The sequence below is a fragment of the Aetokthonos hydrillicola CCALA 1050 genome (genome assembly GCF_017591665.1).
Lineage (GTDB): Bacteria > Cyanobacteriota > Cyanobacteriia > Cyanobacteriales > Nostocaceae > Aetokthonos > Aetokthonos hydrillicola.
The window spans coordinates 1-57671 of sequence record NZ_JAAKGC010000021.1 but is presented as its reverse complement, the minus strand read 5'-3'; the positions used below and the strand labels follow the sequence as shown (position 1 = coordinate 57671).

The following is a 57671-nucleotide window of genomic DNA, read 5'->3' as shown; positions in this document are numbered from 1 at the left end:
AACCTTACTCAAAAGCTTATGATGCTATGGGGTTATGTCCACATTCTAGAAAGAAACGCCGTTTCGCACAAGTTCATCCTTGGAAACATCCTATAACCACAGTTGGTTTTCCTATTTCCCCAAAAGGCGATCGCGGAGTGCATAGCAAAATGGCGATTTTAGATGGGGTATTGGTGATTACAGGTAGTCACAACTGGTCTAACTCTGGGAATTACTCAAATGATGAGACTTTGGTATTTGTTCAAAATACCACTGTTGCCCCACATTATGAGCGGGAGTTTAATCGGCTTTATCAAACAGCAAAGGTTGGTCTATCAGCCCTACCTCATGCCCAGCCATGCGCATCTTCCTCAGTCAATACTACTGAACAAAACCCAACGTCAACTCAACAAGAAGCTTTGCCGATGGAAAATTAAGGATATACTACTATCGATGCTCGTCTTTTGAGTAAGTAGTCTCCTGTGTCTATTGTAAATAGATGGTTTAAGAATCTAGATTCTCGCCCCCGACTAGTCATTTCAGCGATCTTTGCCGGATTAGTGTGGACAGTACTTCCGTCTTGGCTGCGCTTCCCCTCACAAACTCTGTGTACGTGGAACTCAGGTATTGATTGTTTCCTAGCCTTGACTTGGTGGATAATGGTTAGGGCTACACCAGAACATATGCGCCGTTATGCGCAACGTGAATACGCAGGACGCTTGGCTCTGTTCTCTATAATTGTTGGAGCTGCTTGCGCTAGTGTATTAGCGATTGGGTTTTTGCTCAGTGATAATAATAAAAAAGGGCAGCCGACTCCTATCCTAGCGCTACATGTCGCGCTTGCTGTGATGACGATTGTTGGTTCGTGGTTATTAGTGCATACCATGTTCGCGTTGCAATACGCATACAATTATTATCACGGCAGCGAAAGTAATAAAGACGAATTAGCTGGGGGTCTAGATTTTCCTGAGGATCGCGAACCAGATTACTGGGATTTTTTATATTTTTCTTTTGTGATTGGCATGACTAGCCAAGTCTCTGATATTCAGACAACATCACGCTTTATGAGGCGCTTGGCTCTGATACATGGTGTATTATCCTTCTTTTTTAACACTACAATTTTAGCCATGACCATCAATATTATTGCAGCGCTCATTTAACAGTTATCAGTTATCAGTTATCAGTCATCAGTCAAGAATACTAACGGGAAACACCGCACTATAAGTTTTGATCACTGATCACTGTTTACTGTTCACTGATTCAGTACTTCCATTCGCGAGAATTTATCAAAAATGGCTGACACCTTGTTGTAAGATTATCTTGGCTAGGTCAAGTAGCCATCTAGGGTGGAAACAAGAATTTTAAATGCCTTAACGGCTATTGAATCACGCTTGATTTCAATGCAGTGTTAGGCTATTTTCTGCTGCGTATTGTAGAATACCACCTGTATTCAAAGCTTGCCTCTCGAATGATGTTGTATTCAGACTGTCAGAAGATATCAGGCAGGAACTAGCGTTGTTATATTTGTTCAAAACACTTATATGAACATAAAAACCGTATCTACACAACCTTTTACTGATCAAAAGCCTGGAACTTCTGGACTTCGGAAGCGGGTTAAAGTCTTTCAACAGCTTCACTATTTAGAAAACTTTGTTCAGTCTATCTTTGATAGTTTGGAAGACTATCAAGGAAAGACTTTAGTTGTTGGTGGTGACGGTCGTTACTACAATCGTCAGGCAATCCAAACTATATTAAAAATGGCATCCGCGAATGGATTTGGTAAGGTGCTGGTCGGTCAAGGTGGCATTTTATCCACTCCAGCAGCTTCCTGTGTGATTCGCAAGAACCAAGCTTTCGGTGGGATTATACTTTCTGCTAGTCACAATCCTGGTGGACCAGAAAACGATTTTGGCATTAAATACAATATCAGTAATGGGGGACCTGCACCAGAGAAGGTGACAGAAGCAATTTACAGTCGTAGTAAAACGATTAGAGAGTATCGGTTACTAGAAGCGGGTGATGTAAATTTAGACAAACTGGGAAGTTTTCAACTCGGTTCAATGACTGTACAGGTGATTGATTCAGTTGCTGACTATGCCGAGTTGATGGAATCTTTGTTTGATTTTGAGCGGATTCATCAGCTGCTCACTTCTGGCAAGTTTCGCATATGTATCGATTCTCTACATGCTGTAACTGGACCTTATGCTCATGCCATATTTGAGGAGAAGTTAGGTGCACCAACCGGAACGGTGCTCAATGGTGTGCCTTTAGAAGACTTTGGTGGTGGACACCCTGATCCGAATCTTGTTTATGCCCACGACTTAGTTGATATTCTCTACGGTGAACAAGCACCGGATTTTGGTGCAGCTTCTGATGGAGATGGCGATCGCAACATGATTCTGGGTCGGAAATTTTTTGTTACCCCTAGCGATAGTCTAGCAGTGATAGCGGCAAATGCTAAAGTCGCTCCTGGCTATAGTTCTGGTTTGGCTGGGGTAGCACGTTCCATGCCTACCAGTCAAGCTGTGGATCGCGTTGCTGCTGCGCTTGGTATTGATTGCTATGAAACACCTACCGGCTGGAAGTTTTTTGGGAACCTCTTAGATGCTGGTAAAGCAACTCTTTGCGGTGAAGAAAGTTTTGGGACTGGCTCTAATCACATACGCGAAAAAGATGGGTTATGGGCAGTTCTTTTCTGGCTCAATATCTTAGCTGTCAAACAGCAATCTGTAGAGCAAATTGTGCGAGAACACTGGAAAACCTTCGGGCGCAATTACTACTCCCGTCATGATTATGAAGAAGTAGAGACAGACAGAGCTAACAATCTCATAACCAATTTAAGCTCCCAAATACCAACTTTGAAAGGCAAGCAGTTTGGTCAGTATCAAGTTGAATACAGCGACGACTTCAGTTACACTGACCCTGTTGATGGTAGCGTTAGTCAAAATCAGGGTATTCGGATTGGCTTTACTGATGGCTCTCGTATAGTGTTTCGACTTTCTGGTACAGGTACCCAAGGTGCTACCTTAAGGCTTTATCTTGAAAGCTATGAGCGTGATCCCAGTAAGCATAACCTTGATCCCCAACAAGCACTAGCAAGTTTAATTGCCATTAGTGATGAAATAGCTCAGATTCACCACTACACCGGTAAAGACAAGCCAACTGTGATCACATAACAGAATTCAGGAGTCAGGAGTCAGGAGTCAGTTATCACAGCACTGTAGGCTTTGAACACTGATAACTGCTTACTGTTCACGGTTTTAAGGCTCCTGAATTCTGAATTCTGGCTTCTGAATTCTTTTTCTATAGTTCAGACTGTTGTAGGGTGCGTTATTAACGCACCCTACCTCATGATCGTGGTTACCCAATATCAAAAGGACAAATTTATGAGCTTAAGGCTATATTTTCTCAGGCACGGAGAAACAGTTTATAGCCGCACCGGAGGCTACTGTGGAGATTTAGATCCAGAACTGACAAACGAAGGTACTCAGATGGCAAAGGCGTTTGCTGAGACTTACCACTCTTTACCTTGGGCAGCAGTGTATGTGAGTCCTATGAAACGCACGATCGCCACAGCAAAGCCGTTGTGTGATGCAATAGGCGTCGAAATGCAAATACGTCCGGGATTGAAGGAAATTGGTTATGGGAAATGGGAGGATAAAACCGCCGAGTTTGTCCAACAGCATTTTACAGAGGATTATGTTCGTTGGTTAACTGAACCTGCTTGGAACCCACCCACTGGAGGAGAAACCTCTGTACAAATAGCTAGCCGTGCAATGCCGGTCATCGCAGAAATTCAAGAAAAGTATTCGACTGGTAATGTGTTGGTGGTGTCTCATAAGGCAACAATCAGAATTATACTATGCAGCCTTTTGGGGATCGATATAGGGCGTTATCGCGATCGCATTAATGCCCTTGCAGCATCTGTCAGTATTGTGAAGTTCGGTGAGCATGGTCCGTTACTGGAAGTATTGGGCGATCGCCATCATTTACCTGATCAACTGCGCGATTTGCCAGGAACCTGACTTTAGGGGGAAGACAAGGCACTTTGCTTTGTCTTTTTCTCTCAACTGTTTGTACAAAAATCTGGTAACTCAGACAACAATTGAATCCTGGGAATTAGCTTAGTACTTTACAGACAAAGTTTGAGGGTGGTTGCTTAAATAAGACTAAGGGTCAGACACATCTGTCAAGAATCGGTAGTTAGATTTATACTTTTTGTGTTCACTTTCTGCTTTCGTACACGACGTACTGCCAGATCTGCACTAATAAGGCGAAAATCTTCCCTCCGCAGGTCAGTACTCTAAATTTAATCCAAGGTACAGCCCACAACGATGCCCATACCACTGTTACTGACATTTTGCAATACAGCCAAATAATTCAAGGTCCTGTGTTCTCATCAGAAAATATCATAAATGCAATAAAGCTTAATTATTCTTCAATAATTGAGTTATATAACATGATAGCGGTTGATGATTTCTTAAAATGTTATTTTTTAAACCATCAAGCATCTGCAATTACACTGACCTATCAAAGCGGTTACATCGCTCAAATCATTGATAGTCATACTCCTAGTCAGGCTATTCAAAACATAGAGCTTTGTACTTTGTTACAAATATTTGTCCGAGGAAATCCGTTCCGAGGTAGCGCTAGCCTGACTCAACTAGCTGAGGATTTGTTGAAGAAATTATTAATAAATGGCAATTTACAAGCTTTAGTAATGTACGGTAGCCCATAAGCCTTGAAGCTGTTGATACCTTTGCTAGCAGCAGATACTCCTATAGTTTTTTCCCATGGACAAATGCCAGCAGCGCAAAACAGCGCTTTAGGTTCACTATTTAGTATTTAATGGCCTCTGTGCAACTTAATCTTTGCTTAATTTGTAAAACCTGCCTGAATGTGCTAAATAGCAAATATTATACAACCGACACACAATTCAATCAGGATAAATAGACTACTCAAAATGGCATTTATGAAATAAAATATAAAAATATGTCAGAGTTTGATGACTTTCTTAATATTTATTTACATAAATTGAGGAGATGTAGCGTCAAAATGAAATTAGTTCCGTATAGCAAAATACAAAACCCTAGCGACAAGTCTATTCGTGACCATGTTTGTTCCTGAAACATTATTGGGAACACTACTTAAGTGTTAATTTGTGAGTAAAAAACAATGAGTGTCAATACGGTGCCTTCTATTAGTTACTACTCTTTAGATGTGATCCAAGACGAAGCAAGGCGTTTGGTCCAGAAGGGAGTCGTTAGCCGACAGCAACCTATATATAGCCTTTGCCAATATATTCCAGCCAGAGAGTGGGTCTGTGTTGAATGTGAGCTAGAAAAGTGCGATTTCCTATTACGCGATCGCATTGCCGATCTCATTGGCCGAGAAGAATGGGAAAACGATTAATCATTTTTTAATTTTGGGTTTTGGAGCAGGGCTTTTTTTTGGATGTGTGATGTTAATAAAAAATTGAACCCTTGTGTTTAAGGATAATCTCTGCTTTTTATCAACCTTTCCCTGTCCAAACGTCTCAACAAAAACTGTAATAGCTCTCCCTGATTGGGATAGTAAAGACAACTAAGGAGCGAGTCATTATTCGCTCCTTAGCTTGGTTTATTTACAACGAATTGAAGCTGCTAGAAGTTTACAACTTAGAGACATTAGTGACACTTTTGTCAAGAGATTGTAAAGCTTGTAGAACTTTCTTTTTATTTGGAGTAGAGGCTTTAAGTTCGTTTGTAATCTGGTCTGAATTATCTTCAATTGCTTTGTAGTTCTGAGGAGATTGAGATCTCACTTTGTCTTCAACCTTCGACCAGAAACCTTCAAATTTCCCAAATTCCTTTTTAGCATTGGCAAAATTTCCAGATGAAACAGCCGTCTTAGTTTTGGATATAACACCTTGTATCCCATTCAGGTTCGCTTTCTCAACTGGTGCTGTGATGTTAGACGCAGGACTTGCTGTAGATGAGGATTGTGGGGTAGGTTTTTCAGCATTGTTGCATCCGACTAAAGCCATCAAGCTGATTATTGTAATAGCAAAGACTTGCTTAAAACGAAACATGACTAACTCCTCACAAAAAACAAAGATACCCCACTCTGGATAAGCTGAAATGTGGCTTTTGTCAATGGTTTCTAAGCTTTATTTAAACTTCAGGTCATTGCCATTAAAGGTAGTCACCTGCGCATACATTAACCCATCCTTAGTTTCGTAGGCATCAGAGCCACGATAAGGTTCTGCTAAGAAAGGAGCATCAACTCTCCATTGAACGTTGATAGTGCCACCGACTTGACTAACATATTCTGGGGTAAAGGTAATGCCACAGAAACCTCCTTCCCCACCAGGCTTAACGAAGCCTGCGAAGAGCTCATACAATTGATCACGCCCTTTGGTCACAGTACCATTAGGCAAATGGATCTCAGCGACATCCGGATACTGAGCTAAAATCCGATCAAGGTTACAACTGTTTAGTGCTCTAAGATGTTCAACTACAACCTTGGCTGCGGTTGGCTGACGTACTAGCGATGGGTCATCATAATTAGATGTTAACTCTGAAACTTTGTAAATCAATTTAAAAATACTTTCGGAAGCCGAAACTGTTAATGTTGTGGTAGTTACAAAACCCAGCGCTATTAGCAAGGCACGAACAATGCGTTTTCTGTTCATACTTTTTTGTTAGATGACTGTGCAAAGTATTGCAAATACTTTTGAATCTAGTACATCTTACTACGGAGACGAGTCATTTTTTTACTTTTATTATTTGGGCATAATTATGTGTCAAAAAACGACCACCTAATAAGTTTGTGGGATGAAGAACTGTTCATTTCGTGGTGGTCTAACATAGTTATCGCCAGGCTTTCTGGGCGCTAGTTCTAGGGGTGGAGGGGTCATATCCACATAGGGAATCTTATTGAGGATGTGGTAAATACAATTGAGGCGAGCACGTTTTTTGTCGTCTGCTTCAACGGTGAACCAAGGCGCTTCGGGAATATTGGTGTGAGCAAACATAGCATCCTTGGCTTTAGAGTATTCCACCCAACGATTTCGCGATTCGAGATCTATCGGGCTGAGTTTCCACCGCCGTGCTGGATCAGTGGATCGAGATTGAAACCGGCGTTCTTGCTCATCATCGCTAACAGAAAACCAATACTTCAGTAGAATGATCCCCGAACGCACCAGCATCCGTTCAAATTCTGGACAATCTTGCATGAAATGATTGTATTGTTCTTCTGTACAGAAGCCCATTACATGTTCTACGCCAGCACGGTTATACCAACTGCGGTCAAACAAAACAATTTCACCAGCCGATGGCAGATGAGCTACGTAGCGTTGGAAGTACCACTCAGTCTTTTCGCGATCGCTAGGCGTGCCTAAAGCGACGATACGGCATCCACGGGGGTTCAAGGGTTCTGCAATCCGTTTAATAGTACCGCCCTTACCTGCGGCATCTCGTCCTTCAAAAATAATCACAATCCGGGCACCTGTAAACTTCACCCAGTACTGCATTTTCACTAGTTCTAATTGCAGCTTGGCTAGTTTTTTCTCGTAGAACCGATTGGATATTTTAGAACTTCCTTCACCTTCAGTCGTGCGTTTCTTGAGTTTTTTTCCTTTCCTTTTCTTGGCTTTGAGGCTAGCCATAGGAGATTCCATAGAATCCTTAATTGGATTGTCGTCGTCTGGTGCAGTCTTCATAAACTGATTCAAAGTTGATATTTATAGATAATGCTGATTTTCACAGCACGCTTAAGACCTTACTTTTAATGTTTCCCAAACCTTAATTTTTCTTTTACCTCTTATTAATAATTCACAAAAAATAACAATATGTAGAAAAAACCAGCGCCTCAAGGTAGTTTCAGGATGAAGCCTTGAAAAATCTTAGAGGCGTTGGAGTTTAAGTATTTAACCTGCTTCCTCCAAATACTGGTTTACATCTTCCATCACTCGGGTTAATTCAGCCTCTGTAGTTAAGCGGATATTGGCATCACGAACAGTCAGTAAAACCTTAGCTGCAAAGGGAGTGGGCCAAATATTAGGATTACAAAAAATTTCTAAAAACACATGCCCCGTGTGACAATATTCCATTGGAGGCTGGGGAGTGACTTTACCACTGCTAGGAGTGGTTTTAGCCGCAACAGCTTTTAAGCTCTGCATGAGTTGGTTAAGTGCTGCTTTTAGTTCCTGTGCTGCTTCCGGAGAAAAACTGACAGACACAGAACCTTCAACCAAGTTTAGTGTTAAATGATTTGTGGATATCATGAGCTAGTTATCAAAACTTCTTGTTATATTTACCATCTTCGAGAGAATGGAGCAAATTTCTTTAGTCGTCTAAGATAGCACTTGCTCCTTACTATTAGAGAAACTACTTTATTAATAAACATTACTGGTTATTAACTGTGAATGCACCTGCTGATTCTAAAAAATCTAAGTCCCCACCTGTTCCAGCGCAGAGTGTTCCGGCAAAAGTCTTTCACTGGGTTAATATAATTAGTCTAGTCTTAATGATTGGCAGTGGATTACAGATTTACAATGCCAACCCCGTTTTTGGTGGACGAGGCGGCTGGAAAATTCCGAATTTATTCTTGTTGGGGGGTTGGTTAGCTGGAGGTAGACACTGGCATTTTGCTGCGATGTGGTTATTTGCACTTAATCTACTTTGGTATGGTTTTTACATTTTAATCAATCGACGCTGGAAAAATCGATTCGTAAGCAACAAAGACTTAAAAGCGCTACAGAATAGTCAAAACGTCAAGCGCAAAACGTACGCGTGGCATCGGTTAGTTTATACGGCTATCATTCCTGTTTTGCTAGTTGCTATATTTAGTGGACTAGGAATGTACAAACCAGTTCAATTCAACTGGATCGTTGATTGTTTTGGTGGCAGTTGGCAAGCAATACGGATAGTTCACTTTACCACAGTACCAATCGTGGTAGCTTTTGCACTCGTACACTCTCTATTAGGTTTGAGAGTGGGAGGTACACGTCTTATTCAGTCAATTTTCTGGTAGAGGAGTTTTTTCCATGCGTCAAGTTGAAGTTTTCCGTCGTTCATTACTCCGTCGCCAGTTTCTACAACTTTCTGGACTCTCGAGTGCTAGCTTTTTGTTAGGTGGTTGTGCTACTACTTTGTTTCAAGATGTTGTAAACAAAACTTCTGAGCCGTTTAACCAAAAGATAGAGAGTTTAATATTTAATCCTCAAAAACTTGCACCTGAATTTCCTCGTAGCGCTATTGAGCCAAATGCTTTGTTAGTTAATACATATGATCAGACCCCAGAAATTGACCCAGCAACATTTCGTTTGATTATTGATGGCGAAGTAAACCATCCTCTCAGCATGAGTATGCCAGATCTTCAACGCATGCCTTTAACCTCTATGATTATTCGTCACGTTTGTGTTGAAGGGTGGGCGGCGATTGTTCAATGGGGTGGGATACGGTTGCGAGATCTTTTGTATTTAGCTCAACCAAAAGCCAATGTTCGCTACGTTTACTTTAAGTCAGCAGATGGTTACTACGAAAGTTGGGATTTACCTTCTGCTACCCATCCCCAAACACTCATGGCTTATCAGAAAAATGGTCAACCTCTGTCAATTGATAATGGTGCGCCTATACGTCTGGCTTCTCCAATCAAACTTGGCTATAAGCAAAGTAAATGGGTAACTCGCATTACACTAGTAAACAATCTAAGACCTTCTAAAGGCTACTGGGTAGATCAGGGATATGAGTGGTACGGTGGCTTATAGTTTTGATACCTACCTAAAGAGAGATGAAAAGAATAGCACCTTGCTTGATGATCATACAGTAAAGTCAAAGACGTGATGAATTCAGGGTGCAAATCTGATAAGTGAAAACCTAGATAAACACATTGTGATTTTTCTTTGCAATGTGTTTATCTAGGTTTTTTATTATGCTAATGATTGATCTTTAGCGGGCATCAAAAATTTTTAGACTCCAGCACCAGCTTTAGGTTGAGCGCCCATTGGTGATACGTAATCGCGGAAAACGGTAATTTGCTGCTCGTAATCTAATGAGGCAATTTTATTAACAACGGCTTGAACTTCAGAGGAAGGTTGATAATCAGCAGGCACAGGAATAATAGTTGTATCATCCATACCTTGGGATAAACGATACCAAAACAGCAACTTAGTTGTATCGCTCAATGAGCCATACATCCTAGTGTATTCATTATCTGCTTTGTTAATTAAATCGCGTTGAAATTGCAATTGATCTTCATGAGATTTTTCCTTGATTTGATTGAACAAACCTTCAGCAATGTCCGGAGAAGCGGTACTAGCACCAGGCGCAGCAGGAGTAACGGAACTACCCATTTGCTTATAAATAAACCAAAACGCGGCTAATTGATCATCCACGTTTAAGTTTTGAAATGCTTTGACATTTTCTTGAATATTTGGATCGCTGGCTTGAGTAAATGTCATAATGAACTCCGATTGCTCTTCAATAACTATTAAGATTTACACTATCAAAAGGGTTCTCCATGTTTAACCCTGCTTAAGGCATATGTGCCTAAATCAATTAGAAGAGCAGTTGGTTCCGCTATATTACTTGACCTTACTGCATCCCCAAGATAACGTTTTCTGTTTACAAGCTTGTCTTCCTAAAGATGTATCACCTTAGAAATAAAACAATCTCTCTCTTTAGATTGAAGAGAAGCCAGCAATTGATGCATAACCTTATTATGTATCAATTCACGCTATAGTGACTTTATCAGAGTTATGAGTTAGGAATTGGGAACTCTGCACAAGCTAACACTTTGTCTTCAATTCACACTCATAACTTTTTTATTTAAAATAAAATATTTTTGGGGATATTAAAATTAAAAAAACTCTTTCTTAAGAGCGAAGAAACTTTAATGATTTATCACAGATAATTGAATGAATGAGAATATATTGTATTTTTATTTACACCGCAAACTGTGGTAAAAGTAATATTTATTCGTTCCTTACATAAATAAATTTTTATTAAGTGTTTACTCTAATGAAAGGGGATGTAAAAATGAAGTACGACGAATTTATAAAACACGTTCAAAGTCTTGGCCTGTTAAATTCTCGTGAAGAAGCAGAACGGGCTACCCGCGCCACATTAGAAACAATTAAAGAACGCATTGTTGGAGACGAAGCAAAGGATCTCGCCGCACAATTACCTAAAGAATTAGGTGAATGCTTGCTTGGAAGAGAAGGGGAAAATGGCCAACATTTCGGGTTGGAAGAGTTTATTAAACGTGTAAGTGAAAAAGAGGGAGTAGCTCCCACGGCAGCAGTTATGCATGTGCGCTCTGTGTTTGCAGTTTTACAAGACGCTGTGACTCCGGGAGAATTTGCTGATTTACAGGTGAATCTATCGGAAGACTATAGAGAAATGTTCGCGGTTTCATAAAAACAAAAGGAAATATCATGCCAAGTTCAAATAACAATTTTCGTAAGAAAAAAGTTGCAATTCTGATTGAGAACGATGTAGAAGATGCAGAGTTCCAAGTTCCTTACAATGGCTTAAAACAAGCAGGAATAGAAGTCGTTATCCTTGGCTCCCGCACGAACGAGGATTACAAAGGTAAACGCGGCAAACTATCCATATCTGCCGATGCCACCACTACTGAAGCTGTGGCTTCTGAGTTTGATGCTGTAGTTATTCCTGGTGGTGTAGCTCCCGACAAAATGCGTCGGAACCCAAATACAGTACGCTTCGTACAAGAGGTAATGCAGCAAGGAAAGCTAGTAGCTGCAGTTTGTCACGGACCTCAAGTTTTAATTGAAGGTGACTTACTCAAAGGTAAACAAGCGACGGGTTTTGTAGCGATTCGCAAAGACATGATCAACGCAGGTGCAAATTATCTGGATGCACCTCTGGCGATTGATGGAAATCTAATCACATCGCGTCAACCAGGAGATTTGCCAATATTCACTACAGCTATATTGGGTTATCTCGGTTACGGTGGTAAGGACGCAGCTTTACCAGATACCCAAGATAAGAAAGCTGAATGGTGGAAGCTAGGTGATGCTTGGGGTGGTTCAACCAAGGGTGAGATTGTTAAAGGTTTGAATACAGCTCTTGCTGGTGAGCATTATTCGCAAGAAGCGCTACAGAAGTACGCCCAGAAACAATCAGATCAAGAAGTGAAATTGCTCTTCCAACAAATGATCAGTGATAAGCAGCGTCACATTCAAGTATTGGAAGCACGTCTTAAAGAATTAGGTGAAAAGCCATCATTGACAGCAAATGTTGCTAACCAGTATGCCAAAGTAAAAACTGCCTTTACCGGAAGCGATGACATATCTCTATTACGCTCTGCTTTGGGTGATGTGCAAACAGGTATAGGTGATATTAGCAAGTTAGTAGCTGCATACACAGACCCACTCACGACTGCTATTTTCATGGAAATGTATCAAGACCTATTGAAGTCTGAGCAGCAACTTTTAGCTCTGTATCGCGCGCAGGTTGGTAGTGAAACAAAACCAGCACAGCCGAGTACAGCTGCAGCTGTATAGATGTAGGTTTTTTAAGCTTAAGGAAATAGAACAGTGGAATATATTTCAGGCGATCAGGAAAATATTAGCCAAAGTGAAGCGAGTGATACTGAACGTTGGGCTTCTTTAATCGGTGGTAGTGCATTAGTGCTAATGGGTTTAAAGCAACGCTCTTTACGAGGAGTGTTAACAGCGTTGGCTGGAGGAGGTCTCATTTACCAAGGTGCGACAAGACAAAGCACAATAAAGCACGCGCAGGAAGCAATGGGTATTAATCAAGCTATCAAAGTTGAAAAAACGGTAACGATTAACAAACCAGCAGATGAACTCTATAGATTTTGGCACAATTTTACAAACCTGCCGAAGTTTATGAAGCATATTCAATCTATAGATGTGCTTACTGATAAGCGTTCTCACTGGCGCGCAGATGCACCACTAGGCACAACTGTAGAATGGGATGCAGATATTATAGAGGATCGGGAAAATGAGTTTATTTCCTGGGCTTCGGTAGAGGGAGCAGATGTTGATAACTCTGGCTTTATCCGCTTTAAAGAAGCACCAGGCGATCGCGGCACTGAGGTCAAGATCGTTCTTGAATATAACCCACCTGGAGGAGCATTAGCAGCTGCTTTCGCAAAAATTTTCGGCAAAGAACCAGAGCAACAAATAGGTGATGAATTACGCCGTTTTAAGATGCTGATGGAAGCAGGCGAAATTGCCACAACTGAGGGACAACCAAAAGGGAAAGATTAAAACAAGAATTCAGGAGCCAGGAGTCAGTATTCAGAATGAGTGACTGACTGATAAATAACGAGGTTTTAAAATTCCATCTCTTTAATTCTGACTCCTGAATTCTGACTTCTGACTCCTTGTTAAATAACTAATAAGAATCTATATGAGAGCTGTCTGCTGGTATGGTTCTAATGATGTGCGCACAGAAACCGTACCTGAACCGAAAATTCTCAATCCGCGCGATGCTATTGTCAAAGTTACATCATCAACTATATGTGGCTCTGACTTACATATTTACGACGGCTATATCCCCACAATGCAAAAAGGTGACATTATCGGTCACGAATTTATGGGGGAAGTCGTTGATATCGGGAGTGAAGTTAAACTATTAAAGATGGGCGATCGCGTCGTTGTCTCTTCTATCATCGGCTGTGGTCAATGCCATTACTGTCAACGACAAAAGTGGTCTCTTTGCGACAACACCAACCCTAATGGTTGGATACAAGATAAACTATTCGGGTTTGGAACGGCGGGTATTTTCGGCTATTCTCACGCCTTTGGTGGATATGCAGGAGCCTTCGCAGAGTATATTCGTGTCCCCTTTGCTGACTTTGGTGCAGCTCAAGTTCCTGATGAACTCCCTGATGAAAAAGTGCTACCCATATCCGACGCCTTCCCAACTGGATTTATGGGAGCAGAAATGTGCAATATCCAGCGTGGTGATACCGTAGCAGTTTGGGGTTGTGGTCCTGTAGGACTATTTGCTATGAGTAGCGCTTATATGCTGGGTGCTGAACGGGTTATTGGGATTGATAGATTTCCTGAACGTCTCCAAATGGCTAGAGATTTTGCTCAAGCAGAAACTATTAACTACGAAGAAGTTGATGCAGGTGAAGCCCTTAGAGAGATGACAGGTGGACGCGGTGCTGATGCTTGTATTGATGCTGTGGGACTAGAAGCACACGGCATAGGTTTAGAAGGAATTTACGATCAAGCTAAGCAAACAGTAAGGCTAGAAACTGACCGCCCTCATGTACTGCGGCAAATGATTCTAGCTTGTCGTAAGGGAGGCATTCTATCGATTATGGGTGTTTATGGCGGCTTTGTGGACAAAATACCCATAGGCGCATTCATGAACAAAGCCTTGACCTTTAGAATGGGGCAAATGCACGGACAGAAATACATTCCTAGATTACTAGGCTATGTCTTAGAAGGTAAAATCGATCCTTCCCGTGTTTTCACTCACCGCTTATCTTTAGAAGAAGCAAAGCAGGGCTTTGAAATTTTCAAGAATAAAAAAGATAACTGCATTAAAGTTTTACTAAAACCATGACATGGTTGATAGCAATCTTTGATAAAAATCAGAGTTCGGAAATTTTATATTGAGTTTCTCACTATAAATTTATTAGGATTTCTAAGTTCTTCTAAAGAATGAGAGCCTTAAACGTTACCTAATTACAACAATCCAATCGGAGGTCTTTTATGAATAAAGTGATTTCTTTCGTCAAAAAGTTTTCTTTTCGTAAAATCACAACTGTTTTCTTAGTAGTATTGACTGTTTTTGTCATTCAGTCTTTTGGTTACGGTAGTGCCTTGCAAGCACAGGCAAATAATACTGTAGAATCATCTGAAGGTATATACTATAAAGGTACACCTGACGGAAATTCCGTTACAAACCAAGGACAAAATTTAGCTGAACAAGCTAAAAATAAGGTAAAAGAAGGTTCTGAAAATCTCGGCAAGCAACTAAATTCTGTTAAATTAAATGTGGAAACACCAGAAGGTCGTTATTACAAAGGTACACCTGAACACGCAGCTAATAATAGAACAGGTGGTGTAATTGATAACGTGCAAAAAACTGCCCAAAACATCAAAGAAAAACTAAATCTTGATGAACCTCTTCCTAAGAGTACAAAAGATTTTTTGAACTTGGACAAAGATAGATAGAGATTTAATAAGGAGCCTTAAAACAGTCAACAGTAAACAGTTATCAGTGTTCAAGGTATACGTACCGTGATAACTGATAACTGATAACTGTTTACTGACCTCTAGCTCGTCAGTATTAAAAACAATTAAGGATAATTAGAATGAAAGCAGTTTGCTGGCACGGCGCTAATCATGTGCAAGTTGATACAGTGCCAGATCCAAAAATTCTTAACCCGCGTGATGCCATTATCAAAATTACCTCAACGGCAATTTGCGGTTCAGATTTGCATCTCTACAACGGCTTTATCCCCACCATGGAAAAGGGCGATATCCTTGGTCATGAGTTTATGGGGGAGGTTGTAGAACTGGGTAGTGCGGTCAAGAATGTCAAGGTAGGCGATCGCGTCGTTGTTCCGTTCACTATTGCTTGCGGTAACTGCTTTTTCTGCCAACGTGATTTATGGTCGTTGTGTGACAATTCCAATCCAAATGGTTGGTTGGCAGAAAAGATAATGGGTCATTCGCCATCTGGTCTATTTGGTTACTCACATATTTTTGGCGGTTATGCAGGTGGTCAAGCAGAGTATGCTAGAGTCCCGTTCGCTGACGTCGGATTGTTCAAAATTCCTGATGGATTAACGGACGACCAAGTACTGTTCCTGACAGACGTTTTCCCAACAGGTTATATGGCAGCAGAAAACTGCGATATAGAACCGGGAGATATTGTTGCTGTTTGGGGTTGTGGACCAGTTGGACAATTCTCAATCAGAAGTGCTCGTATGCTCGGTGCTGAGAGAATTATTGCTATTGACCGCGTTCCAGAACGTTTACAAATGGCAAAAGAGCAAAGCAAAGCCGACGAAGTGCTAAACTATGAGGAAGTTAACGTTGGTGATGCTCTCAAAGAAATGACCGGTGGTCGTGGTCCTGATGCTGTTATTGATGCAGTAGGACTAGAAGCACACGGCACAGATTTCTTAGCATTCTACGATCAAGCAAAGCAAGCAGTACGTCTAGAATCAGACCGACCAACAGCCTTAAGACAAGTGATATTAGCTTGTGGTAAAGGAGGTAATGTCTCAGTCCCAGGTGCTTACGGTGGCTTTATAGACAAAGTGCCTATGGGTGCTGCTATGAACAAAGGCTTAACTCTTAAAACAGGTCAAACTCACGTTCACCGATACTTACACACTTTGCTTGAATACATTCAAAGCGGTGAAATCGATCCATCCTACATCATCACCCATCGCTTACCACTAGAACAAGCACCTCACGCTTACGAAATTTTCAAGCACAAGAAAGATAACTGCATCAAGGTTGTTCTTAAACCATAGTAAAGAAGTCAGAATTCAGAATTCAGGAGTCAGAACGAATCGAGTCCTTAAATTTAGACCCCCTTTATATTCATCGACAAGTAAGACAAAATTCCCGCGCTGATTCCTGAACGCTGGATGCTAAGAAAGCGGGCAGCCCAAAAGCCCGATTCCTACGCCGGGAAACCCAGCTGCAGTACTTACTCCTCCTGACTCCTGTCTTCTGGCTCCTGAATTCTTTGTTACTAGAGGAGATAAAAATGGCTGACACAAGCGTTAAAAAAGTTGACTCTGCTTATTCTCCTAAAGGTGAACTTGGTCAGAAGTATCTAGCATCTGGCAAAGCTCTATCAATGCGTCTTTGGGAGAATGAGCAGCCAGGGGAACCTAAAGAACCAGCAACGCGTGAATATGAAACTGTCGGCTACGTAATTAGTGGTCGCGCTGAGTTACACATCGAAGGTCAAACAGTTTTGTTAGAGCAAGGAGCTTCTTGGGTAGTCCCTAAAGGAGCCTCCCATACCTACAAAATTTTAGAACCATTGACAGCTGTTGAAGCAACTAGTCCACCTGCCCAAGTTCATGGGCGGGATGAGGATTGATTTTTATTTGAAGCAACGAAACTTACTACCATTCATACATAAATTCAGAGAACTATGACAGAGCGTAACCAAGTCAACGAACAAAGCAAAGACAAAAACCTAGAACCGTTTCGTAAAGAAGTAGGCGAGCATCTTACGAGTAATGAAGGTATAGGTATTCCTAACACCGACGATTCTCTAAAAGCTGGCGATCGCGGACCAACATTATTAGAAGACTTCCATCTGCGCGAAAAAATGACCCATTTTGATCGTGAGCGCATTCCAGAGCGAGTTGTTCACGCTCGTGGAACTGGAATTCACGGTTATTTTCAACCCTATGAATCGTTGGTGGATCTTACGAAGGCGAAGTTTTTGCAAGATCCTTCAGTAAAGACGCCTGTATTTGTCCGTTTTTCTACAGTAGCTGGTTTCCGTGGTTCAGCAGATACAGTACGAGATGTGCGGGGCTTTGCAGTTAAGTTCTACACAGAAGACGGTAACTACGATATGGTAGGTAACAACATTCCAGTGTTCTTTATCCAAGACGGAATAAAGTTCCCAGATGTTGTACACGCCCTTAAGCCTGAACCTCACAACGAGATGCCTCAAGCCGCAGCAGCGCACGATAACTTTTGGGATTTCATCTCGCTCGTACCTGAATCGATGCACATGATTATGTGGATCCTTTCTGATCGGACTCTTCCTAGAAGCTATCGGATGATGCAGGGCTTTGGTGTTCACACATTCCGCTTTGTGAACGAACAAGGTAAGGCACGCTTTGTAAAATTCCACTGGAAACCGTTACTAGGTGTTCACTCTTTTGTTTGGGACGAGGCGCAGAAGCTAGCAGGTAAAGATCCTGACTACCATCGCCGCGATATGTGGGAAGCGATTGAGAAGGGTGACTACCCAGAGTACGAATTGGGGGTACAAATCATTGAGGAAGAAGACGAATTTAAGTTCGACTTTGACATCCTTGATGCGACTAAGATCATTCCAGAGGAACTTGTTCCTGTCAGACCAATTGGAAAGATGGTCTTGAACCGTAATCCTGAGAATTTCTTTGCTGAAACTGAACAGGTCGCTTTCCAACCATCACACGTTGTACCTGGTATTGACTATAGTAACGACCCACTTCTTCAGGCTCGACTAATGTCATATCACGATACACAAGAGCATCGTCTTGGTAGTGCAAACTTTGAACACCTACCAATTAACCGCCCAGTATGCCCAGTGCATAATAACCAGCGTGATGGTTTTATGCAAATGAATATATACCAAGGTAAGACTAACTATTATCCAAACTCCCTTGGTGGTGGCTGTCCAATGACTTCTCCTGAAGCAATGGCTGGATATGCACACTATATGGAAAAGGTTGAAGGGCATAAAATCCGCCAGCGCAGCAAGAGTTTTAGTGACCACTTCACCCAAGCTACCTTGTTCTGGAATAGTTTATCTGCTCCTGAAAAAGAACACTTGGTAAAAGCTGCTCATTTTGAGTTAGGCAAAGTTGAGAGTAAAGAGGTTAGACAACGCATGGTTGAAAACTTCAACCACGTGGATCACGAATTAGCAAAACTCATTGCTATGGGTATTGGTGTTCCTGCTCCTACTCATGCAGCTACACAAAATCATGGGCAATCTTCTCCAGCAGTTAGTATTGAGAATATGCCTAAGCCTAATACAATTAAGACTCGGCGCATTGGTATTCTTGCGGCTGACGGCTTCGATTATTCCCAATTGTCGGCTATTAAGCAGGCGTTGGAAGGTGCTGGAGCTTTACCGGAGGTTGTTTCAAAGTTCAAGGGTAAGATCAAGAGCGCGGATGGTCAAGAAGTAGAGGTAAGTAAGACATTCCTCACTTCTGCTTCAGTAATGTTTGACGCTATTTATGTTCCTGGTGGAAAGCAAAGCATTGAGACTTTGAAGAAGGAAGCAGACGTTATTGAGTTTATCAATGATGCTCTCAAGCATTATAAAGCGATCGCAGCAACAGGCGAAGGCGTTGACCTGCTCATGATGGCTCCAGACGTGAAGCTCATCGGTTTGGACAAACAACAGTCTAACGGACATTTGTCCTCTCAAAAGGGTGTTATCACAAGTAGAAATCCTTCAGACATCAACAGTGTCGCGCAAGATTTCGTCCAAGCAATAACTATGCATCGTCATTGGACAAGAACTCAACCAGAGGTCAATTTACCTCAATCAGAAGCTAAAGTTAAAATAGTTAGTACTTAATAACTAGGTCAGTACAAATAAACGATCACTAGTTCGTAGTTGGGCTTTAGCGCAAAAAAGCCCAACTACGATTTTTTGCACAGGGCGGTAATTCAAATCGAGCAATATTCCATAAAGCAACCCACAATAGAACTTTTAAGCTGTTACCCATTTAATTTGTATATGGGACGCGGGCAAGATAAGATGCCCGCACTACAATAATTTTGTTGATAAAGAGTCACTATAAGTAATTTTTCTTTAATAAAAATTACGACCAATCAAGAAATATTTATTACTATCAAAAATGCCAAAATATTCTCTGACGTACTCTTCATCAGTATTCAGTTATGCCATTACTACCATTTGTCACAAGTATTCTACTGAGATGAGGCACTGACTCTAACTGTAGAAGCTTTTTATATTCTTTTTCGGAGATATCTATTGCAAATATTGGAATTAAGCCTAGATGTTTGTAATGCTAAACGTCTACATCTTGCATATTTTGATTCTGTCAGTAAAAACAGAGTATGAGTGTCGAGGTAGACTTTGTGATGGATGGCTTAGTGGTCGCTATGAAGGTTTGAAGAGTAATTAGTAATTCGCTGTTTTGTCTACTTTGTCAATGTGTAAGCTCTAAACTACTGTAAGTAGGTTTACAATTTGTAATCTCTTCTACTCTTTATTTTCTAAACTTCTTTATTGTAATATTCGTATTATTCGAGAAATTTCAAATTAGGAGTGCATGAGTGTGAACAAATTTTCAACTTTTTTTGCAAATCTTTTTGTGGCGGCTCCGTTACTTAGCGCCTTTTTTGTCAGTACCAGCTTTATTGTCAGGACTAATTCAGTACATGGCCAATATCCTCGTCCATTGTTATACAGGGAGCCCTATATTTCGGGTCGAAATGCTATTCATGGATGTTATGATCTACGCCGTGCAATAGATTGTCAAAATCTTCAACGTATTCAAAATAGCTTAGCTAATATGTGTGGTAGAGGGGATAACGTAGCTTGTAATACTTTAGACTATGTGCGTAGATCAGACGCTGATACTCAAACAAATATATCTGTAGGTAATGCGTTAAGCGACCATTGACTTGAGTTTGAACTAATTAACCTTTAATGTTTGAATTAAGTTCAACTCTTGAAGAAGAGCCATAAATTATAGCGCTTTTCATCTATTTACACACGATGTAAAAGCGCTACGAAAAAATTTCGGTTACAGAGTAGAAGCATCCAATAAAGTAGAAAGCTTACCCTCTTCACCAAGAGAATTTGTTGAATTAGATTTTCTATTCCGCCAGACTTTGTAGTACAGAATTGGGACTGCAGATCGCGACAGCAGCAAAGATGCTACCTCCCCTGCCATTAAAGAAATTGCCAATCCTTGAAAGATCGGGTCTGCTAAAATAATCGCTGAGCCAACAATCACGGCAGCCGCAGTCAGCAACATAGGACGGAAACGTACCGCTCCAGCATCAATCACCGCATCTTCTAAAGGCATTCCCTCCTTTAACCGCAGTTCAATAAAATCTACCAGAATAATAGAGTTTCGCACCACGATTCCGGCTCCAGCAATGAAGCCAATCATCGAAGTTGCCGTAAAGAACGACCCCATCAACCAGTGAGCAGGCATAATTCCAACTAACGAAAAGGGAATTGCCGCCATAATTACCAAAGGTGTGACAAAAGACTGAAACCATCCTACAACCAAAGCATAAATCAACACCAGCACAACAGCAAAGGCAATACCCAAATCACGGAACACCTCATAAGTGACTTGCCATTCACCATCCCACTTAATTGCATACGTTTCCGTCGAGGGCGGCTGTTCGGTGAGATATGTCTGAAGTTTTGCGCCAGTTGCAGGCACTAATTTGTCAATCTGGGGTTGCAGATTGAGCATCGCATAAACAGCACTCTCTACTTTACCAGAAACATCGCCCATCACATAGACCACCGGCTGTAAATTCTTATGGTAAATGCTGTAGTCAGCAATAGTCGTTTCTGGTTTGACCAACGTACTAAGGGGTACAATATTTCCGTTAGCACCCTTAAGTTTCAAGGATTTTAAGTCTTCCAGGCTGGTGCGACTTGCTTGATTGAATCGCAGATTAATTGCCACATCTTCACGGGCATTTTCATCGTGCAGGAGACCCACATTTTGACCAGATAGTGCAATTTGCAAGACCTGGGAAATTTGGGTAGGATTGATACCATTGAGGGTAGCTTTTTCACGATCAATTATCAACCGATAGTCTGTCTGTGGAGCTTCTACATACCAATCTACATCCACGACACCCGCAGAGTTTTGGTAAATTTTACGCAGCTTTTTAGCTAACTCAATTTGTTCATTGTAATCGGGACCGTAAATTTCTGTGACTAGAGTTTGTAGTACTGGAGGACCAGGAGGAATTTCTGCTACCTGGACACGAGCATTGTAGCGATCGCCAATTTCTTTGAGTTTTGGACGAATCATTTTGGCAATGTCATGACTCTGACGGTCGCGTTCTCCTTTAGGCAAAAAGTTAACCTGAATATCAGCTATATTCGTACCTGAACGCAAAAAATAATGCCGCACCAATCCATTGAAATTGTAAGGTGAAGCGGTACCCACGTAGCTTTGATAGTTGAGAACATACGGCACTGTTGCGAGATATTGCGCCATCTCCCGCGTGACTCTGGCTGTCTGTTCCAGAGTCGTGTCTTCAGGCATATTCACTATCACCTGTAACTCACTCTTGTTATCATAAGGCAGCATTTTCAGGATCACTAGACGCATTCCTGCCAGTCCAACAATAATGATCACTAAAGCAAGTGCGGTTGCTGTTAGAAATGTAGTTCCTCTTAGTGGATAGTGAACCAGAGGACGCATGAAGCGACGATAGAGATTGCTAAGAGCATCTTCCCCATGTTCCTGAGTATGGTGCTTGGAATTAGAGAAAATTTGTACAGTCGTCCACGGAACTACAATAAATGCTACCAGTGCCGAGAAAATCATCGCTGCTGAGGCACCAAGAGGAATTGGGCGCATGTACGGTCCCATCAAACCACCGACAAAAGCCATTGGCAAAATTGCGGCAATCACTGCCAGTGTTGCTAAAATGGTGGGGTTACCTACCTCATCGACAGCTTCTAGAACAATCTGTTGCAATGTGCGGCGACGGTTGGTAGAAAGTTGCAGGCGAGTTTTGTTCTCTGGGATTTGCAGATGTCGTCCAACGTTCTCCACCACGACGATCGCATCATCAACCAGAATCCCAATAGAGAAGATCAATGCGAAAAAAGTAACGCGATTGAGAGTAAAACCATAAAACACGAAACTAGCAAGTGTGAGCGCCAGTGTCACTGGAATTGATACCGCCACGACCATTGCTTCTTTTTTACCGAGCGCCCACCACATAAGTACCGTCACCGAACCGACGGCAATCAACATGTGGAATAGCAATTCATTAGAACGCTCAGCAGCCGTTTCTCCGTAGTCACGTGTAACTGTCAAATGTACGTTTTGTGGAATATAATTTCGCTTAATATGGTCTAGTTTGCGTAACACATGATGGGAAACTTGAATGGCGTTAGCACCAGGACGTTTAGCGATCGCGATGGTAACAGCGTCTGTTTCACCTAGAGATTTTGTCTTTTGTTCCTTATTTGCTGCTCCCTGTCCGAAAAACACATAACTCGCAGGTTCCTCTGCCCCATCAGTAACTGTTGCAACATCTCGTAGATAAACAGGCTGATTATGAGCAACACTAACCACCAATCCCTTAGCATCTTCAGCAGAACGGATAAAACTTTGCGTTCTAACTAGAAAGGAGCGATTATTTTGACTGAAAGCACCACTCGCGAGTTCAGCATTTTGAGATTGCAACGCCTGAGCAATTTCCAAAGGTGTTAAGCCAAATGCATTCAACCGAATTGGATCAAGCTCAACCCGTAACTGGCGCTTTTGACCTCCTATGAGGGTTGTTTCTGATACATCAGGAACTTGCTTAATTTGTTCATTCAATTGTGCTGCAATCTGCCGTAATTCAGCAGCATTGCTTTGTTCTCCCCACAGTGTCAGTGTAAGAATTGGTACATCATCGATGGCTCGGGATTTTATCAAAGGTTGGGATGCACCTGGGGGAATTTTATCAAAGTTAGCGTAAAGCTTATTATAAAGCTGGACGATAGCATCTTCAGTTTTCTGCCCCACAAAGAACCGGACAATCGCCAGTGATGAGCCAGGACGGGACGTGGAATAAACATACTCCACCCCTGGTAACTCTTTGATTAACTTCTCCATTGGTGAGGTGACGCGCTGCTCCACATCCTTCGCGGAGGCTCCTGGCATTTGCACAAATACATCTGCCATCGGCACTGTAATTTGTGGTTCTTCCTCACGTGGTAGGATCAGAGTTGCGCCAATCCCCAGCAGTAATGCTACCAAGATGATGAGTGGTGTCAGCTTGGAGTCAATAAATTTTTTGGCTAAATTGCCAACAAAGCCTAACCTGTGCGATTTTGAAAGATCTCGTTCACCATTTAAGCTATTGGTCATTTTACCTCATCCTCCGGTTCATCATTGCAGGCAAATTTAACTAGAAGAACTCAGGAGTCAGGAGGAGCCACTGCGTTGGGCGGCTCTGCCGACTTGAAGCACGTGGCGTCCAGAATTCAGAATTTACCTGAGTGCGACTGGCGGATAGCGCAGCTGTCTTAGAGTCCGCGAGCATCTGAGTAAAGGGGTTTAAATCTCCAGTGTCTACACTGTGTCTACAATTAGTTGGAGTCTGAATCCCCAACCAATTGATTCTGACTCCTGAATTCTTCTTCAAGGTTGTGGGTTAATTGGTTGTCCATCGCTCAGTTGATTAATGTTGGTTGCAATGATGCGATCGCCCTTCATCAATCCCGAAACAATCTCCACTTGTTTTTTGTGCTGTTGCCCTGTTTTCACCCAACGCAGTACAGCAGTTGGGTGTTGAGCACTCGTATCCACCACATAAACCCCTTGTAATTGCCCCCGTTGAATCAACGCGTTCTTGGGAATAAGAATGGTTTCCTCTGTGCCATCTAAAGGCAAGGCAATTCGCCCAAACATTCCGGAGATGAGCTTAAGCGAACTATTGAGCGGAATTTTGACCAGAAAACTACGAGAGAGGGGGTCTGAGGCGGGAACAATTTGCCCAATTGTTCCCTTGAAGCTTCCACTGACCGCATCAACTCGCACCTGCACAGTTTGACCAACATGTACAAAACGCAAGTTTTCTTCGGGTACAGGAATTTCTATCTGGAGCCGATCTGGATTTTCAATTTTCAGTAATGCTGTACCATTCATGGAATAGGGATTGGTCGTTTCCCCCAAATACGCCAACTTTTCAGTCACGATGCCATTAAAGGGCGCAACCACAGTGCCATAGCTTTCATTGGCAGAGGCAGCGGCGACCTGGGCTTTTGCCTGATTAATAGTAGCCTGAGACTGAGCGATCGCAGCCTGGGACTGTTGAATGCCTGCTTCTGCTTGAGCAACTTGTTCTTTGGCTTGTTTAAGAGCAGCATTTGCCTGATCCAGATTAGCCTGAGATACAGCGCCATCTGCGCGAAGTTGGGCAGACCGAGTTTGCGTAATTTGTGCCAGTCCAAGTGCCGCTTGCGCTGACAGCTTTTGGGATCTGAGTTGGCTTAAAGATGCCTGTGAACGTGCCAGTTCTGCTTGAGCCTGGGCAATGCCTGAGCGAGCCTGATTTGCTTGAGCAGCGATGTCCTTTACATCAATGCGGGCAACGATGTCTCCTTTGTGAAAGCGATCCCCTGCCTTGAAGGGAAAGTAAGTGATACGTCCGCTTACGCGGGTTGAAAGGGTTGCTTGGTCAACAGAGTGAATTGTACCAGAAAGTTCTAGGGTATTAGCAATCAGTTGGGGGCGAATAGTTAACGTTTCAACGGTTGTTGCCCTTTGGGTTAAAGTAGGTTCTGGTGAATGGGGCGAACGGGTCAGTTGCAGAATACCCCAAGCTCCTCCTGCCAGCAGCAATACCCCTCCCATCAAAAAACCCCATCCCTTTCGAGCAACCCCAGGTGAGGTAGGCTGTTTTTGCTCCGCTGTTCCATCCATTGTTTGATCGAGCGATTCATTTGAGGCAGTATGAGTCATAATCTTTCTCCTTTAAGGACGATTAATTGCCTCGCTGTACGGCATATCTTGGGCTTTGGCATCAAACCCTACCCATTACAGAAAACGATTTAATAAAGGGACCCGCCATGCGTGGATCTTTAATCATCGCAGCATAGTCCCCGACACGGAATTGCAGCTTGCGCGTCATATAAGCCGCACTAAGCCCTATCATGTTCAAGCCTTTTGCCACCCATTGCTTCCAGTGTTCACGGTCTGCTCTTAGATCCCAATTGAGCTTTTGTCCTTGGTATAACTCAGCTTTAACGACATGTCCATTCTCAACTGTCAAGACTCCTCTGGGATCTGGTTGATCGTCAAAGCCATAGCCAATCACTGAATTAAAATGGATTTTGCCAAGAGCATCGGCTAAGTCTGGCTCTGCATTCCATTTCTCGCCATATACTTGCATCCATTCAGGTGAAAATAAGTCTGTCATCGAAGTTTCTCCAAATTAATTTGTTGTAAAACGTTACTCGTAGCTGGCAACGGTTTGCCATTCTTCAACTAAAGATGGTGAGATTATTAGGCTCACTGCTCTAGTACTGGTTGTTGGCAGTGTTAACTTGAAGGGAATTCCCGGCTGCAATTTTGGGAGCAAGGGCTTAAGATCATACTGTCCAACATTGGGTACGGAGTTGGCTATCTCGTTAAAAGAAGCATCGGCAGCTATCAGCTGTTTGCCTAGGGAGTTAGTTAAGGTCAGGGGTTGGGTGCGATCAATTTCAACTACACCAGGAAAGCCGACTAGTCTCAAATAGAAGCTTGTTGTACTATCAGGACGAATGCGTTTGAAGGCGATCGCCTGCCACCGATTTCCGTACTGATCTTTAAGGGTTTGTCGAGACTGATAGACCGTCTGTCCTGGTGCTTCCTCCTGTTGTCGAATTGCTGCTTCTGCATTGGGAATAGTTATGAACCCCAACCCTAGAAAGACACCTAACACTAGTGTTCCCAAAAGCAGCAGCCAGGAAAGAATTTTTCTGATACGACATCCCATAAATAAATGTTCCCTTCTACTGATTGTTACATTCGATTTTGTAACTAATACGCTTGATAAAAAATTAATTTTCTGTATTTGTCCTATTAAGAGATTCGCGAACACGAGTACATAGGGCAAGCAGATCTGTATCGATGACTCGGTAATAGCGCCAAACCCCTTGGCGACGACACGCGACTACACCAGCTTCTTTCATCAACCGTAAGTGTTTAAAAACATTTCCCTGGTGCAGTCCGGTGCGAGAACAAATCTCCTGCACACTATATTCCTGGGTACAGATGGCTCCCAGGATTTGCAACCGTGTAGGATCTGCCAATGCGCGAAAGCGACTTGCTAAAGTTTCCAGTTCACTCCAATCCAGTGTTATCTCCATAGGTGAATTGCATAAACGCGCAGCGCGTAATCAGTAGTTGGGACGATTTGACTCATCAGGGTAGAGGATACATCGGGCTGAGGTCGGAAGTACTTGGAACAGACTCTACTAAAGGCAGTCCCAGCATTTGCAAGCTCCAACGTTCAAGCCACGGCATAGTCCAACCTAACCGCATTTTTTCTATAAAATATTTCTCAAAGCCTCTCTTCATCCAAGACACCCAGATTCCACTGAGGGTGATAGCTCGATTGCGTTTACCTTGAGCATCAGGCAGTAGAGGATCTGCAAGGAATAAAGCCCCCGTATCTCCGAAATCTGCAAAGCAAATAGCTTGAAGCGTCGGTTTATGCTGAACCCCAGATATCACACCCAACTCTAGTGCTATGTTGTGAACAACCGCGATCGCCATCTCTTCAGTCATTTGACCAACTTTGGGAACACCTATGGGAATGGGAGTTGTCTCAATTGGTTTGAGTTGAGTGACCACACCAACTGAGTAAATGGAATCAAACTCAGGGTGGCGATAGGTAGGCAGCACGGGTACAAAGCCTTTAGGATCAGTTAAGCTCGCTGCTTCCCGTAAAAAACGTGGTCCTCGGAAAGGAGGTAGAATCATCGCGTATTTGAATGGAAGAGTACGCCCATCTGCTAAATGCATAATCTCCGGTTCAATGTGGCTGATGGCTGTGTTCTCCATCAATTCTATTTCCCTCTGAGCCAGAAACTTACGGATTAACCATCGGGAATTAGCCATTCCACCAATGCCCAAATGTCCAGCATAAGGTTCTGACGTGACAAAGGTTATAGGTACATGTTGACGCAATCCCTTCTGTCGCAAAACATGATGCGCTAGCAGAGCAAACTCGTAGGCTGGACCAAAGCAACTGGCTCCCGGCGCTGCACCCACTACGATTGGTCCCGGTTCTTCTAATAATTTTTCCCAAGCGTCACAAGCTAGTAAGGCATGATGAGGATTGCAAACGGACTGGGTATACCCCCCTTCAGGTCCTAATCCTGGTAGCACATCCAGTGCTAGTTCAGGTCCAGTTGCAATGACCACATAGTCATAGTTTACGGTTTTATCTTTTAGAGAAATCTGGCGTGACTTCGGATTGATAGCTGTGACTGAATCATGAATTAGATCAATTCCATGTTGGGGAACGATTTTGTCTAACTCTAACTGAATATCAGCAAGCGATCGCAAACCTAAGCCTACCCAAGGTAGTGACGGAACAAACGTAAACTTTGGTTGATTAGAAATCAGTGTTACCTGATGTTGAGAAGGCAAAAAACGTCTAAGTTCATAAGCTGTAGGTAGACCCCCTAAACCTGCACCAATCACAACAACGTGAGCCATAATTGTGACTCCAAAAAATTGGTTTCTAATTTGTTGATTTTTGAAATCTGTATTTCAAGTACATTAAATATCAATGGTTACGCGGAGCAGAACCATCGTTCTAGCTACTAGCCGCATCCACTGATATGATTTTTATATTATATTACTATATAGTAGATTAGTTGATAAAAAAATGTTACATAAGGCTTGATCAAAAAGTCAGAAAAAAGCAATAAAGCCCCTTCGGGGCGGCAACAGGGAACAGGGGAAAAACGTAGCCCCGTTGGCGCAGCCTCTCCCCTTGGGAGAAGCAAGGTTTAAACCCTCGCCCCTTGTGGGCGAAAAAATCCTTGCATCCTGTGGAAGGTAGAAACCCCGCCCCTTGTGGGCGGCCTAATTTCTCTGTTCCCTGTTAAGAGTTCCCCGTTCCCTTTTATGCTTATCCATCTCCCGTTTAATTTTTAAAGCTTCTGCTTTATCTTCCTTTCGTGCTTTAAAGAATCTAGGTGGTTTTTCACTTGGAGACGCTAGCAATTGTTCAAACCCAAACACATCTCTACCAGGTAAAAATCGTACTTTGATTTCTACAAATGATGCGTGCCCCTGTTGTTCTTTTGGTACTTTCGGGTTAAATCTAAATGGTTTAACTGGAGCATCGCGCCAAATTACCGGTACATGGCTAGCCTTCATGAAATTCACTTTCGATAGTGCCGAAGTTTCTTCGTTTTTGACGTAGTCCAAGCGCTCAGATGTAAAATTCCTCAGAACGGTAATACATGGAGTTTGGCATACAGGGATGAACTGCCATAAGCCACAAAGCCTAAATTCAAAGTCTTGTAAATCTTTACCTACACCACCTGTTGTCCTTTCAGTCTCGAAGCCGATTAACTGAAAGCTTACTTGATGGATCTGTTCTCGTTTGGGAAAGTGTAATACTCGCGGGTAAACAATGAGCCGTTGGTAGTGGTTGCCAGTTGCCGCTATTTCTTTAATGAGAGCTTCATAGGCTTTTCGCTTATTTTTATTGGGTACGTAGTATAGAGGATATTCTTTGTTACCTACAGTTACAAGAGCTTTACTGTTCTCATCAAATCTGACAGTACCCGCTATCACACCCACTGCCTGAAACATTGACGATGATGCAAGAGCCTCTTGTTGTTCTGTTGGTATTTCTGTTGGGATTTCCTTTAATGTTTCCTGTGGCTCTATGGTAGCTGTCCCAACGGAAACATCTGGTAATTTCTTAAGTTTCGGTCTTATAGCTGGTTGTGCTATCGGTTCCGCTATCGGTTCCTCTGGCGGTTCCTCTGGCGGTTTTGGCTTTATAAATAGTAAAGTTTGCTGCTGTTTTTCTGGCTGTGGTTGAGTTTTGGCTTTTTTCGGTTTACCCATGGATAGTTTTTGTACTTATTATAACTATGACCCTTTACAGGCTTTTGGTCAATTAAGGCCAGAACAAATGGTAATATCTGGCGGTATATGTCGCAGTTGGCGGGTTAAACGTAGGGAGTTGGACGAGTCTATTATAAGGAAAGGTGGTTAAAACGGTTGGTGAGTTTTGGGGAAAGCAACTGATGTCTGCTAGAGATATTAGCATTAGAAGCAACTGAACAGAACCGCTTATTGTATTTAGCTGTTCCTTTAGATATTTACGAGACGTTTTTTCAGTTTGAATTTACCCTCTTCTGATAGATAAGGTTAATAACCAGTAGAAAAATATTTCCTCACGAAATCCTCAAATCATTCTGCTAGCGTAAAAGCTTATGGTGCTTTTACTTATCCGGTCTCGGTTAAAAATTATTGTCAATAAGCATTGCTTATTGACAATAGACAAATATCTTGTTTTGATATGAAGGGGATTCAAGATTCTCTGTTCGTTCTCTTGATATAAGTTTATCGCTATGCTTCAGCAACCAGATCTCAAGACTCTGACTGGGTTATCTCAATTGGAAGTAGCTGACCGCTTGAAGACAGATGGGTATAATCAACTACCCTCAACCGTTCACCGCACGATTTTAGAGATCGCGTGGGAAATTGTCCGAGAACCGATCTTTTTGTTGTTAGTGGGCTGTGGTGTAATTTACCTGATTGTCGGGGATTTACAAGAAGCATTGATATTGCTAGGTTTTGTATTCCTTATCATCGGGATTAATTTGTATCAGGAGCAAAAAACTGAACGTTCTCTAGAAGCGTTACGTGACCTTTCTAGTCCTCGTGCTCTAGTCATTCGAGACGGGAGACGTCAACGGATTCCAGGTAGAGAAGTTGTGCGGGATGATTTACTAGTACTTTCAGAAGGCGATGTCTAGCGACAAGCCGCTTCGCGTCTACGCGTACCTGCGGATGGTATCTTGCTGTGGTCTACCAATATCACAATTGATGAGTCTTTACTAACGGGGGAGTCTCTACCAGTTAGGAAAGTAGCAGTGAATAATACTCAAGATGTCATACCCCAACGCCCTGGTGGAGATGATCTACCTTTTGTTTACTCTGGAACCTTGATGGTGCAAGGTCAAGGTATTGCCAAAGTGCAAGCGACAGGGATCCACACGGAAATGGGTAAGATTGGCAAAGCCCTGCAAACCGTACACCCAGAAGATACTGTTTTAGAAAAAGAGACTAGGCGTATTGTCCACAAACTCACATTTGTGGCGATCGCTATCTGCGTTGCAGTCGTAATTATTTACGGTGCGACTAGGGGTGATTGGTTACAAGGTTTTCTTGCAGGATTGGCACTGGCGATGGCGATTTTGCCTAATGAGATTCCTGTCGTGTTGGCAATTTTTTTAGCATTAGGTGCATGGCGATTTTCTCTACAAAGAGTTTTAACTCGGCGTATTCCTGTAGTTGAGACATTAGGTTCTGCAACAGTCCTATGTGTAGATAAAACTGGCACACTCACATTTAACCGCATGTCGGTTCAGCAAATGTTTGTCTATCAAAATCGAGTAGCCGAGACACAAGATTCAAAATCTCCTACTCCTTGTTTTTATGATGTCACTTTACACGAAGGCCAAACGTTACCAGAAGACTTTCATCAGTTAATTGAGTTTGGGATTTTGGCAAGCCGTAAAGATCCTTTCGATCCCATGGAGAAAGCTCTCCGACAGATGGGAGAACATTACTTAGAGAACACTGAACATTTGCATGATGATTGGGAAATACAGCGTGAGTACCCTCTTTCTGGTCACTTATTGGCAATGTCTACCAAGGTAATGGGGAACTAGATGCTCGTGCTTTGGCTTTTACGACCCTGATCGTTTCTAACCTCAGCATGATTCTGAGCAATCGTTCCTGGTCAAGAACGATTCCAGAAATGTTACGTTCGCCAAATCCTGCTCTTTGGTGGGTGATTGGTGGTGGCATAGTCTTTTTGGGATTAGTACTGTACATTCCTGTGTTGCGTCACCTATTCCGCTTTTCATTTCTACATTTTGAAGATTTGCTAGTCAGCTTAGTTTCTGGGGTATTTAGTATTTTATGGTTTGAAGTACTTAAAATTTGGCGGCAACAAAAAATACGTGTATAAAATCTAAAATGTTGGATGAGTTGCGACTGGCAAGTGCCGGAATAATTACGACGGGCTAAAAGATCTGAATCCCCCGTGCTAAAATCGCCGCAAGCAAAGGTATCAGAGCAAAGCTGGCTAATTCTCCTTTGATTAACCAGCACAGTAGCTGTACTTTTTCCTCTGCCAAGTTTGGACTTTTGCCATCCCGCAAGTCCTTAATCCAAGAAACAAACGAAACGGTGGGGTAGATAGATAGTAAACTCACCAGAAGGAATAGCCCAACCTTTGTATAAAAAACTGGACTGCTGAGGTAGTAATCAGTTCCTTTACCGAAGTAGATGACTCGCAAAACTCCAGTAACCAGAATCATAGTTGCCGATAAGCCATAAATGGCATCTGCCGTGACTACTCTCCAGGCTTCTTGGAGGCTGAGATCTTTTTTCAGCGTTTGACTTTCAACGACTAACGCGCCAAACGCCACCATGAAGCCCAAATAATGCAAATACGCTGTTACAGCACTTTCCCACATTGGTTTCTCTATGATCCTATAGGTGTTCAATCATGTTCAGTAAGACTAAACTGCCGCCGATAAATTTTCAATCCACTTTCTTGGATGACGAAGTTCTTTCCAAATTTGGGTGGCACTGACCGCACCATCTCCTACAGCAACTGCGACTTGGTTTAGCCCAACTTTTAAGTCGCCAATGGCAAAGATACGGGGATGGGAGGTGCGTGCCAAGCGATCAGTGACCAGATATCCCCCCTTACGTTCAAGATTCAACCCATTGAGGTAGTGATGGTGATAGCGTGCTCCCATTGAAATCAATCCGGTTTCGAGGGGAATCACAGAACCATCCACCAGTTCTACCCCGGTCATTTGATGGTTTTGCCCCAGAAATTGTTTGATCGGGGTTTCGATTAGTCGATAGCCATATTCTTGTAATATTTGGCAAAGTTTTGTACTGACTGGAAATAAGCCGTGGGTAAAGATGGTGATATAAGGCGTAAACCAGCTTAAGTTAAATATCATTTCTTCAATGCTGGCTTCACTTCCAGCAAAAAAGCCACATTGCTTATCCGTCATTTCATAGCCATCACAAACCATGCATACGTGCAAGTTATATCCTGCATATTCATACACATTCTGCATTTCGTCTAAATGAGGGAGATAATCGATAATACCACTGGCAGCAATTAGATATTTTGCTCGCAAGACTGGATAGATGCTATCCTGACGGCCAACCTTGACTCGTACAGCAAAGGTTTCCCCTTCGTCAACCACTTCTTCCACATACCCATTAAGTAAATCCCCATTCAGGGATAGGTAATGCTGCTTGCCGTGTTGTAAGAGTTCTCGTCCGCGAGTACCAGGTGGCAGTCCTAAATAGTTCTGCAATTCTTGCATCCAAAAGGATCGAGCTTTACCTTTATCTACAATCAAGCTGGATAGACGAAAGCGTTGAAGATAGATTCCTGCTGATAATCCCCCTGCTCCACCGCCGACGATGAGAGTGTCGTAGACGTGACCAAGACGTTGTTCAAGTTCATGCTTAGAGAGTTGCATAATGATTTATTTTTATCGCTTGACAAAAATATAACGATTTGGTTATATGATTATATAACAAGTTAAATACTTGCTCGCAATACAATTAATACACATTATTGGGGAACATGACAACTTCTCTAGCAAAATCCACTCGCCTTAGCTTGTGGGAAAGATTCTGTAATTGGATTACCAGTATTGAAAACCGACTTTACGTCGGCTGGTTTGGAGTCCTACTCATTCCTACAGCATTGGTTGCTGCAATTGTATTTACCATAGCCTTTATTGCTGCACCTCCCGTTGATATTGATGGCATTCGAGAGCCTGTTACAGGTTCACTGCTCTACGGTAATAACATCATCACAGCTGCTGTAGTACCGACCTCTAACGCTATCGGGTTGCACTTTTACGCCATTTGGGACGCCGCTACGCTTGATGAATGGCTATACAATGGTGGTCCTTATGAATTGATAGTGTTCCATTTCTTGATCGCTATCTATGCTTACATGGGTCGCCAGTGGGAATTAAGCTATCGTTTGGGAATGCGTCCTTGGATTTCTGTTGCTTTTTCTGCTCCTGTTGCAGCAGCGACAGCAGTGTTGTTGATTTATCCAATTGGGCAAGGTAGCTTCTCGGATGGCATGATGCTCGGTATCTCTGGAACCTTCAACTTTATGATTGTGTTTTCTCCTGAACACAACATTCTGATGCATCCGTTCCACATGCTGGGTGTGGCTGGAGTCTTCGGAGGAGCATTATTTGCCGCAATGCATGGTTCCTTAGTCACCTCTAGTTTAGTGAGAGAAACAACAGAAGTTGAATCCATGAATGTGGGCTACAAGTTCGGTCAAGAGGAAGAAACTTACAATATCGTCGCCGCTCACGGTTACTTTGGACGTTTAATCTTCCAATATGCGAGCTTCAATAACTCTCGCTCTCTGCACTTCTTTTTAGCTGCTTGGCCAGTTGTGGGAATTTGGTTTGCGGCTTTGGGTATTAGCACCATGTCATTTAACTTGAATGGCTTGAACTTCAATAATTCTGTTCTTGATAGCCAAGGACGGGTAATTAACACTTGGGCTGATTTAGTTAATAGAGCGAATCTGGGGATTGAAGTTATGCATGAGCGCAATGCTCACAACTTCCCTCTAGATTTAGCCTCTGGTGAAACTCTACCTGTAGCTATAGCTGCTCCTAGTATCACTAGCTAACTTTGTTCTCTTCTGAGCCAAAATATCAGCGCTTTCATTTTGAGAGCGCTGACTTCGTATTCAGCATCAAGCAACAGAATATTGTTCAAATCTGAGCGTTTTTATCTTTGATGCTTACTACGTCGTCATAAATATTGTTGTTTTGTTTGCGCGATCGCACGTTGAATAGACTTTTTCAGATCTAATTCCGTCGCCGGTAGCCGACAAAGTTCAAAACTTTTAGATCCAGTCAGCAAAGTAAGAGCATCATTATTACGCTTTTTTGTTATACCATTTTTATATGAAGACGCATAAGAATCCCCACCGCCTTCTTTCCTCCCCAATCCTCGGGGAGGTTAGGAGGGGTAAAATAATGTGCAGCTTCACAGAAAATTGGTATTACGCAGAATTTTCTGTCGCGTAACAACATTAGTTGAGAATCCTGTTATCTCTCTTCCAAACGAGAGGTCAAAGTCGTGCTTGATGAAGGGCTCTGAGTTCCTCCAGTTGCTGATTTTGGTGTTCGATCTGCATTGTTAGTGAATTGCAAACTAATTCACATAACTCGAATATAAAAGGATTTGAAATCTGATAGTAGACGCATGAACCCTGCTGCTGGCGACAAACAATTCCGGCGTGAGTTAGTATCTTCAAATGCTTAGAAACATTTGCTTGACCCAAGCCTGTTGTTTCAATAATTTCTGTAACATTCTTTGCACCAGGCTTTAAAGCACAGAGAATTTGTAACCGGCTGATTTCAGAGAGTACCTTAAAAAATTCAGCCATAAGATTTAATGCCGCAGGAGACAGATCTGAGATTCCATTTTCAGCAGGTTGTGGTGATAATGTAGCTACGTTTTCTAGATACTTTTTAGGCATAAATAATTACAATAAATGATATTGTGATTTAATTGTACTATCATATTACCATTTAGCTTTTTAGTATGGATGCGGAAAGAAGACTTTTTCCGCGACAAGGGTTAGAGGTGCAGCCAGCAATACTTGCAAACTGGACGGGTATAAAATGCCAGATGACCATCTGCTTTCACATGTTTAGAACTGCGGCGAATCATCAATATTGCAGCCAGCAACATCATGACTCCAAACAGTGTCGTTTAGAAAAATTCAGTAATTATAAGCAGGGTAGTAATAGGCTTAGCAAGGGGGTATTCTAGAAAAATTCTGCACTTCTTTGGCAATGCTGACCTTCACGCAAATTAAACCACGAAATCCCGATATAGTAGTTAACTTAACCCTTGCTCTCACAGCAGAAGAACGCACTCGCAGTCGTCATCGTTTTGAGACAGAAACCGGACAGGCTGTGTTTTTACGTTTACCTAGAGGAACGGTGTTAAGAGATGGTGACATTCTGGAAGATGAAACAAATAGTAGTTTAATCAGAATTACTGCAAAACCAGAACCTGTCTTAACAGTAACGGCTCAGACTACGCTAGATTTACTAAGGGCAGCATACCATTTGGGAAATCGTCATGTACCTGTGGAAATTACACTCACCTATTTACGGATAGCAACTGACTCGGTTTTACGTACAATGTTGGAACAACTTGGACTAGAAGTAAAAGAAGAGATTTTACCCTTTCAGCCTGAAACTGGTGCTTATGGACACAGTCACGCTCACTAATAGCCATCTTTTGTGTCTTTTACAACTGGCTAGTCCAGCTTTACCTGTAGGAGCATATAGCTATTCCGAAGGATTGGAGACTTTGGTTGAGAATGGCACTATTAATGATCAATTAACTTTGCAGCACTGGTTAGAGTCAGAACTGCGTTATGGCACAATTCGATTAGAAGCAGCGGTGATGGTACGAGCTTATCAGTCTGCAAAGGTGGGTGATTTTAAAGCATTATGTTACTGGAATGCTTGGTTATCTGCTGCCAGGGAGACTGAAGAATTACGCGCTTCTAGCTGGCAAATGGGGCGATCGCTCATTCGGCTGCTGACAGAATTACAACCCCAAACCAAGTGTTTTGCTGATGCTGTTGGTAATCCTTGTAATTATGCGATCGCCTTTGGCATTGCTGTTGCGCATTGGGATATCAACATAAAAGCTGCTTTACTCGGATATTTGCATAGTTGGGTAACTAATTTAATAACCGGTGGAGTGAAACTCATTCCATTAGGACAAACAGCTGGACAACAGTTATTACTTTTTCTACAACCGTTGCTGACTACTGCTGTGGAAGAAGTTCTCAGTTTAGAGGATGATGAATTAAGTTGTTGTAGTTGGGGTTTATCGCTAGCGAGTATGAAACATCAGACATTATATACAAGGTTGTTTCGGAGTTAACGGTGATGAATCCTTTTCGTGTAGGTGTTGCAGGTCCGGTAGGATCAGGTAAGACTGCTTTAGTTGATGCTTTATGTAAGGGGATGCGTAAGCAGTATAATATTGCCGTGGTCACGAATGATATTTATACTCAAGAGGATGCTCAGTTTTTGGTACGTTCTCAAGCGTTGGAGTGCGATCGCATTTTAGGTGTAGAAACTGGCGGTTGTCCTCACACTGCTATTAGGGAAGATGCTTCAATGAATTTAGCTGCAATTGAACAGCTTGAGATGAGGTTTCCTGATTTAGATTTGGTATTTTTAGAAAGTGGTGGTGATAATTTAGCAGCAACTTTTAGTCCAGAATTAGTAGATTTAACAATTTACGTCATTGATGTTGCTGCTGGAGATAAAATTCCTCGTAAAGGTGGTCCCGGAATTACCAAATCTGATTTGTTAGTGATTAACAAAATTGACCTTGCACCCTATGTGGGAGCAGATTTAAATGTGATGGAACGGGATGCAAAGAAAATGCGTGGTGATAAACCTTTTATTTTCACAAATTTAAAGACTCAAGAAGGGCTTACAGAGGTGATTGACTTTGTCAATAAAAATATTTGCTAAGATGATATGGTTGTTATGTATCTTAATATTTTCTAGATGCTTATTTATTTTTTAAGGGTGTAACTGATGACTCAAGCTTTATCTAAACTAATAACGTTTGATGAATTTATTGCTTGGTATCCAGAAAACATTGGAGTACGTTATGAATTGCGTGATGGAGTAATTGTTGAAATGACACCACCGTCTGGGGAGCATGAGGAAATTAAAGGATTTTTGGTTGCTCAGGTAGTTGTTGAATATACGAAGGTTAATCTCCCATACTTTATACCCAATCAAGCGATAGTCAAGCCACTAGAGAACGAATCAGGATATTTTCCAGATGTTTTACTTTTGAATAGACCTAATTTAAAATCAGAACCACTGTGGAAAAAATCTTCTACCGTTACTCAAGGTTCTTCAATTCCTTTAATCATCGAAGTTGTGAGTACAAATTGGCGTGATGATTACTACAAAAAGTTAGCTGACTATGAGCAAATTGGTATTCCTGAGTATTGGATTGTTGATTATCTCGCTCTTGGCGCGCGCAAATTTATTGGTAGCCCTAAACAACCAACCATCTCAATTTATTCGTTAGTTGAGGGTGAATATCTTTGTAGCCAATTTCGGAATAATGACCGCATACAATCAACAATATTTCCTAAGTTAAACTTGACCGCTCAACAAATTTTTAATGCTGGAAGGGGCGATCAGGAGTAAGTGCGAATTTATCGCCTATTCTAAGCGATCATATTTGTCAAGTAATACAGGGACAATGACTCATCACATTTTGAAAGCCACGAGGGAAACTGTGCATCTGGGTGGTTTTTCCAATACCCTAGAACCAGCGATCACCGTTGATTCTGGCGATACAGTAGACGTAGAAACATACACTGGTTACTACCTTTACGACCAAGCACCACCAGAGTTTTTTACACCGGAATTCCTGGATATTTGCCAAAATCTTCCCATAGAAAGGAAAATTGCTCAAGGACCGCATTTGCTGACAGGACCAATTTACGTACGCGGGGCAGAACCAGGGGATGTTTTAGAAGTAAAATTGATGGATATCAAGCCCAGTGTACCTGTTGGCTTTAATGCCATTCGTAAAGGCTGGGGCGCTTTACCAGACCAATTTGATCAGCCTGCGCTCAGATTTATTCCTCTTGATTTAGAAAATAATATTGCTCTAGTTCCTATAGGCGGCGGTATTAAAATTCCCATTAAACCTTTTTTTGGTATTCTTGGAGTCGCTACACCGGAAACATCGCGAAATTCAATTCCTCCGGGTTACTATGGTGGCAATATTGACAACCGACAACTGCTAGCGGGTTCTAAGATATTTTTACCAATTTTTGTTCCAGGAGCTTTATTCTCTATTGGTGATGGACATTCAGCACAGGGAGATGGTGAAGTCAATGTTACAGCAATTGAAACTTCCATGAATGGTACTATTGAGCTAAAAATTCGCAAGGATATACAACTGACAACACCAATTGCTGAAACTGCCACTGATATAATTACAATGGGGTTTGGTCAAACCTTAGATGCAGCTTTAGAAATGGCTTTAAAAAACATGATTGATTTTCTAGAGCGTTTCTTAGATTTGTCACCGGAAGATAGTTATGTATTATGTAGCTTAGCCGTGAATTTTCATATTACACAAGTCGTTAACAGTCCCCAAAAAGGAGTTCATGGAATGCTACCGAAAGTAATATTATCCAATACAATCGGTTTATAATTGTATGTCTAGTGTACTAATCCAACTGTTATTGATTGGTCTAGCGGCTGGTGTTGCTGGCGGTATGTTTGGTATTGGTGGTGGCGCGATTATGGTACCAGCAATGGTACTGCTGATGAGTATGGATCAGAAATTTGCCACTGGTACTTCTATTGCTGCTCAAATCTTGCCCATTGGTGTTCTGGCAGCCTTAGTTTACTACAAGAACGGTAATGTTAATATTAAATATTCTTTAATTATTGCAGTTGGCCTTATAGTTGGCAATCTATTTGGAGCACTTTTTGCAACTCAGCCGTTTATTAGCAGTGAAACAATGAAAAAATTGTACGGCATCTTTTTGCTACTTATTGGTTTACGGTATTTACTATTTAGGTAATTACCAAATAGTTGATTGCTAATCAGTATTTTTGATGAAAATGTTGTTTATGATACTTAACGACAGCTTCATAGTTAATTTGTATTAAAAAACACTTTTTTGATTGGATTATTTATTTGTGATTTTGTATAATTTAAATCATTATTATCCCACTTTTTGAATTGACAAAGAAAACTATTTTGACCGAGTGCACCCACTTAAAGAAATATGGAGCGTCGTAAGTTTCTCAAGTATGCGACTTTAGCAGGATCAGGCTTTACTTTTGCAGGCTGTACTGTGAAGAGGTCTAATCCACTGGTTGAGATGCCTACTCCAGCATCCCCTATAGTAGCAAATGAAGCTCTTAAGGTGGCATTTGTTTATCCCGGATCTGTAAGGGACTTTGGGTGGACTTATGTTCATGATTTAGGTCGCAGAGAAATGGAAGCGAATCTTCAAGCTAAGGTAAAGACGACTTTTGTTGAAAATGTCAACGAAGGTGCTGATTCAGAAAGAGTTATTCGTCAACTTGCAATAGACGGTCATAAATTGATTTTCACAACTGCTCTTGGCTACATGAACTCAACCATCAAAGTGGCAAAAAGCTTTCCCCATATTTTGTTTGAAAACTGCGCAGGCTACAAACGTGAGAATAACGTTGGTACTTATCTAGGACGTTCAGAAGAACCACGATACTTAACTGGAATGATTGCTGGTAAAATGACGAAATCAAATTTAATTGGTTTTATCGGCTCATATCCTATTCCCGAAGTAATTCGCGGCATCAGTGCTTTTACGCAAGGATTACGGGCAACAAATCCTCAAGCAAAAGTGAGGGTGGTTTGGGCACAAACTTGGAATAATCCCACAAAAGAAAGAGAAGCTGCACATGCTTTGCTGGACTCGGGTGCAGATATCTTGACTCATCATACTAACTCAAGTGCCGTTGTCCAATTTGCAGAGGAAAAGGGGATTTATGCTTTTGGTTACAACACTGATATGAGTCAGTTTGGTGCAAAAGCACACTTAACATCATGCATTAATAAGTGGGGGAAGTTTTATACCGATCAAGTCCAAACAGTCATCGATGGTACATGGAAATCTCAAAATATTTGGGATGGTATTGCTCAAGATATGGTGGATATTTCTTCGCTAAATCCAGAGATTCCTGAAGATGTTCAGCAGTTGGCGATCGCCAAACGTGACGAATTTATTCATGGTACTGCACATCCTTTTGATGGTCCAGTAAAAGACCAAAAGGGTGTTTTACGAGTACCGGCGGGTAAGGTATTAAATGATCAACAACAACTGGTGATGAATTGGTACGTTGAGGGAGTTGAGGGCTCTGTTGCCCAAAAACGATAAAAAAGCGTCTCGCTCAATCTCTGCCACTCGCGATCTACAATTAGTAGGGGTCTGAATCCTCCACAAAAGTGATTCTGACTCCTGAATTCTGACTCCTGAATTCTTCTTCAAAAAATGATTCGTCTTACTCAATATTCTCATGGTGGTGGTTGTGGCTGCAAAATTGCTCCCGCACAATTACAAGAAATTTTACGTCAAGTTCCTTTAAATCAAGGCTTAGAGCAGCTGTTAGTAGGAACACAAACCAGTGATGATGCGGCAGTTTATCAACTGAGCGATCGCCAAGCTTTAGTATTAACCACAGATTTCTTTATGCCTATTGTCGATGATCCAGAGGATTTTGGCCGGATTGCTGCTACCAATGCCTTATCTGATGTCTACGCAATGGGAGGCACACCTATCTTAGCGTTAGCCGTTCTAGGTATGCCGATTAACACTCTTCCAATGGAGGCAATACAAGGTATTATGCTAGGTGGGGCAGCAGTTTGTCAACAAGCAGGGATTCCTTTGGCTGGTGGGCATTCTATCGATTCTCCAGAACCCATCTTTGGTTTAGTTGCTGCGGGCTTGGTACATCCAACTCATCTAAGACGGAATGCAAGTGCTAAACCTGGAGACAAGTTAATTTTGACAAAGCCTTTGGGGATTGGAATTATGACTACTGCCCTCAAAAAAGGTCAATTAACACCAGAGGGTTACGAGTCTGTACTTAAAGTGATGACGCAGTTAAATAAAGTGGGATCGATTTTGGCAAGCAACCCTCATGTTCATGCAATGACGGATGTTACCGGATTTGGGCTTTTGGGACATTTACTAGAGATGTGCCGAGGAAGTGGTGTCAAGGCAGAAATCTCGTTCTCCCAGGTTCCTATTCTACCAGAGGCTTTAGCTCTTGCCTCAAAGGGGATTTTTCCAGGTGCAGCGCAACGCAATTGGGACGGTTATGGATCTCAAATTGAAATCACTAGCAATTTGGCAAAGTGGGAAACCCTACTCCTAGCAGATCCTCAAACTAGTGGTGGTTTGTTACTTTCTGTAGCACCTGAAAGCGTCCCAACTGTTTTGGAGCAACTTTTGGCAGAGGGGTATGGCTTTTCAAGTGTGATCGGTGAGTTTACTTTAGGTGAGCCAGGAATTAAAGTTAACCCCTAATAATAATTATGTGCGATCGCCCCCCCGCTCTTGAAAGGGCTGGTTAGCTCACGAAGTGCTTGGTAATGACATAACAGTATGGGATAATTCGCAAACAAATATTCAGCCCAATATTGTTATTAATGGAAACAAATGAACCCATTTCAGGATTCTGAAATGGGTTCATTTTTTCGGTTGCTAGGCTTTCGCATTTATTTGCTGATATTATCAGTTGGCACTATTTTTCTACTAATTACGTCATTTATCGTAACTGTGCTAAGTCTGCATCAGTCATAATTTCGTGTGCTGCTACCGAGTCACTATTTTTTTAATAAAATTACCGTAAAAAGAAACATGCAATGTAGATTTTATTACCAAAATATGCGATTGTGCTCTTGGATAGCTCATGCATCATTTAAGTCTATGAAATCACTTCTCATTCTTAAAAATTGGCAGCGATCGCTGAAGTTTATTTTCCCACTCCTTGCTCTCATATCGTTCACCACAGTGCTATTACTAGATAATCTCAACCCTGTGATCGCGCAGTTGCCGCGTCAGGATATTCGCGGGGTCTGGATGACCACTAATGACTTTAATACACTTAGAGATCGCAGCAAAGTGCAGGATGCGGTGACTAAATTGAAAGGTATGAATTTCAACACAATCTATCCTGTGGTATGGAATTCTGGGTATGTGATGTATCCTAGCGCAGTAGCACAACGTGCAGGTATTCAACCGTTTGTCTTGCAAGGCTCAGATAAACATGATATAATTGCTGACTTGATTAACCAAGCTCATCGTCAAAACTTGCTTGTGATTCCCTGGTTTGAGTTTGGCTTCATGACTCCCGCAACATCGGAACTAGCATTGAAGCATCCAGATTGGCTTACGCAACAGCGTGACGGTAGTCAAACATCGGAGAGTGCTGCTGGAGAAGTTGCGTGGCTCAATCCTTTCCATCCACAGGTACAACAATTTATCACAAACCTTGTGACCGAAATCGTTACCCAATATGATGTTGATGGCATTCAATTCGATGATCACATGAGTTTACCTCGGGAATTTGGCTACGACAAATACACAATTTCGCAGTACACCCGGGAAACCAAAAACAAGCCTCCAGGTAATCCTCAAGAGCCAGCATGGATGAGGTGGCGGGCAGATAAAATCACCACATTTATGGTAAAACTTAATCAAGCTGTGAAAGCAAGAAAACCAGGTGCTATTTTCTCGGTTTCTCCGAACTACTATGACTTTGCTTACAAGTTCCACTTGCAAGACTGGCAGACTTGGATTGATCTGAATATTGTAGACGAGCTAATTGTGCAAGTTTATCGTCCAGATCTGCCAAGTTTTGTTGCAAATATTTCCCGTCCAGAAATTCAAGAAGCACAACAGGTTATACCAACCGGAATTGGTATTATGGCAGGATTGCGAAATAGCCCTATTCCAATTCAACAAATTAAATACCAGGTACAAGCAGCGCAACAGCGTGGTTTAGGTGTAACGTTCTTCTATTACGAAAGCTTGTGGAATTATGCTCCAGAACCTATCGCAGTGCGCCAAGCTGAATTTCAAAACTTTTTTCAAAGAAATACCACGCTTCGGATTGGCACTCAATAGGCGATCGCCTCTAGTACTGCCCTTCGGGGCGATCATTCCACACCCAAATTCGTGTTATAATCGCAAAACCATACTAAGCTCAAAAAATATAGTGTGGACATTTTAAGAAAAACCTTAAACCCTTTAATAACTAGATTGCATAGAACAGCCTAAATTATAATCATTCTTGATATGGTTGTTTTGCACAAACTTTCAGATTTTATAGACTGCAAATCTATAGCTACCAATTTATCTCCGAGCTATTACTATGAAGGGCGGTGTCCTCAAACTGGTGAATTATTGAGGTTACCGCGTACCCCAATATCAGAAGCGATCGCCATCGGCTTAATGCAATATCTTGCTAGGGATGACCTTTATGCCTGCGAGGGTAAAATGTATGGAGTATTGCTGGTTGAACTCCCTACTGGCGAACAAAGAGTACTAAAAGCTTTCTCTGGATTGCTTAACGGTTCCAGTGTAGTTGAGGGTTGGGTGCCGCCTATTCCAGGGCGAAACCAAGTTGCTCTAGAGGAAACTCGCACATTAACGTTGTTGGAAGCTATAAAACAGGAGCTTATTACCCTTAAGCAACTCCCAGAACGACAGCAGTACCAAACGCTATCTCAGGATTTTGAACAGCGTCTACAAGTGCTGAGCGATCGCCACCGCCGATCCAAACAACAACGACAAGAAAAACGTCAACTATGTTATGAAACGCTGATAGAGGAAGCACTCACTGCTGCACTTGAACAACTTGATGAAGAAAGTCGTCGGGATGGAATTGAGCGACGACAACTGAAACGTATGCGGGAGGAAGCATTGCAGCCACTTAAGCAGCTGATTTCAGTAGCAGATGCACGGATTAGCGAACTGAAAAAGCAGCGCAAAGAACTATCTTCCCAACTCCAAGCTCAGATGTATGCTGCTTACTCCCTGACAAATTTTTCAGGACAATCAATATCATTGCAGCAGTTAATGTTAGAACGCTTTTTGCCTACTGGTACAGGAGATTGTTGTGCTCCAAAGCTGCTTCACTATGCAGCAACGCATCATTTAAAACCATTGGCGATGGCAGAGTTTTGGTGGGGACAATCCTCGACTAATGGCGATAAAATTCAGGGAGAATTTTATGGAGCTTGTATAGAACGCTGTCAGCCGTTGATGGGGTTTTTGCTGTCAGGCTCAAATCTACATTTGGACAAAACGCTAACGAAGAAGAATTCAGGAGTCAGGAGCCAGAATTCAGAATTGAATTCTGTGCGAGTGGTAGAAGAACCGTCGTTTAAAGTTACCAATTTCGATTATAGAGACAAAGAAGGCTATTCTGACTCCTGTATTCTGACTTCTGACTTCTTTTCATCCATTATTTATGAAGACGAATGGTTAGTTGTGGTGAACAAACCCCCAGGGCTACTCTCTGTTCCAGGGCGTTATCGCGATCGCCAAGACAGCGTTCTTTATCGTTTGCGTCATTTATTACCTAACGGTAAATCCCTTACTCCTGTGCATAGGTTAGATCAAGAAACATCTGGTATTCTTGTACTGGCTCGCGACATGCAAACCTATCGCCAAGTTAGTGAGCAGTTTCAGCAACGCTTGGTTCGTAAAGTTTATGAAGCGGTGCTTTCTGGTTCAATAATACCTGAACAAGGTGTAATTTCTCTGCCATTATGGGGAGATCCTCAAAACCGCCCTATCCAACAAGTGAATTGGCAATACGGAAAACCCAGCATCACGCGCTTTAAAGTGATAGCAACAGAAGAAAACAAGACTCGGGTTGAGTTTATACCGCTAACAGGGCGTACCCATCAACTGAGAGTTCATGCTGCTGATTCAAGAGGGCTTGGTGTACCTATTTTAGGCGATCGCCTTTATGGATGTATTGCTGTTGCTGATCGCTTACATCTACATGCACGAGAACTTTTCTTTGAGCATCCACAGTTAAGGGAAACTCTTCATCTACAAGTTACAACACCATTTTGAACCCTTAAATGTTGAGTCTGTCTGTGATGTTTTAAACATTTAAAAATAAAGCAATTAACAATTTAGTATGCAAGAGGGATCAGGAATATACAGCTGTTTGCAGATAAATGATCAACACCATTTGTAGGGAGTCGAACGGCGTTTTGCTCCCAAAACTATTTCTAGTAGCATCGAATTAGATCAACTGATTGCCAATCTCACTCCTATTATCCTTGAGAATTCTGGGGAGCAAAATTGAAATATAAACAAAAATGTAAAAAACTTGATATTCCGCGCCCAGTTTGGGAAAACTAAATCCAGAAAAGCTTAGGATTGAGTGGCAGGATAATGACAAGAGTGAGTATTGCGGGATATCAACTCAGTGAAGAACTCTACTCTGGTTCTAGAACCCTAGTTTATCGTGGAGTTAGACAGACTGGTTTATTACCTGTAGTCATTAAACTACTGAAAAATCCTTATCCTAGTTTCAGTGAACTGGTTCAGTTTCGCAACCAGTACGCGATCGCCAAAAATCTTCACTCACCGCTAATCATCCAAACCTATAGCCTGGAAGCATACCAAAATGGTTATGCCTTAGTAATGGAAGATTTCGGGGGAATTTCTTTGAAGGATTATTTCGTCTCCCAAGAAACATCACACACAAACTCTCTACAAGAATTTTTCGCAATAGGGCTGGCTTTATGCAATGCCTTAGAAATGGCGAAGTTTTACCTAAATTGGGGTAAAGACAAAGTTGCTGCAGGCTACATGCAAGAAGCTTACTATTGTTATGCCCGTTGGGGAGCACTAGCCAAAACTGATCAGTTAGAAAAACTCTATCCCCAACTGCTCCAGCCTATCCTACAACAGCAACAAATCAACCTTAAACCCCTAGAAACTATTCCCTTTTGTGGGACTTATTCATCTAACCACACTTCTACTACTGCTAACACTAGCATTTCCGATGTTTTGGATTTTACCTCTCTCCTCCAAGCTGCTCAAACTATCTCCAGTAGCATCGAATTAGATCAACTGATAGTCAACCTGACTCGTATTATCCTTGAAAATTCTGGCGGGAAAAAATCTGTACTAATTCTTTCCCAAGCAGAAGACAGTACTGTTCCAGGAAAGCAAGTGTGTGCTGATACTTTGCGAGTCAGAGCAATTACGTTGCTTAAAGATGAGGAAATACAAACTATCCTGACTCCACAATCATTAGAAGACTGTCAAGATATTCCCATCAAAATTATCAATTATGTCAAAAATACCCAACAAACAGTAATTATTGACAATTGTAAAACAGATATTCCTGGGGTGATTGATAAATATATATTAGAGCATCGACCCCAGAGTATATTATGTACCCCGATTATTAATCAAGGAGCTTTGATAGGAATCCTCTACCTAGAAAATAGGTTAGTTCAAGGAGCTTTTACTACTAATCGCCTGAGTGTGGTTCAGCTTTTGTCTTCTCAAGCGGCAATTTCTCTACAAAATGCTCGACTTTATCAACAAGCAAAACAAGCATTACATGATTTACAGCAAGCGCAATTACAAATCGTGCAAAGTGAGAAAATGTCGGCTTTAGGTAATTTAGTTGCGGGGGTAGCCCATGAAATGAATAACCCTTTGGGTTTTATTTCCAGCAGCCTTGAACAAACTAAACCAATTATTACGGATATCTTTGAACATTTGAAGCTGTATCAAACAATTCTACCAAGTACAATTGATGAAATTATTGAACACGCCGAAGAAATTGACTTAGCTTATAGCTTAGAAGATTTGCCAAAGATGATTGATGCTATGAGGATGGCGTGCGATAGCGAAGCGCTGCTGCTAAGAGCAGATCGCCTGAAAAATATCAGTACGAGTCTGCGCAATTTCTCTCGTAATGACAAGGATTACAAAGTGCCATTTAACATCCACTCCGGTATTGATAGCACAATTCTCATTCTTAAACATCGCCTTAAAGCTAACGAACAACGTCCTGCAATTGAAGTGAATACAAACTATGGTAATTTACCTGAAATCCTCTGTTTTCCTGGGCAATTAAATCAAGTCTTTATGAATATCCTAGCCAATGCTATTGATGCACTAGAAGAATCGAATATTGGACGTACTCTGGAAGAGATTAAAGCTAATCCTAACAAAATTACCATCACAACTTTATTCAACAATAACCAAGTTCAAATTGCAATCGCTGATAATGGAATTGGGATGAATGAACAAGTCAAACAAAAAATCTTTGACCATTTATTCACTACTAAACCGGTAGGGAAAGGAACAGGTTTAGGGCTGGCGATCGGCGCTTCGCCGCAGCGCTTCGCTATCGCTCGACAAATTATTGTCGAGAAACACAATGGAACTCTGACAGTGAATTCTACCCTTGGCAAAGGTACTGAATTTGTGATTGCTTTACCATTTGAGTAGTATTTACAGTTGCTTCCTTAGTAGAATAGCAGTCTTAAATCATACGTAAAAAAATCTCCTGCTTATTGCCTTCCTTCAGACTAAATTCACAACTCAAATAGGATTGTTATATTACTAAATATAAATAAAAGTGTAAAAAACTTGATATTGTACGCGCGGTTTGGGAAAACTAAATCCAGAAATGCTTAGGATTTGGTGGGAAAAAGATGAAACCATTGAGTATTAGCGGATATCAACTCAGCGAAGAAATCTACTCTGGTTCTAGAACTTTGGTTTATCGAGGGGTTAGGGAGACTGACTCATTACCTGTAGTCATTAAACTCCTGAAAAATTCTTATCCTAGTTTCAATGAATTGATGCAATTTCGCAATCAGTACGCTATTGCAAAACATCTTCACTCACCGCTAATTATCCAAACCTATAGCCTGGAAGCATACCAAAATGGTTACGCATTGGTAATGGAAGATTTTGGTGGGATCTCTTTGAAAGATTACTTTACCACATTAAAAACATCACAGACAAACACTCTGCAAGAATTTTTGCTCATAGCGATCGCTTTATGTAACGGCTTAGAAATACTTTACCGCAATCAGATTATTCATAAAGATATTAAACCCAGCAATATTTTAATTAACCCCCAAACAAAGCAAGTTAAATTAATTGACTTTAGTATTGCATCTCTACTCCCACGAGAAACACAAACACTGATGAGCCCAAATGTATTACAAGGCACATTGGCATATATTTCTCCAGAACAGACAGGGAGAATGAATCGCGGAATTGATTACCGCACTGACTTCTATTCATTGGGTGTAACTTTTTATGAGTTGCTTACAGGTAAGTTACCCTTTCAATCAAATGATCTTCTAGAGTTAGTACATTGCCATCTCGCAAAAGGGGTGCCCTTAGTACATGAAATCAATCCAAGAATCCCACCTGTACTCTCAGACATTATCGAAAAATTGATGGCAAAAAATGCAGAAGATCGGTATCAAAGTGCATTAGGATTAAAATTTGATTTAGAAAATTGTAGGACTCAGTTAAACGCAACTGGTAGAATAGACAGGTTTGAAATTGCACAAGGAGATGTGTGCGATCGCTTTCTCATCCCTGAGAAACTGTACGGAAGAGAAACCGAAGTTAAAACTCTACTACAAGCATTTGAAAGAGTTAGCAATGGTAGTACCGAAATGATGCTTGTTGCTGGTTTTTCTGGGATTGGAAAAACAGCAGTTGTTAACGAAGTTCATAAACCGATAGTAAAGCAACGCGGTTATTTTATCAAAGGTAAATTCGACCAATTTCAAAGAAATGTTCCCTTGAGCGGATTCGTGCAAGCATTTCGAGATTTGATGGGGCAATTGCTAACAGAAAATGACTCGCAAATCCAAGAATGGAAAAGCAAGATATTACAAGCTGTTGGCGAGAATGGACAAGTCATTATTGAAGTTATCCCAGAATTAGAAAAAATTATTGGTCAACAGTTATCAGCACAAAAATTATTTGGAACTGAGGCACAAAATAGATTTAATTTATTATTTCAAAAATTCACGCAAGTCTTTACGAGTGCAAAACATCCATTAGTGATATTTTTAGATGATTTGCAATGGGCTGATTCAGCATCACTGAATTTGATACAGTTATTCATGGCTAATACAGGTCATCTTTTATTAATCGGTGCTTATCGTGATAACGAAGTCACTCCAGCGCATCCATTAATTTTGACCTTAAACGAAATTCGAAAAAAGCAAGCAACGATTAATACAATTACTTTAAAGCCACTAAATCACGTACAATTAAATCAATTAGTTGCTGATACTTTAAAATGCACAGAGAATTTAGCTTGGACTCTTTCTGAACTTGTATATCAAAAAACTGAAGGAAATCCATTTTTTGCGACACAGTTTCTCAAAGCATTATACCAAGATGAACTGATCCAATTTAACTTTGAGTTAGGATGTTGGGAATGTGATATTACAGAAGTAACGCAGCAAGCAGTTACAAATGATGTTGTGGCTTTTATGGCATTTCAATTGCAAAGATTGCCAGAAAAAAGTCAAAATATATTACAGTTAGCTGCTTGTATAGGCAATCAGTTTGATTTAGCAACTTTAGCTATTGTTTCAAAAAACACAGAGTTAGAAACAGCAACTTGTTTATGGCAAGCCTTACAAGAAGGGTTAATTTTGCCCATTGATGATGTTTATAAATTTTATGTTGGACAAGCAATTCAACCAGCTAAGGAAAAAATTTCTCAGAGTATCACATACAAGTTTTTACATGATCGCGTCCAACAAGCTGCATATTCTCTGATTCCAGATGAGCAAAAGAAAATAACACATTATCGCATTGGGCAACAGTTACTTAAAAATACAACTGATAGTGAAAAAGAAAAGCGGATTTTTGAAATTGTTAATCAAATCAATGTTGCTGTTGAATTAGTCGAACAAGCACAAGAACGAGAGGAATTAGCTGCGTTAAATTTAATAGCTGGGCGTAAAGCTAAAAATTCAACAGCGTATAGTGCTGCGGTTAAATACTTTGCTGTTGGGCGCAATCTCTTAGCAAGCGATCGCTGGGAAAGTCAGTATAACCTAGCGCTGGAGTTGTATGTAGAAGCAACGGAAGCCGCCTATCTCAATACTGATATCATCGAGATGGAACGCCTTGCAGAAACAGTACTGCAACATGCAAAAACACCATTGGATACAGTCAAAGTATACGCACTGCGAACTAGGGCTTATACATCACAGGGGGAGTTACTCAAAGCCATTAGTACTGGATTGACGATATTAAAGGAATTTGAAATAGATCTCCCTGCCTCACCTTCACTAGAAGATGTTGCACGGGTGCGACAAGAAACACAAACTCTTCTAAGTGGCAGGAAACCGGCTGATTTACTAAATCTGCCAGAAATGACGAATCCGCAAATCTTAGCGGTGATGCACATTCTCCAAGAAATAGGTATACCTACTTATTTGACACAACCAAATCTCAATTCATTGATAATCATGGTGCTGATGAATTTGTCAATGAATCATGGAAACATATCTATTTCTGCATTAGGCTACTCTACCTATGGATTATTTCTTGGTGCTGTTGCTGGTGATATTGAGCAAGGTTATGAATTTGGTGAATTGGCGCTGAATTTATTATCTAAATTTAAAGACAAAAAAATTGAATCCAGAATATTGTTTATAACTTCTGTTTTTATTGTTCATTGGAAGGTTCATGCGAGAGAAACTTTAAAGCTATTGCAAAATGCCTACTCTACTGGTTGGGAAACCGGAAGTTTAATGGAATTGAGCTACGCAGCCTATGGTTACGGATATCACGCATATTTTATAGGTTATGAGTTACCTAAGCTAGAGCAAGAAATCACAGCATATAGCAAAGTACTGGAAAAACTTCATCAACAAACCCAGTTCAACTACAATGAAGTATATCGACAGATAGTTTTGAACTTGCTTGATCAAACAGCCTGTCCATATATCTTGTTTGGTGAACCAGACAAAGAACAGGAATTTTTAGCAAGATTTCAGCAGACAAATGACAAAACAGGATTATGGCATTTCTTTGTGAACAAGCTAATCCTATGTTATTGGTTTCAAGAATTTGAGCTAGCTCTTGAGTTTATCGAACGAGCAAAACATTATTCCTCTTGCGGAAAAGGAATGTTTAATATTGCTGCGTTCAACTTTTATGCTTCTTTAACTTGGTTAGCTGTTTTGCCTAAATATCCTAAATCTGAGCAAGAAAATATCCTGCGACAAGTTACAGCTAATCAGAAAAACTTGCAGGAATGGACAAGTCATAACCCGTACAATCATCTACATAAATTTTATCTAGTAGAGGCAGAACGTTCTCGAGTTCTAGGGCAATATTTAGAAGCTATGAAAAATTATGACTTGGCAATTTTTCTGGCTAAAGAAAACGGTTACATCCAAGAAGAAGGATTGAGCAACGAGCTCTGTGCTAAATTCTATCTTGATTGGGGTAAAGAAAAAATTGCCCAAACATATATGCAAGAAGCCTATTACTGCTACGCTCGTTGGGGAGCTAAAGCCAAAATTGATGCGCTACTAAAACACTACCCTCAACTGTTGCAACATATCTTGCAACAACAACAAATTAATCTTAACCCCTTAGAAACTATTGCGTTTGATCAGACTCTCTTATCTACTCGTACTTCTAGCAATAGTAGCAGCAGTATTGCCGATCTTCTAGATTTTACAAGCGTACTCAAAGCCTCTCAAGCTATTTCCAGTTCCTTACAAATAGATCAACTTATCACTAGTCTCACTCATATTATCCTTGAAAACTCTGGTGCCAAAAAATCTATACTGATTCTTCCTCAAGCCCAGCAGACGGCGGATCCGTTCAGGGAAATCTCCGATCATACTTGGGAAGTAAAGGCAATAACCTTGCTTAAAAATGAGGAAATGGAGACTATCCTGACTCCACAATCTTTAGAAGATTGTCAAGATATTCCTACTCAAATTATCAACTATGTCAAAAATACTCAAAAAACAGTAGTTATCGACAATTGTAAAACGGATATTCCCGGGGTGATTGACAAATATATGTTGGAACATCAACCCCAGAGCGTATTATGTGCCCCGATTATTAATCAAAGAAATTTGGTAGGTATTATTTACTTAGAAAATCAACTAACCGCCGGAGTTTTCACAAGTGCTCGCCTCAGCGTGATTCATCTCCTTTCTTCCCAAGCAGCAATATCTCTGGAAAATGCTCGCCTTTACCAAGAATCTCAAGACAAAGCACAGCAGCTATATCAAAAAACAACCCAACTTGAACAAACTCTTCAACATCTCCAGCAAACTCAACTTCAGTTAGTTCAAAGTGAGAAAATGTCCGCTTTAGGTAATTTAGTTGCAGGGGTAGCCCATGAAATGAATAACCCTTTGGGTTTTATTTCTGCCAGCATTGTACAAGCTAAACCGATACTCGCAGATATTTTTGAACATTTGAAGCTCTATCAAACAACTCTACAGTCGCCAAGCGATGAAATTATTGAACACGCTGAAGAAATCGACTTGGATTATAGCCTAGAAGATTTGCCAAAGATGATTGATTCGATGAGGGTGGCGTGCGATCGCCTAACAAATATCAGTAATAGTCTGCGCACTTTCTCCCGTGATGACAAAGATCACAAAGTGCCATTTAATATCCACTCGGGAATTGATAGCACAATTCTCATTCTCAAACATCGCCTTAAAGCTAATGAACAACGCCCTACAATTGAAGTGAATACAAACTACGGTGATTTGCCTGAAATAGAATGTTTTTCTGGGCAATTAAATCAAGTCTTTATGAATATCCTAGCAAATGCTATTGATGCATTAGAAGAATCGAATATTGGACGTAGTCTTGAAGAAATTAAAGCTAATCCTAACAAAATTACCATCACCACTTCAGTCATGGATAACCAAGTTAAAATTGCGATCGCTGATAACGGAATTGGGATGAATGAACAAGTCAAACAAAAAATATTTGACCATTTATTCACTACTAAACTGGTAGGGAAAGGAACAGGTTTAGGGCTGGCGATCGCAAGGCAGATTGTTGTGGAAAAACACCATGGAACTATGACAGTGAATTCTACCCTTGGTAAAGGTACTGAATTTGTGATTTCTTTACCATTTCAGTAGTCTTTCTAATTGAACGAAGCAATTGGTTCCCCAAGTGGTAGTGCTAAGTATAAACAAAAATGTACAAAGCTTGATATTGTACGCGCAGTTTGGGAAAACTAAATCAACAAATGTTTAAGGTTGAGTGATAGGATGATACCCCAAGTAAGTATTGCCGGATATCACCTCAGCGAAGAACTCTACTCTGGTTCTAGAACTTTAGTTTATCGCGGGGTTAGACAAACTGACTCATTACCTGTAGTAATTAAACTTCTGAAAAATCCTTATCCTAGTTTCAGCGAACTGGTGCAATTTCGCAATCAGTATACTATTGCCAAAAATCTTCACTCACCGCTAATTATCCAAACCTATAGCCTGGAACCCTACCAGAATGGTTACGCATTGGTAATGGAAGATTTCGGGGGCATTTCTTTGAAGGATTATTTCTCCTGTCCAAAAACATTACACGCAAACTCTCTACAAGAATTTTTCTTGATAGGGCTGGCTCTATGCAACGCTTTAGAAACACTCTACCGTAATCAGATTATTCACAAAGATATTAAACCCAGCAATATTTTAATTAACCCCCAAACAAAGCAAGTTAAATTAATTGACTTTAGTATTGCGTCTTTACTCCCACGAGAAACACAAACACTCACCATTAGAAATGTATCACATGATACATTAAAATACATCTCCCCAGAACAGACAGGGAGAATGAATCGTGGAATTGATTACCGAACTGACTTCTATTCGCTAGGTGTAACTTTCTATGAGTTACTTACAGGGAAGTTACCCTTTGAGTCAAGCGATGCAATGGAGTTACTACATTGTCATATTGCGAAAGCAGCGCCCTTAGTACATGAAATCAACCCACAAATCCCGTCTGTACTCTCAGAGATTGTTAACAAATTGATGGCGAAAAATGCAGAAGACCGCTATCAAAGCGTATTAGGATTAAAATTTGATTTAGAAAATTGTAGGACTCAGCTAAACGAAACGGGTAGAATAGAGCGGTTTGAGATTGCGAGAAGGGACGCGTGCTTAGACGCAGAGCGGTTTGTCATCAGCCATCGCTTCATCATCCCCGAAAAACTGTATGGAAGAGAAACCGAAGTAGAAACCCTACTACAAGCATTTGAAAGAGTCAGCAAGGGTGCTACTGAAATGATGCTTGTCGCTGGTTTTTCTGGTGTGGGAAAAACAGCAGTTGTCAACGAAGTGCATAAACCAATAGTAAGGCAACGGGGTTATTTTATTAAAGGCAAATTTGACCAATTTCAAAAGAATGTTCCCCTGAGTGGATTCGTGCAAGCATTTCGAGATTTAATTGGGCAATTACTTACAGAAAATGATGCACAAATCCAGGAGTGGAAAAGCCAAATCTTAGAAGCTGTTGGGAGAAATGGACAGGTTATTATTAACGTTATCCCAGAGTTAGAGAGAATTATTGGTGAACAGCCACCAGCACCACAACTATCAGGAATCTCTGCCCAAAATAGATTTAATTTATTATTTCAAAAATTTACGCAAGTCTTTACAAGTGCAAAACATCCATTAGTAATGTTTTTAGATGATTTGCAGTGGGCTGATTCAGCATCATTGAAGTTGATACAGTTATTTATGGCTGAGACAGGGCATCTTTTGTTAATTGGTGCCTATCGTGATAACGAAGTCACCCCAGCACATCCATTAATGTTGACTTTAAGTGAAATTCAAAAAACGCAAGCAACGATTAATACAATTACTGTAAACCCACTAAGTCAAGTGCAATTAAATCAATTAGTTGCTGATACACTTAAATGTAGAGAAGATATAGCATGGTCTCTTTCTCAATTGGTATTTCAAAAAACCCAAGGAAATCCATTTTTTGCTACACAGTTTCTTAAAGCATTACATCAAGATGAATTGCTTCAATTCAACTATAGGTTAGGTTGGTGGGAATGTGCTATTACAGAATTGACTCAGCAAGCAATTAAAAATGATGTTGTGTCTTTTATGGCATTTCAATTACAAAGATTGCCAGTATTAACTCAAAATATATTACAGTTAGCTGCTTGTATTGGCAATCAGTTTGATTTAGCAACTTTGTCCATTATTTCTGAAAAAGCAGAAGCTGAAGCGGCAGATTGTTTGTGGAAAGCTTTACAAGAAGGGTTAATTTTTCCTATTGATGATGTTTATAAATTTTATGTTGGACAAGAAATTCAACCAGCTAAGGAAGAAATTTCTCAGAGTATCACATACAAGTTTTTACATGATCGCGTTCAACAAGCTGCATATTCTTTGATTCCAGATGAGCAAAAGAAAATAACTCATTATCAAATTGGTCAACAGTTACTTAAAAACACAAATGATAGTGAACGAGAAGAACGAATTTTTGAAATTGTTAATCAAATCAATGTTGCTGTAGAACTCGTTGAACAACTAAAAGAACGAGAAGAATTAGCTGCGTTAAATTTAATAGCTGGGCGTAAAGCTAAAAATGCAACTGCGTATAATGCGGCAGTTAAATACTTTGCTGTTGGGCGCAATCTATTAGCAAGAGATTGCTGGGAAAGTCAGTATAATCTGGCGCTGGAGTTGTATGCAGAAGCAACGGAAGCCGCCTATCTCAATACTGATAACATTGAGATGGAAAGTCTTGCAGAAACAGTATTGCAACACGCAAAAACACCATTGGATACCGTCAAAGTGTATGGAGTGAGAATTAATGCGTACACTTCACAAGGACATTTACTGGAAGCTATCAACGCTGGATTGACGATATTAAAGCAATTTGAAATAAATCTCCCTGCATCACCTTCTTTAGAAGATATTGCACGGGTGGGGCAAGAAACACAAACTTTTCTAGGTAGCAAGAAACCTGCTGATTTACTACATCTGCCAGAAATGACGAACCCCCAAATTTTGGCAGTCATGGAGATTCTTCAAGAAATAGCTATCCCTGCTTATTTCGCAAAACCACATCTCTATTCATTAATAACGATGATGGAAATCAATTTATCAATAAATTATGGAAATGGTCCTATTTCTGCATTAGGATACTCTTGCTATGGATTATTTCTTTGTGGTGTTGCTGGTGATATTGAGCAGGGTTATGAATTTAGTCAATTGGCTTTAAATTTATTAAATAAATTCAAAGATAAAAAGATTGAATCTAGAGTATTAGTTGTTATCTCCACTTTAGTTAATTCAAAGTGAGAAAATGTCTGCTTTAGGTAATTTAGTTTCAGGGGTAGCCCATGAAATGAACAACCCTTTGGGCTTTATTTCTGCCACTCTTGAACAAACCAAGCCCATCATCACAGAGATTCTTGAACACTTGAAACTATATCAAAAAATTCTACCAAATCTAAGTAATGAAATTATTAACCATGCCAAAGAGATTGACTTAGATTATAGCTTAGAAGATTTACCCGAAATGATTGATTCGATGAGGGTGGCGTGCGATAGCGAAGCGCTGCTGCTAAGAGCAGATCGCCTAACAAATATCAGCGATAGTCTCCGCACCTTCTCTCGTGATGACAAAGATCACAAAGTACCATTTAACATCCACTCCGGTATTGATAGCACAATTCTCATTCTCAAACATCGTTTGAAAGCTAATGAAGAACGCCCAGAAATACAAGTCAATACAAACTACGGTGATTTACCTGAAATAGAATGCTTTCCAGGGCAGTTAAATCAAGTCTTTATGAATATCCTGGCAAATGCTATTGATGCATTAGAAGAATCAAATATTGGACGTAGTTTTAAAGAGCTTGAAGCAAAGCCTAACAAAATTACCATCACCACTTCAGTCATGGATAACCAAGTTCAAGTTGCGATCGCTGACAATGGAATTGGGATGACAGAATCTGTCCAACAAAAAATATTTGACCATTTATTCACTACTAAACCCGTAGGAAAAGGAACAGGTTTAGGGCTGGCGATCGGCGCTTCGCCGCAGCGCTTCGCTATCGCGCGACAAATTATCACCGAAAAACACAACGGAACTCTCACCGTAAATTCTACCCTTGGTCAAGGAAGCGAGTTTATCATCACGTTACCATCTGTAGGTTGGGTAGATTCATATCTTGCACCAATAAAATGATAAATATAAATGCTACCGCGACGATACTGATTGTGTGACTGCATTTAAATCAGCCAGGGATTATAAATCCCTGTCTAAGAGCTAAATTCCTCTATAAGAGGAA

The 57671-nt window shown here is 41.1% G+C and carries 47 protein-coding genes and 3 pseudogenes (1 of these 50 running past the window's edge); 35 read left to right on the top strand and 15 right to left on the bottom strand.

Features of this window, described 5'->3' with window-relative positions:
- The 6 genes and pseudogenes from G4P69_RS13195 to G4P69_RS13165 all read left to right on the top strand — a co-directional run.
- Positions 1-416, top strand: partial view of a phospholipase D-like domain-containing protein gene (locus G4P69_RS13195; RefSeq protein WP_208342649.1) — the 3' end only. The gene continues 1027 nt to the left of window position 1, outside the view; 416 of the gene's 1443 nt are visible here — the last part of the coding sequence; its start codon lies beyond the left edge, outside the window; the stop codon is at positions 414-416.
- A 45-nt stretch (positions 417-461) separates the two neighbouring features.
- Positions 462-1139: a DUF1345 domain-containing protein gene (locus G4P69_RS13190; protein WP_310834396.1), complete on the top strand. Its 678-nt coding sequence runs from the start codon at positions 462-464 to the stop codon at positions 1137-1139.
- Positions 1140-1520: 381 nt separating this feature from the next.
- Entirely contained in the window at positions 1521-3155 is a 1635-nt protein-coding gene (locus tag G4P69_RS13185) for an alpha-D-glucose phosphate-specific phosphoglucomutase (RefSeq protein ID WP_208342648.1), read from the top strand.
- A 210-nt stretch (positions 3156-3365) separates the two neighbouring features.
- Positions 3366-4004 carry a histidine phosphatase family protein gene (locus G4P69_RS13180; protein ID WP_208342647.1) on the top strand — a complete coding sequence of 213 codons (639 nt, stop codon included), beginning with the start codon at positions 3366-3368 and terminating at the stop codon, positions 4002-4004.
- 434 nt (positions 4005-4438) lie between these two features.
- Positions 4439-4828 (top strand): annotated as a pseudogene (locus G4P69_RS13175) (hypothetical protein).
- Positions 4829-5154: 326 nt separating this feature from the next.
- Entirely contained in the window at positions 5155-5391 is a 237-nt protein-coding gene (locus G4P69_RS13165; protein WP_208342643.1) for a DUF4327 family protein, read from the top strand.
- Positions 5392-5629: 238 nt separating this feature from the next.
- Here G4P69_RS13165 and G4P69_RS13160 read toward each other — a convergent pair whose 3' ends face one another.
- From G4P69_RS13160 to G4P69_RS13145, 4 genes are all read right to left on the bottom strand, one after another.
- On the bottom strand, positions 5630-6049 hold the full coding sequence (locus G4P69_RS13160) for a DUF4363 domain-containing protein (protein WP_208342641.1): 420 nt from the start codon (positions 6047-6049) through the stop codon (positions 5630-5632).
- Between the two features lie 78 nt (positions 6050-6127).
- Positions 6128-6652: a nuclear transport factor 2 family protein gene (locus G4P69_RS13155; protein WP_208342639.1), complete on the bottom strand. Its 525-nt coding sequence runs from the start codon at positions 6650-6652 to the stop codon at positions 6128-6130.
- A 126-nt stretch (positions 6653-6778) separates the two neighbouring features.
- Positions 6779-7681, bottom strand: a complete 903-nt coding sequence (gene ppk2, locus G4P69_RS13150) for a polyphosphate kinase 2 (RefSeq protein ID WP_208342637.1) — start codon at positions 7679-7681, stop codon at positions 6779-6781.
- 207 nt (positions 7682-7888) lie between these two features.
- Positions 7889-8242, bottom strand: a complete 354-nt coding sequence (locus tag G4P69_RS13145; protein ID WP_208350162.1) for a hypothetical protein — start codon at positions 8240-8242, stop codon at positions 7889-7891.
- Positions 8243-8382: 140 nt separating this feature from the next.
- Between G4P69_RS13145 and G4P69_RS13140 the strand changes: the two genes are divergently transcribed.
- Both G4P69_RS13140 and G4P69_RS13135 read left to right on the top strand, forming a co-directional pair.
- A complete protein-coding gene (locus tag G4P69_RS13140; RefSeq protein WP_208345392.1) occupies positions 8383-8994 on the top strand; it encodes a cytochrome b/b6 domain-containing protein in 612 nt (203 codons plus the stop codon).
- A 13-nt stretch (positions 8995-9007) separates the two neighbouring features.
- Positions 9008-9730 carry a molybdopterin-dependent oxidoreductase gene (locus G4P69_RS13135; RefSeq protein WP_208345391.1) on the top strand — a complete coding sequence of 241 codons (723 nt, stop codon included), beginning with the start codon at positions 9008-9010 and terminating at the stop codon, positions 9728-9730.
- Between the two features lie 201 nt (positions 9731-9931).
- Here the strand turns inward: G4P69_RS13135 and G4P69_RS13130 are convergent, their stop codons facing one another.
- Entirely contained in the window at positions 9932-10423 is a 492-nt protein-coding gene (locus G4P69_RS13130) for an orange carotenoid protein N-terminal domain-containing protein (RefSeq protein ID WP_208345390.1), read from the bottom strand.
- A gap of 577 nt (positions 10424-11000) precedes the next feature.
- Here G4P69_RS13130 and G4P69_RS13125 point away from each other — a divergent pair.
- From G4P69_RS13125 to G4P69_RS13085, 9 genes are all read left to right on the top strand, one after another.
- Positions 11001-11381 carry a DUF2267 domain-containing protein gene (locus tag G4P69_RS13125; protein WP_208345389.1) on the top strand — a complete coding sequence of 127 codons (381 nt, stop codon included), beginning with the start codon at positions 11001-11003 and terminating at the stop codon, positions 11379-11381.
- 17 nt (positions 11382-11398) lie between these two features.
- Positions 11399-12490: a DJ-1/PfpI/YhbO family deglycase/protease gene (locus G4P69_RS13120; protein ID WP_208345388.1), complete on the top strand. Its 1092-nt coding sequence runs from the start codon at positions 11399-11401 to the stop codon at positions 12488-12490.
- A gap of 33 nt (positions 12491-12523) precedes the next feature.
- A complete protein-coding gene (locus tag G4P69_RS13115; RefSeq protein WP_208350149.1) occupies positions 12524-13222 on the top strand; it encodes an SRPBCC family protein in 699 nt (232 codons plus the stop codon).
- Positions 13223-13364: 142 nt separating this feature from the next.
- Positions 13365-14534 carry a zinc-dependent alcohol dehydrogenase gene (locus G4P69_RS13110; RefSeq protein ID WP_208350145.1) on the top strand — a complete coding sequence of 390 codons (1170 nt, stop codon included), beginning with the start codon at positions 13365-13367 and terminating at the stop codon, positions 14532-14534.
- Positions 14535-14683: 149 nt separating this feature from the next.
- On the top strand, positions 14684-15148 hold the full coding sequence (locus G4P69_RS13105; protein ID WP_208350143.1) for a hypothetical protein: 465 nt from the start codon (positions 14684-14686) through the stop codon (positions 15146-15148).
- 140 nt (positions 15149-15288) lie between these two features.
- Positions 15289-16461 (top strand): zinc-dependent alcohol dehydrogenase, encoded by a 1173-nt coding sequence (locus tag G4P69_RS13100; RefSeq protein ID WP_208350141.1) that lies wholly within the window; start codon positions 15289-15291, stop codon positions 16459-16461.
- A gap of 239 nt (positions 16462-16700) precedes the next feature.
- Positions 16701-17042 carry a cupin domain-containing protein gene (locus tag G4P69_RS13095; RefSeq protein ID WP_208350139.1) on the top strand — a complete coding sequence of 114 codons (342 nt, stop codon included), beginning with the start codon at positions 16701-16703 and terminating at the stop codon, positions 17040-17042.
- Between the two features lie 54 nt (positions 17043-17096).
- Complete coding sequence (locus G4P69_RS13090; protein WP_208350138.1) at positions 17097-19259, top strand: catalase; 2163 nt, start codon at positions 17097-17099, stop codon at positions 19257-19259.
- Between the two features lie 727 nt (positions 19260-19986).
- Entirely contained in the window at positions 19987-20334 is a 348-nt protein-coding gene (locus G4P69_RS13085; RefSeq protein ID WP_208350137.1) for a hypothetical protein, read from the top strand.
- A 123-nt stretch (positions 20335-20457) separates the two neighbouring features.
- Here the strand turns inward: G4P69_RS13085 and G4P69_RS13080 are convergent, their stop codons facing one another.
- From G4P69_RS13080 to G4P69_RS13050, 7 genes are all read right to left on the bottom strand, one after another.
- Positions 20458-23781 (bottom strand): efflux RND transporter permease subunit, encoded by a 3324-nt coding sequence (locus G4P69_RS13080; protein ID WP_208350136.1) that lies wholly within the window; start codon positions 23779-23781, stop codon positions 20458-20460.
- Between the two features lie 273 nt (positions 23782-24054).
- Positions 24055-25377 (bottom strand): efflux RND transporter periplasmic adaptor subunit, encoded by a 1323-nt coding sequence (locus G4P69_RS13075; RefSeq protein WP_208350134.1) that lies wholly within the window; start codon positions 25375-25377, stop codon positions 24055-24057.
- Positions 25378-25438: 61 nt separating this feature from the next.
- The gene (locus G4P69_RS13070) at positions 25439-25834 is read right to left on the bottom strand and encodes a hypothetical protein (protein ID WP_208350132.1); all 396 of its coding nucleotides are present in this window, start codon (positions 25832-25834) and stop codon (positions 25439-25441) included.
- 33 nt (positions 25835-25867) lie between these two features.
- A complete protein-coding gene (locus G4P69_RS13065; RefSeq protein WP_208350130.1) occupies positions 25868-26395 on the bottom strand; it encodes a DUF3122 domain-containing protein in 528 nt (175 codons plus the stop codon).
- A gap of 64 nt (positions 26396-26459) precedes the next feature.
- Positions 26460-26768 carry an ArsR/SmtB family transcription factor gene (locus G4P69_RS13060; protein WP_208350128.1) on the bottom strand — a complete coding sequence of 103 codons (309 nt, stop codon included), beginning with the start codon at positions 26766-26768 and terminating at the stop codon, positions 26460-26462.
- 55 nt (positions 26769-26823) lie between these two features.
- On the bottom strand, positions 26824-28125 hold the full coding sequence (locus tag G4P69_RS13055) for an NAD(P)/FAD-dependent oxidoreductase (protein ID WP_208350126.1): 1302 nt from the start codon (positions 28123-28125) through the stop codon (positions 26824-26826).
- A gap of 372 nt (positions 28126-28497) precedes the next feature.
- Positions 28498-29496 (bottom strand): hypothetical protein, encoded by a 999-nt coding sequence (locus G4P69_RS13050; RefSeq protein ID WP_243902949.1) that lies wholly within the window; start codon positions 29494-29496, stop codon positions 28498-28500.
- A 186-nt stretch (positions 29497-29682) separates the two neighbouring features.
- Here G4P69_RS13050 and G4P69_RS40235 point away from each other — a divergent pair, with 186 nt between their 5' ends.
- The 4 genes and pseudogenes from G4P69_RS40235 to G4P69_RS39180 all read left to right on the top strand — a co-directional run bounded on the left by G4P69_RS40235 (position 29683) and on the right by G4P69_RS39180 (position 31633).
- Positions 29683-29793 carry an element excision factor XisH family protein gene (locus tag G4P69_RS40235; protein WP_208346152.1) on the top strand — a complete coding sequence of 37 codons (111 nt, stop codon included), beginning with the start codon at positions 29683-29685 and terminating at the stop codon, positions 29791-29793.
- 212 nt (positions 29794-30005) lie between these two features.
- On the top strand, positions 30006-30413 hold the full coding sequence (locus G4P69_RS39190; RefSeq protein WP_243902786.1) for a cation-transporting P-type ATPase: 408 nt from the start codon (positions 30006-30008) through the stop codon (positions 30411-30413).
- A 33-nt stretch (positions 30414-30446) separates the two neighbouring features.
- Positions 30447-31331: pseudogene (locus G4P69_RS39185) on the top strand (HAD-IC family P-type ATPase); the annotation flags it as partial.
- Positions 31332-31342: 11 nt separating this feature from the next.
- The gene (locus tag G4P69_RS39180; protein ID WP_243902788.1) at positions 31343-31633 is read left to right on the top strand and encodes a cation transporting ATPase C-terminal domain-containing protein; all 291 of its coding nucleotides are present in this window, start codon (positions 31343-31345) and stop codon (positions 31631-31633) included.
- Positions 31634-31688: 55 nt separating this feature from the next.
- On the opposite strand, the gene G4P69_RS13035 is transcribed toward G4P69_RS39180, so the two are convergent.
- Together G4P69_RS13035 and G4P69_RS13030 are read right to left on the bottom strand one after the other, a co-directional pair.
- Complete coding sequence (locus G4P69_RS13035; protein WP_208350124.1) at positions 31689-32144, bottom strand: DUF2214 family protein; 456 nt, start codon at positions 32142-32144, stop codon at positions 31689-31691.
- Between the two features lie 45 nt (positions 32145-32189).
- Complete coding sequence (locus G4P69_RS13030) at positions 32190-33179, bottom strand: NAD(P)/FAD-dependent oxidoreductase (protein WP_208350122.1); 990 nt, start codon at positions 33177-33179, stop codon at positions 32190-32192.
- 107 nt (positions 33180-33286) lie between these two features.
- Here G4P69_RS13030 and psbA point away from each other — a divergent pair, with 107 nt between their 5' ends.
- A complete protein-coding gene (gene psbA / locus G4P69_RS13025) occupies positions 33287-34369 on the top strand; it encodes a photosystem II q(b) protein (protein ID WP_208350120.1) in 1083 nt (360 codons plus the stop codon).
- A 447-nt stretch (positions 34370-34816) separates the two neighbouring features.
- On the opposite strand, the gene G4P69_RS13020 is transcribed toward psbA, so the two are convergent.
- Positions 34817-35167 (bottom strand): ArsR/SmtB family transcription factor, encoded by a 351-nt coding sequence (locus tag G4P69_RS13020; RefSeq protein ID WP_208350156.1) that lies wholly within the window; start codon positions 35165-35167, stop codon positions 34817-34819.
- A gap of 379 nt (positions 35168-35546) precedes the next feature.
- Here G4P69_RS13020 and ureE point away from each other — a divergent pair, with 379 nt between their 5' ends.
- From ureE to G4P69_RS12955, 13 genes and pseudogenes are all read left to right on the top strand, one after another.
- Positions 35547-35990, top strand: coding sequence for an urease accessory protein UreE (ureE, locus tag G4P69_RS13015; RefSeq protein WP_208350118.1), 444 nt, complete (start codon positions 35547-35549; stop codon positions 35988-35990).
- On the top strand, positions 35968-36657 hold the full coding sequence (locus tag G4P69_RS13010; protein ID WP_208346425.1) for an urease accessory protein UreF: 690 nt from the start codon (positions 35968-35970) through the stop codon (positions 36655-36657). Before ureE ends, G4P69_RS13010 begins: the two co-directional genes overlap by 23 nt.
- A 5-nt stretch (positions 36658-36662) precedes the next feature.
- A complete protein-coding gene (ureG, locus tag G4P69_RS13005; RefSeq protein ID WP_208350117.1) occupies positions 36663-37259 on the top strand; it encodes an urease accessory protein UreG in 597 nt (198 codons plus the stop codon).
- 66 nt (positions 37260-37325) lie between these two features.
- The gene (locus tag G4P69_RS13000; protein WP_208350116.1) at positions 37326-37955 is read left to right on the top strand and encodes a Uma2 family endonuclease; all 630 of its coding nucleotides are present in this window, start codon (positions 37326-37328) and stop codon (positions 37953-37955) included.
- A gap of 55 nt (positions 37956-38010) precedes the next feature.
- Positions 38011-38976, top strand: coding sequence for an acetamidase/formamidase family protein (locus tag G4P69_RS12995; protein WP_208350114.1), 966 nt, complete (start codon positions 38011-38013; stop codon positions 38974-38976).
- Between the two features lie 4 nt (positions 38977-38980).
- Positions 38981-39352 carry a TSUP family transporter gene (locus G4P69_RS12990; RefSeq protein WP_208346494.1) on the top strand — a complete coding sequence of 124 codons (372 nt, stop codon included), beginning with the start codon at positions 38981-38983 and terminating at the stop codon, positions 39350-39352.
- Between the two features lie 207 nt (positions 39353-39559).
- A complete protein-coding gene (locus G4P69_RS12985) occupies positions 39560-40696 on the top strand; it encodes a BMP family ABC transporter substrate-binding protein (protein WP_208350113.1) in 1137 nt (378 codons plus the stop codon).
- 114 nt (positions 40697-40810) lie between these two features.
- Positions 40811-41848 (top strand): selenide, water dikinase SelD, encoded by a 1038-nt coding sequence (gene selD / locus G4P69_RS12980; protein WP_208350111.1) that lies wholly within the window; start codon positions 40811-40813, stop codon positions 41846-41848.
- Between the two features lie 402 nt (positions 41849-42250).
- Positions 42251-43450, top strand: a complete 1200-nt coding sequence (locus G4P69_RS12975; protein ID WP_243902498.1) for a glycoside hydrolase family 10 protein — start codon at positions 42251-42253, stop codon at positions 43448-43450.
- Positions 43451-43621: 171 nt separating this feature from the next.
- The gene (locus G4P69_RS12970; protein WP_208343342.1) at positions 43622-45412 is read left to right on the top strand and encodes an RluA family pseudouridine synthase; all 1791 of its coding nucleotides are present in this window, start codon (positions 43622-43624) and stop codon (positions 45410-45412) included.
- 327 nt (positions 45413-45739) lie between these two features.
- Positions 45740-47821, top strand: coding sequence for an ATP-binding protein (locus G4P69_RS12965; RefSeq protein WP_208343348.1), 2082 nt, complete (start codon positions 45740-45742; stop codon positions 47819-47821).
- 206 nt (positions 47822-48027) lie between these two features.
- Positions 48028-53493, top strand: coding sequence for a trifunctional serine/threonine-protein kinase/ATP-binding protein/sensor histidine kinase (locus G4P69_RS12960; RefSeq protein ID WP_208343349.1), 5466 nt, complete (start codon positions 48028-48030; stop codon positions 53491-53493).
- Between the two features lie 132 nt (positions 53494-53625).
- A pseudogene (locus G4P69_RS12955) lies at positions 53626-57526 on the top strand (sensor histidine kinase); the annotation flags it as partial.
- Positions 57527-57671: the final 145 nt, after the last annotated feature.

Bases quoted from the DNA above. Each gene is read 5' to 3' on its own strand.
- G4P69_RS13185 (WP_208342648.1), top strand. From the start codon at position 1,521: ATGAACATAAAAACCGTATCTACACAACCTTTTACTGATCAAAAGCCT.
- G4P69_RS13110 (WP_208350145.1), top strand. From the start codon at position 13,365: ATGAGAGCTGTCTGCTGGTATGGTTCTAATGATGTGCGCACAGAAACC.
- G4P69_RS13070 (WP_208350132.1), bottom strand. From the start codon at position 25,834: ATGACAGACTTATTTTCACCTGAATGGATGCAAGTATATGGCGAGAAA.
- G4P69_RS13165 (WP_208342643.1), top strand. From the start codon at position 5,155: ATGAGTGTCAATACGGTGCCTTCTATTAGTTACTACTCTTTAGATGTG.
- G4P69_RS13180 (WP_208342647.1), top strand. From the start codon at position 3,366: ATGAGCTTAAGGCTATATTTTCTCAGGCACGGAGAAACAGTTTATAGC.
- G4P69_RS13120 (WP_208345388.1), top strand. From the start codon at position 11,399: ATGCCAAGTTCAAATAACAATTTTCGTAAGAAAAAAGTTGCAATTCTG.
- G4P69_RS13080 (WP_208350136.1), bottom strand. From the start codon at position 23,781: ATGACCAATAGCTTAAATGGTGAACGAGATCTTTCAAAATCGCACAGG.
- G4P69_RS13100 (WP_208350141.1), top strand. From the start codon at position 15,289: ATGAAAGCAGTTTGCTGGCACGGCGCTAATCATGTGCAAGTTGATACA.
- G4P69_RS13160 (WP_208342641.1), bottom strand. From the start codon at position 6,049: ATGTTTCGTTTTAAGCAAGTCTTTGCTATTACAATAATCAGCTTGATG.
- G4P69_RS13065 (WP_208350130.1), bottom strand. From the start codon at position 26,395: ATGGGATGTCGTATCAGAAAAATTCTTTCCTGGCTGCTGCTTTTGGGA.
- G4P69_RS12975 (WP_243902498.1), top strand. From the start codon at position 42,251: ATGAAATCACTTCTCATTCTTAAAAATTGGCAGCGATCGCTGAAGTTT.
- G4P69_RS12985 (WP_208350113.1), top strand. From the start codon at position 39,560: ATGGAGCGTCGTAAGTTTCTCAAGTATGCGACTTTAGCAGGATCAGGC.
- G4P69_RS13060 (WP_208350128.1), bottom strand. From the start codon at position 26,768: ATGGAGATAACACTGGATTGGAGTGAACTGGAAACTTTAGCAAGTCGC.
- ppk2 (WP_208342637.1), bottom strand. From the start codon at position 7,681: ATGAAGACTGCACCAGACGACGACAATCCAATTAAGGATTCTATGGAA.
- G4P69_RS13125 (WP_208345389.1), top strand. From the start codon at position 11,001: ATGAAGTACGACGAATTTATAAAACACGTTCAAAGTCTTGGCCTGTTA.
- ureG (WP_208350117.1), top strand. From the start codon at position 36,663: ATGAATCCTTTTCGTGTAGGTGTTGCAGGTCCGGTAGGATCAGGTAAG.
- G4P69_RS13095 (WP_208350139.1), top strand. From the start codon at position 16,701: ATGGCTGACACAAGCGTTAAAAAAGTTGACTCTGCTTATTCTCCTAAA.
- G4P69_RS13010 (WP_208346425.1), top strand. From the start codon at position 35,968: ATGGACACAGTCACGCTCACTAATAGCCATCTTTTGTGTCTTTTACAA.
- G4P69_RS13090 (WP_208350138.1), top strand. From the start codon at position 17,097: ATGACAGAGCGTAACCAAGTCAACGAACAAAGCAAAGACAAAAACCTA.
- G4P69_RS13035 (WP_208350124.1), bottom strand. From the start codon at position 32,144: ATGTGGGAAAGTGCTGTAACAGCGTATTTGCATTATTTGGGCTTCATG.
- G4P69_RS13135 (WP_208345391.1), top strand. From the start codon at position 9,008: ATGCGTCAAGTTGAAGTTTTCCGTCGTTCATTACTCCGTCGCCAGTTT.
- ureE (WP_208350118.1), top strand. From the start codon at position 35,547: ATGCTGACCTTCACGCAAATTAAACCACGAAATCCCGATATAGTAGTT.
- G4P69_RS12965 (WP_208343348.1), top strand. From the start codon at position 45,740: ATGACAAGAGTGAGTATTGCGGGATATCAACTCAGTGAAGAACTCTAC.
- G4P69_RS13055 (WP_208350126.1), bottom strand. From the start codon at position 28,125: ATGGCTCACGTTGTTGTGATTGGTGCAGGTTTAGGGGGTCTACCTACA.
- G4P69_RS13030 (WP_208350122.1), bottom strand. From the start codon at position 33,179: ATGCAACTCTCTAAGCATGAACTTGAACAACGTCTTGGTCACGTCTAC.
- G4P69_RS39190 (WP_243902786.1), top strand. From the start codon at position 30,006: ATGCTTCAGCAACCAGATCTCAAGACTCTGACTGGGTTATCTCAATTG.
- psbA (WP_208350120.1), top strand. From the start codon at position 33,287: ATGACAACTTCTCTAGCAAAATCCACTCGCCTTAGCTTGTGGGAAAGA.
- G4P69_RS13130 (WP_208345390.1), bottom strand. From the start codon at position 10,423: ATGACATTTACTCAAGCCAGCGATCCAAATATTCAAGAAAATGTCAAA.
- selD (WP_208350111.1), top strand. From the start codon at position 40,811: ATGATTCGTCTTACTCAATATTCTCATGGTGGTGGTTGTGGCTGCAAA.
- G4P69_RS12960 (WP_208343349.1), top strand. From the start codon at position 48,028: ATGAAACCATTGAGTATTAGCGGATATCAACTCAGCGAAGAAATCTAC.
- G4P69_RS13075 (WP_208350134.1), bottom strand. From the start codon at position 25,377: ATGACTCATACTGCCTCAAATGAATCGCTCGATCAAACAATGGATGGA.
- G4P69_RS13155 (WP_208342639.1), bottom strand. From the start codon at position 6,652: ATGAACAGAAAACGCATTGTTCGTGCCTTGCTAATAGCGCTGGGTTTT.
- G4P69_RS13050 (WP_243902949.1), bottom strand. From the start codon at position 29,496: ATGGGTAAACCGAAAAAAGCCAAAACTCAACCACAGCCAGAAAAACAG.
- G4P69_RS13000 (WP_208350116.1), top strand. From the start codon at position 37,326: ATGACTCAAGCTTTATCTAAACTAATAACGTTTGATGAATTTATTGCT.
- G4P69_RS12990 (WP_208346494.1), top strand. From the start codon at position 38,981: ATGTCTAGTGTACTAATCCAACTGTTATTGATTGGTCTAGCGGCTGGT.
- G4P69_RS12970 (WP_208343342.1), top strand. From the start codon at position 43,622: ATGGTTGTTTTGCACAAACTTTCAGATTTTATAGACTGCAAATCTATA.
- G4P69_RS12995 (WP_208350114.1), top strand. From the start codon at position 38,011: ATGACTCATCACATTTTGAAAGCCACGAGGGAAACTGTGCATCTGGGT.
- G4P69_RS13105 (WP_208350143.1), top strand. From the start codon at position 14,684: ATGAATAAAGTGATTTCTTTCGTCAAAAAGTTTTCTTTTCGTAAAATC.